Raw genomic sequence first — 51,741 nt, forward strand, 5'->3', positions numbered from 1 at the left:
TCCTTTCTGTCTGTCTTCGGTTATCCACAACCCACGGGGATTCGGTGGCGCGTTTGGGGCTGAGCGGGCTGAAACGAGAGCGGGCGTAGGGGTGGGTGGCGCGTTTGGGGCTGAGCGGGCTGAAACGAGAGCGGGCGTAGGGGTGGGTGGCGCGTTTGGGGCTGAGCGGGCCGAAACAAGAGCGGGCGTAGGGACGGGGGGTAGGGGCGGCGTACCGGCATAAACGGTTCGCAGATGCTGTTGACGTCTGGGAACCTGAGGAGAACATGACTGCACACGACGACTTCTTCGACATCCGCGCCACGGCTCTCGCCAAGGACGACGGCGAACCCGTGGTGGAGCGCTACGACGCCGACGGCTTCGTGCTCGATCCCGGCACCGACGGCGACCAGTTCGAACGCGAGAACAGGGCTGCGCTACGCCGCGTCGAGGGCCTCTCGACCGAGCTCACCGATGTCACCGAGGTCGAGTACCGGCAGCTGCGGCTCGAGCGCGTCGTGCTGGCCGGTGTCTGGCACGACGGCACGATCCAGGATGCCGAGAACTCCCTGCGCGAGCTGTCCGCCCTCGCCGAGACCGCCGGTTCGACGGTGCTCGCGGGCGTCCTGCAGCGCCGCAGCAAGCCCGATGCGAGCACCTGGATGGGTGCCGGCAAGGCGAAGGAACTGCGCGACGTCGTGATCGCCGAAGGGGCCGACACCGTCGTCGCCGACGGCGAACTGGCACCCGGCCAGCGCCGCGGCCTGGAGGACGTCGTCAAGGTCAAGGTCATCGACCGCACCGCCCTGATCCTGGACATCTTCGCCCAGCACGCGAAGTCCAAGGAGGGCAAGGCGCAGGTCGAGCTGGCCCAGCTGCAGTACCTCCTCCCGCGGCTGCGCGGCTGGGGTGAGTCGATGTCCCGGCAGGCCGGCGGCCAGGCCGCCGCGGGTCAGGGCATGGGCTCGCGCGGACCCGGTGAGACCAAGATCGAGCTCGACCGGCGCCGCATCAACACCCGCATCGCCAAGCTCAAGCGCGAGCTGACCGGCATGAAGACCATGCGTGACACCAAGCGGTCCTCGCGGCGCAACCACCACGTGCCGTCCGTCGCCATCGCGGGCTACACCAACGCCGGCAAGTCCTCGATCCTCAACCGGCTCACCGGGGCCGGCGTGCTGGTGCAGAACCAGCTCTTCGCAACCCTGGACCCGACCGTACGACGCGCCGAGACCGCCGACGGGCGTCTCTACACGCTCGCCGACACGGTGGGTTTCGTGAGCAACCTGCCGCACCAGTTGATCGAGGCGTTCCGCTCGACGCTGGAGGAGGTCGGCGACTCCGACCTGCTGCTGCACGTGGTCGACGGGTCGCACCCCGACCCCGAGGGCCAGATCAGCGCCGTACGCGAGGTGCTGGCCGAGGTGGGCGCGCACGACGTCCGCGAGGTCATCGTCATCAACAAGGCCGACGTCGCCGATCCCGAGGTGATCGACCGGATCCGCCGCTCGGAGAAGCACAGCATCACCGTGTCCGCCCGGACCGGCGCCGGTTTCGCCGAGCTCAAGGCGCTCATCGACGACGAGCTGCCCCGTCCGGAGATCCGCGTCGACGTGGTGCTGCCCTACGACCGGGGCGATCTGCTGAGCCGGATCCACGACGAGGGTGAGGTGCTGGAGACCGAGCACCTGGCCGACGGCACGCACGTGCATGCGAAGGTGACGCCCGCCCTGGACGGCGAGCTCACCGCGTTCGCCCGCTGATCCACACCGTCTGACGTGGTCGGGCCCCCGCACCCGCGGGGGTCTGGCACAGTCGGACGGGTGAGCGCCGAACACGATCGCCTGGCCGCCTCGCACGACGACCTGGCGCCGTGGCGGCTCTGGGGTCCGTACGTCAGCGGCCGGCAGTGGGGCACCGTCCGCGAGGACTACTCCGCCGACGGGAACGCCTGGGACTACCTGCCGTTCGACGACGCCCACCGCCGCGCGTACCGATGGGGCGAGGACGGGCTGGCCGGTCTGTGTGACCGGTTCGGCTTCTTCAACCTGGGCCTCGCCCTGTGGAACGGCCAGGACGACCGCCTCAAGGAACGGCTCTTCGGCCTCACCAACGGCCAGGGCAACCACGGCGAGGACGTCAAGGAGATCTGGTGGCCCACCGACGCCACCCCCACCCACGCGTACGCCAGTTGGCTCTACCGCTATCCGCAGCGGGCCTTCCCGTACGCCGAACTGCTCCGTGAGGCGGCCGTGCGAGGTCGCGCCGACCCCGAGTTCGAGCTGACCGGCACCGGCATCCTGGCCGACGACCACTTCTTCGACGTCGAGGTCGTGCACGCGAAGGCCACCCCGACCGACATCGTCGTCCGGGTCACCGCCACCAATCGCGGCCCGCATCCCGCACCTCTCGATGTGGTCCTGCAGGGCTGGTTCCGCAACACCTGGGCGTGGGGTCGCGACGACCGCCGACCGACGATGCAGCGGGCTCAGCAGGCCCAGGGTTCGGGCGCGGCCGTGGAGTTCCACCACGCGTGGCTCGGCGACTACCGGATCGTGCCGGAGGGTAGCCCGCGAATTCTGTTCTGCGACAACGAGACGGACGACCTCGCGCTCTACGGCACACCCAGCGCCACCGACTGCCCCACGAGCGGCCTCGACCAGGCCGTCGTCCACGGCAACCTCGCCTGCACGCGCCCCGACCAGGGCACCAAGGTGGGCTTCTGGTGGCACCACGACGTTCTGGCGCCGGGTGCCTCCGTCACGGTCGGCCTGCGGCTGACCGCGGCCGCCACCGCGGAGCAACCCGCGCAGGAGGGGAGCGGTGCGGGGGCCGACCTGCGCGCCACGGCAGGGGTCGCGCACGCCCCGGTGGCAGCACCGGACGACACCCCGAGCGACCGCGTCGTCGAGGACCGCGCGCAGGAGGCCGATGCGTTCTACGCCGAGGTGCTCGCGGACGTCCACGAGGATGAGGACCGGCACATCGCGCGGCGCGCGTTCGCGGGTCTGCTGTGGGGACGACAGCTCTACCGCTACAGCATCGGCGAGTGGCTCGAGGGCGATCCCGCCCAGCCGGTGCCGCCGGCCGCTCGCCGTACCGGGCGCAACAGCAGGTGGACCCACCTCGACATCGCCGACGTCATCTCGATGCCGGACGAGTGGGAGTACCCGTGGTTCGCCTCGTGGGATCTGGCGTTCCACACACTGCCGCTGGCCGATATCGACCCGTGGTTCGCCAAGCAGCAGATCGAGCTCATGGTGCGCGAGTGGGTGCAACACCCGAACGGTCAACTCCCCGCGTACGAATGGGATTTCGGCGACGTCAACCCCCCGGTGCTCGCATGGGCGACGCGGATGGTGCACCGCATCGACGGTGGCACGGACACCGGTTTCCTGGTGCGCGTCTTCAGCAAGCTGTTGCTCAACTTCTCGTGGTGGGTCAACCGCAAGGACGCCGACGGCTCCTACCTCTTCGAGGGCGGCTTCCTCGGGATGGACAACATCGGGCTCTTCGACCGCTCGGCCCCGCTGCCCGGCGGGGTGCGACTGGAGCAGTCCGACGCCACGAGCTGGATGGCGTTCTACGCGCTGTCCATGCTGCAGATCGCCGTCGAACTCGCGCGCGACGCGCCGGGCTGGGACGACGTGGCGCGCACCTTCTTCGAGTACTTCCTGCGGCTCGCGGGGGCGATGGACGACTTCGGCTCCGCGGGCGTCTCGCTCTGGTCGGAGCAGGACGGCTTCTACTACGACACCCTCGTGCACCCGGACGGCACGAGTGAGCAGCTGCCCGTGCGGTCGCTCGTCGGTCTGCTGCCGCTCATCGCCGTGCACTCGGTGCATCCCGTGGTCCTGGATGAGATCGGTGAGCTCATCGACGAGGTCGAGTGGACCCAGCGCCGCGACACCGCGCTCGCGGATGCGCTGGTGCACCACCAGTCGCACGACGACGACCGGGTGACGATCGCCCTGGTGCCGGCGGAGCGTCGTACGGCGTTGTACCGCAGGCTCTTCGACGAATCGGAGTTCCTCTCACCCCACGGCGTCCGGTCCTTGTCCGCGGCGTACCGCGACGGGTTCGCGGTCGACGTGGACGGCGCGCGCACGTCGATCCGCTACGTGCCCGCGGAGTCCGACAGCGGACTGTTCGGCGGCAACTCCAACTGGCGCGGCCCGGTCTGGATGCCGGTGAACGTGCTGCTGCTCGATGCGCTGCGCAGCTACGCGGCGGCCGAACCGGACCTGCAGGTGGAGCACCCCACGAGCACCGGCGCGGGTACGACGCTCGGTGCCGTCGCCGACGACCTGCGCGAACGGCTCATCGGCCTCTTCCGGGCAGGACCCGGTGGTCGTCGTCCGGGCACCCCGCGGTGGTATCCGGACGGTCCGCTCTGGGACCGGCAGGTCACCTTCAGCGAGTACTTCGACGGCGACACCGGCGCCGGTCTGGGCGCGACCCATCAGACCGGGTGGACCGCCCTGGTCGCCCACCTCATCTGCCATCCGGGCGGGTTGCGCGACTGACACCGGCCTCGGCGCGTCCACAGGGGCGCGGCGGGGCCCTCCCGCACGTCATACCCTGGCCTGATGCCCGACGACTTGGACGCACTGCTCGCGGCGGCGGTCCAGGGGGTGGGAGGGACCCCCCGGGAGGGGCAGACCCGGATGGCGCACGCCGTGCAGGACGCGCTCCGCGACAAGTCACACCTGCTCGCGCAGGCCGGCACGGGCACCGGCAAGTCGCTGGCCTACCTGGTGCCGGCGATCGCGCACGCGGTGGAGAGCGGCAAACCCGCGATCATCGCCACCGCGACCCTGGCTCTGCAGGCGCAGATCGTCGACCGCGACCTGCCCCGGATCGCGGACGCGCTGGCACCGGTGATCGGCCGGCGCCCGACGTACGGCCTGGTCAAGGGCCGCCGCAACTACGTGTGCGTGAACAAGCTGCAGGGCGGCTACCCCGACGACGAGGACGAGGGGCTGCTCTCGGTCGGCGATGTGGATCAGCAGGCCGGGAGGCTCGGCCGCGAGGTGCTGCGGCTGCGGGAGTGGGCCGAGGAGACCGAGTCCGGCGACCGCGACGACCTGGTGCCCGGCGTCAGCGAACGCGCCTGGCGGCAGGTGTCGGTGTCCGCGCTGGAGTGCCTGGGCTCCAAGTGCCCGATGGTCGCCGAGTGCTTCGTGGAGCAGGCGCGGGCGCACGCCAAGGACTGCGACGTCGTCGTCACCAACCACAGCTTCATGGCGATCGACGCGTTCGAGGGGCGCCGGATGCTGCCCGAACACGACCTGCTGGTCATCGACGAGGGCCACGAACTGGTCGACCGGGTCACCTCGACCGTCACCGACGAGCTGTCCGGGGGTATGGCGTCGGCGGCCGCCCGGCGGTGCGGGCGCCTCGCCGACACGGCCGCGCTCACCGACGCCGGCGAGTTCGTCCAGGGGATCCTGGACCGACTGGCGCCCGGCCGGCTCACGGGTATCCCCGACGATCTGGCGCTGGGCCTCGGGCGGGTGCGCGACACCGCGCGCGAGGTGGCGAGCCAGCTCAAGCCCGAGCAGGGTGCGGCACCCGACGGTGGGCGCCAGATGGCCCAGGCCGCGGTCGACGAGCTGTTCGACACGGCCGCGCGGGTGCTGGAAGAGCGCGAGCTGGACGTCGCGTGGATCTCCGAGGACCTGCGGCGCGGGCACCTGCTGCGGGTGGCGCCGATGAGCGTCGCGATGGCGCTGCGGGAGGCGGTCTTCGGCGAGCGCACCGTCGTCCTCACCTCCGCGACCCTGGAGCTGGGCGGCAGCTTCGACGCGGTCGCCGGCACCCTCGGGCTGCGTGGTGCGGGAGGACCCTCCTGGACCGGCCTCGACGTGGGCTCACCGTTCGACTACCCGACGCAGGCGATCGCGTACGTCGCCTCGCAGCTGCCCCCGCCCGGCCGGGACGGTCCCGCCGACGCGGTCTTCGACGAGATCGAGACGCTGATCCGAGCCGCGGGCGGTCGCACCCTGGGTCTGTTCTCCTCGACCCGGGCCGCGAAGGCGGCCGCGGAGGCGATGCGCACCCGGCTCGGTGACGAGATCCCGGTGCTGTGCCAGGGCGATGACCAGATCGCAACCCTGGTGCGGCAGTTCGCGGCCGACGGGCCGACCTGCCTCTTCGGCACCATGAGCCTGTGGCAGGGCGTCGACGTCCCGGGCAGTGCCTGCCAGCTGGTGATCATCGACCGCATCCCCTTCCCGCGGCCGGACGACCCGCTGTCGTCCGCGCGCACGGAGGCCATCGCCCGGCGCGGCGGCAACGGGTTCATGGCCGTCTCCGCCACGCACGCCGCACTGCGCCTGGCCCAGGGTGCCGGTCGGCTCATCCGGCGGGCCGACGACCGCGGTGTCGTCGCCTTCCTGGACCCGCGGATGGTCACGGCCCGGTACGCCGGCTTCCTGCAGTCCACGCTGCCGCCGTTCTGGCCGACCAGCGACCGGGCACTGGTGCTCAACGCCCTCCGACGGCTCGACGAGACCGCGGGGCCGGTGATCGCCGTGGCCGCGCGGGGCGGCGCTGAGACAGCGTCTCCGGTCGCGGTGGTGCGCGATGACGACACCTCGGCGCACCCGGGACCGTCCGTCGCCGGACCGGTCGAACATCCCGCCCCGGACGACCTGGCCGCCTCGAACGAGCCGGCCGCCCCGGACCCGCAGCCCGCGTCCGCCGGGCACGAACCCGAGCCCGCCCCGCCGGCGCGTCCGAGCGGACAGCAGCAACAGCTCCTCGACCAATTGCGCGCGCAGGTCGCCCAGGTGGAGGAGCAGCCTCTCGCGCAGCCGTCGATCATGCCGCTCGGTGCGAAGCGGCCGAAGGCGCCGGACACCCCGCCGAGCGCACCTTCGGCCGTGCCGGACGGAGCGCAGGAGCCCGCCGACGTCACGGAGGCGCCGGAGCCCGGTGACGTCCCAGGCCCTTCGGAGCCGCGCGCGCTGCGCGTCGTCACTGACGGCGGTCAGCGGGTCTGGAGCGCCGAGGACGACGAGGAGCTGCGGGACGGCGCCGAGATGGGGTTGAACGTCACCGAGCTCGCCGAGCACCTGGACCTGCCGACCGAGGAGCTGCGCGCGCGGGCCGGTGTGCTCGGCGTACGTCTGGACGAGTGAGAGCACGGCGCCCGCAGGTGGGCGGTCTGACCCTGGCCGGCGCGCTGATGGTGCTGGTCGCCCTGTCGCTGGCCACGGTCTGCACGCGCCTCGGGGCGCGGCGCACCGGTGAGCTGCGAGTCAGCGTCTGGGCCACGCACCACGACCCGGGCTGGGGCCGGCAGGCCGGCCGGTGGATCGACAGTGGGTTCGGCACCGTCGGCGCGGTCGTGATGATCATGCTGGTGCTGCTCGTCCTTCTGGTCGGTGGTCGCCGCCGGGACGTCGTGGTGGAGGCGGCCCTCTTCTTCGCGGCCTGGGGCGCCTGTTCGCTGGTTAAGCACATCGCGGCGCGTCACCGGCCGCCGGCGCCGCCCGTACGCCGGACCGTCGCCCTGCAGGATCCGTACTCGATGCCGAGCGGGCACACGGCGATCGCGACCGGAATCGTCGCGGCGATCTGCTTCACCGTCTGGCTCGGTCGGGGCTCGCACCGGGTGGCGCTGGGGATCGGCATCCCGGTGGTGCTCGTGGTCGCCGCGAGCCGGGTGTTCGTCGGCGCGCACTACCTCGGTGATGTGACGGTTGCGATGCTGCTCGGCGCGGGCGTCTGCCTGCTCGTCCTCGCGCTCGGCCGCGGTCTCGGACGCATCACGCCGGACCTGCAGGGCTGCGAACCGCTGTACAGGCCGGCACGGCGCACCTGAGCATCGCGGGTGTCGGGCCCGCGTGGCAGGGTGTGCCCATGCCCGAGCCGCCTGCCCTCGTGCTCATCGCCGGTCCGGAGCGGGTCCTGTCCGATCGGGCGCTGGACAGCACGCTGGAGGTCTTCCGGGCACACGACCCGCAGATCGAGGTGGTGCGCCTCTACGCGGCCGACTATGCGCCGGGGTCGCTGATCGTGCACGCCAGCCCGAGTCTCTTCGGTGGGGCGACCGCGATCGTCCTGCACGACGCCGACGAGGCCTCCGACGACCTGCAGGCCGACCTGCTCACGGTCATCGAGCAGGCCGCCGGCGACGACCTGCGTCTGGTGGTCCTGCATAAGGGCGGCAACCGCGGCAAGCGGGTCCTCGACGCGTTGAAGGCGGTCGGCGCGCGCCGCATCGACGCCCCGGCGATCAAGACGGATCGGGAGAAGAGCGACTTCCTCACCCACGAGTTCCGCCGCGCCCGGCGCAAGGCGACTCCCGAGGCGGTCCGGGCCCTGCTCGACGCGGTAGGTCGCGACGTGGGGGAGCTGGCGTCCGCCGCGCTGCAGCTGATCGACGACACCGAGGGCCTCATCGACGTCGAGCAGGTGCAGGAGTACCACGGGGGCAAGGTCGACGCGACCGGCTTCCGGGTCGCCGACGCGGCCGTCGCGGGCCAGACGTCCGACGCCCTGCGGCTGCTGCGGCACGCCATCGCCTCCGGGCTCGACCCGGTGCCGATCGTCGCGGTCCTGGCGAGCCAACTGCGTCAGGTGGCCCGGGTGGCGACGGCGGGCGGGGGGTCGTCGGGTGCGCTCGCGGGCAAGCTCGGGATGGCGCCGTGGCAGATCGACCGAGCGCGTGCGGCGGCACGCGGGTGGGACGGCGACCGGCTCGGACGCGCGATCCAGGCGGTCGCAGCGGCCGACTTCGAGGTCAAGGGCGGTGGTCGCGACCCGGTCTACGCCGTCGAGCACGCGATCCTCACGATCACCCGGGAGCGCGGCGCGGGCTGAGGCCGACCGCCCGCCGACGATTTGGGTGGTTCCGTGCGGCGCTGGTAGATTTGGCGATCGCGTGCGCGCCCCGGTCGTGCGCGCATGCAGCAGCATCTCGTAGGACGATTCGCCCGGAGTGTCCCCACGCCCCAACCCGTCGTCGTACGTGCCCTCGACATCCCTGACATTTCGACCAAGGAAGTTCATTCGTGGCAAACATCAAGTCGCAGATCAAGCGGGTCAAGACGAACGCGATCCGTACGGAGCGCAACAAGGCGCACAAGTCCGAGGTGCGCACCTGGATCCGCAAGGTCCGCGAGGCCGCCGAGTCCGGTGACAAGGCCGGCGCCGAAGAGGCCCTGCGCACCGCGTCCAAGAAGCTGGACAAGGCTGTCACCAAGGGTGTCATCCACAAGAACCAGGCGGCCAACAAGAAGTCGAACCTGGCGAAGAAGGTCAACGCTCTCTGAGCGTCCCACTCTCCTGTGCAGCGCCGGTCAGCCCCGTTCGGGCGGCCGGCGCTTCGCGTTATCGGGCGGCAGGGCGTAGGACCGTTGCGGTAGTCTGCCTCGCATGTACGACAAGCACCTTCTTCGGCAGCCGCGGCCGATCTGAACCGGATCCGGACGCGGCGACCCCTTGCATGCGCAGGGGGTTTCTTCATGCACACGAGCGTCCCGCGCGGTGAACCCGGCGCCGCAGGCGAGGACCGACCGAAGGATGAGCAGGAGAAGCATGAGCGACACCGAACCGCAGCACCGCTACACCCCTGAGCTGGCCGGCGAGATCGAACGCCGCTGGCAGGAGCACTGGGAGGAGCACGGCACCTTCCACGCCGCGAACCCGAGCGGCCCGTGGGCGCATCAGGGCACCGACGGTGCTGACGGCGCGGACCACATCGGCGACCGGCCGAAGTTCATGGTGCAGGACATGTTCCCCTACCCCTCCGGCGCGGGCCTGCACGTCGGCCACCCGTTGGGGTTCATCGCGACCGACGTGATCGCGCGCTACCAGCGGATGCAGGGCCGCAACGTGCTCTACACGCTGGGTTACGACTCCTTCGGCCTGCCCGCCGAGCAGTACGCCGTTCAGACCGGGCAGCACCCTCGCAAGACGACCGAGGAGAACATCGAGACCTACATCGGTCAGCTGCGCCGCCTGGGTCTGTCGCACGACGACCGGCGCGCGGTGCAGACCATCGACCCGGCGTACTACAAGTGGACCCAGTGGATCTTCACCAGGATCTACAACAGCTGGTACGACGAGCGCGCGGGCAAGGCGCGACCCATCGCCGACCTGGTCGCGGGGTACGAAGCGGGCACCGTGGCAACGCCGTCCGGCGCCTCCTGGGACGACCTGACCGCGGCGGAGCGGGCCGCCGCGGTCGACGCGCGCCGCCTGGCCTACAAGTCGACGGCGCCGGTCAACTGGGCGCCCGGCCTGGGCACCGTCGTTGCCAACGAGGAGGTCACCAACGAGGGCCTGACCGAGCGCGGCGACTTCCCGGTCTTCCGGCGCAACCTGCCCCAGTGGATGATGCGCATCACGGCGTACGCCGACCGCCTGATCGACGACCTGGAGCGGGTGGACTGGCCGGAGTCGGTGAAGGCCATCCAGCGCAACTGGATCGGTCGCTCGCAGGGCGCCGCCGTCACCTTCCCGCTGGCCGGATCCGCTGGTGGGATCGAGGTCTTCACCACCCGCCCGGACACGATCTTCGGCGCCACCTACATGGTGCTGGCGCCCGAGCACACCCTGGTCGACACGATCACGCCGGACACCTGGCCGGAGGCGATCGATCCCCGGTGGACGGGTGACGCCAGCGACCCGCGGGCGGCGGTGGCGGCGTACCGAGCCGCGGCCAGCCGCAAGTCCGACCTGGAGCGGCAGGTCGACGACAAGGCCAAGACGGGGGTGTTCACCGGCGCGTACGCCACCAATCCCGTGACGGGGCAGCACGTCCCGGTCTTCATCGCCGACTACGTCTTGATGGGCTACGGCACCGGCGCGATCATGGCCGTCCCCGCGGAGGACCCGCGCGACTGGGACTTCGCCAAGAAGTTCGGGCTGCCCCACGTGCGCACCGTGCAACCCGCGGAGGGTCACAACGAGGACACCGCCTACACCGGCAGCGGACCGATGATCAACTCCGCGAACGACCGGATCTCGTTGAACGGCAAGGACGTCGACGACGCCAAGGCGACGATCATCGCGTTCCTGGAGGAGCACGGCAGCGGTCACGGCACCATCACCTACAAGCTGCGCGACTGGCTCTTCAGCCGGCAGCGTTACTGGGGCGAGCCGTTCCCGATCGTCTACGACGAGGACGGGGCTGCGCACGCGATCCCCGAGCACCTGCTGCCGGTGGAGCTGCCCGAGGTGGCGGACTACTCGCCCAAGACCTACGACCCGCAGGACGCCGACTCGATGCCGGAGTCGCCGCTGGGCCGGGCGACCGAGTGGGTGAACGTCGAACTCGACCTGGGCGACGGCCCCAAGACCTACACCCGCGAGACCGACACGATGCCCAACTGGGCCGGATCCTGTTGGTATGAGATCCGGTACACCGATCCCGCCAACACCGAGCGCTTCGCTGACCGAGAGTGCGAGGAGTACTGGATGGGGCCCGGCCGCGGTGACGGCGAAGGGGTCGCGAACGACCCGGGCGGTGTGGACCTGTACGTCGGCGGCGTGGAGCACGCGGTGCTGCACCTGCTGTACGCCCGCTTCTGGCACAAGGTGCTCTTCGACCTGGGCGAGATCAGCTCGAGCGAGCCGTTCCGCAAGCTGTTCAACCAGGGCTACATCCAGGCGTTCGCCTTCCGCGACGCCCGTGGCCAGGTGGTCCCGGCGAACGAGGTGGTCGAGGTGGGCGAAGGCGCCGCTACGACCTACACGTGGGACGGCGAGCCCGTCACCCGCGAGTACGGGAAGATGGGCAAGTCGCTGAAGAACGTCGTCACACCCGACGAGATGTGCGCGCAGTACGGCGCCGACACCTTCCGCGTGTACGAGATGTCGATGGGTCCGTTGGACATGTCGCGGCCATGGGAGACCCGGGCGGTCGTCGGCTCGCAACGCTTCCTACAACGCCTGTGGCGCAACGTGATCGACGAGGAGACCGGTGCTGTGCGGGTCGTCGGCGACGCGCCCGACGCCGATCTGGACCGGTTGCTGCACCTGACCATCGACAGCGTACGGCGCGACTTCGAGCACCTGCACTTCCACACGGCCGTCGCGAAGCTGATCGAGCTGAACAACGTGCTGACCCGCACCGGCGTGTCGCCGCGCGCGGTGGTGGAACCCCTGGTGCAGATGACCGCGCCGCTCGCGCCGCACCTCGCCGAGGAGCTGTGGCGCGCGCTCGGTCACGACGAGACGATCAGTTTCGTGGCGTTCCCGCAGGCCGACCCGGCCAAGCTCGTCCAGGAGACGGTGACCTGCGTGGTGCAGGTCATGGGCAAGGTGCGCGACCGCATCGAGGTGCCGCCGAGCATCGACGCCGACGAGCTGGAACAGCTGGCGCGTGACAACGCCAAGGTCCGAGAAAGCCTGGGCGACAAGCAGATCCGCAAGATCGTCGTCCGCGCGCCCAAGCTGGTCAACATCGTGGCCGGCTGAGGTGAACGCGTGAACGTCGCCGTCGTGACGGACTCCACGGCGTACCTGCCGGGGGATCTGGCGGCCCGTCACCACGTGCGCGTGGTGCCGTTGCACGTGGTCATCGGCGGCACGTCGTACGAAGAGGGCCGCGACATCTCCTCGGCCGACGTGGCGGAGGCGCTGCGGGCGTTCCGTCCGGTGTCGACGTCGCGTCCCTCGCCGGGAGCGTTCCTGGAGGTGTACGAGGAACTCGCGCACGCCGGGGCCCGGCACATCGTCTCGGTGCACATCTCGGGTGCGATGTCGGCCACGGGCTCCTCGGCGGAGATCGCCGCCGAGGAGTCACCGGTGCCCGTCACCGTCGTCGACAGCCGCTCCATCGGGATGGCGATGGGGTACGCCGTCCTCGCGGCCGCGGAGGTCGCGGCGGGCGGCGCCGCGCCGGAGATCGTCGCCCAGGTGGCGCGCGACCACGCGGCCGCGGCATCGGTCGGCTTCTACGTCGACACCCTGGAGTACCTGCGCCGCGGCGGTCGGATCGGCAAGGCCGCCGCGCTCTTCGGCTCCGCACTCGCCATCAAGCCGCTGCTGACGATGACCGATGGTCAGATCGAGCCGCTGGAGCGGGTGCGCACCACCGGCAAGGCCCTCGCGCGGATGCGGGAGCGGGCCGTGGAGGCGGCCGCCGCGATGGACGGACCCGACGGCGTCGACATCGCCGTGCACCACCTGGACTCCCGCGAGCGCGCCGAGCAGCTCGTGGAATCCCTGGCCGAGGCCGTGCCGCAAGCACGGCGGGTGCTGCTCGTGGAGCTCGGCGCCGTGGTCGGCGCACATGTCGGCCCCGGCACCCTGGCGACCGCTGTCAGTCCCCGCCTGGGAGCGCGTTCGGCGATCCTCGGCGCATCCGCCTGACCGCTTCTCCTCCACATCCCCGCCGCGCGGGCGCGGTTGTCCACAACCGCGGGTCCGCTGGCGGACGGGCATGCGGCCAGATCCCTAGCGTGCCCGTATGCCACGTGTTCGTGCCGAACAGGCCGCCCCCGATCGCCTGGCCGCGGTCCTGGACGAGCTTGATGCCGTACGACGCCCGGTCGGCTGGGTGCCGACGCAGGAGTCACTGCTCGACAGTCGTCGTCCGGCGATCCAGCCCGCGGCGGCGGGAGAGACCAGGGGTTCCGCCCGGTTGGCGCGACGAGGCGGTGGAGGACGTCACGCCGGGACGAGCGGAGACGTCCGCCCGCACGCTCCGCTGTTACGGACGCCTGCCGCCCTCCGGGACGCGCAGGTGGCGCCGAGCAGGCTGGCGGTGCTCGGGGTAATGATCGTGGTGCTCGTCGCGGGGCTGGTCCTCGGTGGACGTGTGCTGCTCGCTCGCGCGTCGGCGACGTCGACGCCCGTCGCCGCGGGGAGCGGCCCGCGGTCGGCCGCCACGACCACCGCCGGGGTGAGCCGGTTCGGCAGCAGCTCCACCGCCCCGAGCGCAGTGCCCACGACCTCGGCCGCGACCACCGTCGTCGTGCAGGTAATCGGCCAGGTGCGCCACCCCGGCGTGGTCACGCTGCGTGCCGGCGCACGGGTGCAGGACGCGGTTGCCGCCGCTGGCGGCGCATTGCCGTCCGCGGACCTGACCGCCGTGAACCTCGCCCGGGTGGTCACCGACGGAGAGCAGATCCAGGTGCCGAAGCCTGGCCAGACGATGACGCCGGCGCCGGGCGCCGTGGGCGGTGGCAGCGGCGAGGGCTCGGCGCCCGTGACGGCGGCGGGCGGCGCCTCCTCCGACGCCTCGGCCGGGGGAGTGATCGACCTCAACACCGCGGACGTCACGGGCCTGGACGCACTGCCGGGGGTGGGACCGGTGCTCGCCCAGCGGATCGTCGACTGGCGCACCCAGAACGGCCGGTTCACCAGCGTCGACGAGCTGGGGGAGGTGAGTGGCATCGGCGACAAGGTGCTCGCGCGGCTACGACCGCACGTGACGGTATGAGCGCGGATCGCCTATCCGGCGACCTGGCGAAAGGAGACGGCGAGCCGGTGGGGCGCCCGCCGTTGGACCTGCGGATGCTGGTGCCGGCACTCATGGCCTGGGCGTGCACCGTGGTGGCCCTCCCGCAACCCGTGAACGTGGTCCTCGGCGTCGCGATCGGATGCCTCGTCCTCGGCGTGCTGTGCCTCCTCGTCGGGCCCGGGCACCGCTCCTCGGGGTGGCGGGCGGGCATCGCCCTGGGCTGGCTCTGCACCGCGCTGCTGCTCGGCGCATTGGCAGCCCACCAGAGCGCCCGCACCGCGGGCCCTGTCGAGACGCTGGCAGCTCAGCGGGCGATCGTGCGGGTGACCGCCGTCGTCGAATCCGACCCACGTCTCGTCGTGACGAATCCGGCGCGACCGACGGTCATCTACCGCGCCTCGGTGCATGCGGTCGTCGGGCGGGGCGCCCGCAGCACCCCCGATACCCCCGTGCTGGTCTTCGCCAGGCCCACGTGGCGGGCACCGGCCTGGCACGACCGCATCGAGTTCATGGGGCGGCTGCAACCGGCGGATGCCGGTGACGACGTCGCGGCCCTACTCGACGCCCGATCGCCCCCGCGCGTGGTCGGCAGGCCCGGTCCGCTGACCCGGTGGGTGGAGTCGTTGCGGTCCGACACCCGCGCCGCGACCGCATCGCTGCCCGCCGATCCGCGCGGCCTGGTCCCGGCCCTGGTCACGGGCGATACCGCGCGGATGTCCACGCGGTTGAACGACGACATGCGCGCCACCGGGCTCACCCACCTGTCCGCGGTGTCGGGATCCAACGTCACGTTCGTCCTCGTCGGCGCGGGCTGGCTGGCGGGCTGGTGCCGGGTCCCGCGCCGGTGGCGTACGCCGCTCGCGTTGCTCGTCCTCGGCTGGTTCGTGCTGCTGTGCCGACCCGAGCCGAGCGTGCTACGGGCCGCGGTGATGGGTGTCGTCGGTCTGCTCGGGGTGTCGATGTCACGCCGCCGGGTCGGTTCGTCCGCGTTGGCGGCGGCGATCGTCGTACTCCTGGCCTGGGATCCGTGGCTGGCCCGCTCGTACGGGTTCGCCCTCTCTGCCCTGGCCACCCTGGGTCTGCTGGTCTTCGCCCGGCCGTGGAGTGACGCGATGGCGGCGCGACTGCCCCTCAGGTTGCGACCGGTCGCCGACGCGATCGCGATCCCGCTGGCGGCGCAAGCGGCGTGCGCCCCCGTGATCGTGCTGCTGCAGTCGTCGGTGAGTCTGGTCGGGGTGCCCGCCAATCTGCTCGCTGCGGTCTTCGTCGAGCCGGCCACCCTGGCCGGCGTCGTCACCGTGCTGGCGAGCCCGCTCGGTCCGGCAGTCGCCGCAGTCCCGGCCTGGTGCGCGGCCGTCCCGGCCTGGGGTATCGCCTGGGTGGCCCACGTCGGCGCCCGGGTGCCGGGCGGCGTCCTGCCGTGGCCGAGCGGGCTGGGCGGTGCGCTCCTGCTCGGCGCGCTCACCGTGCTCGCGATCTGGGGCGGCGTCGGGTTATGGCGGCGTGCTCGTACCCATCCGGCGCTGGCCGCCGGCTGCGCGCTGGCGTTGACGGCCGCGGCGTGGCCGCTGCCGCATCTCGGCTGGCCGCCGCAGGGGTGGGTGTGGATCTCCTGCGACGTCGGGCAGGGCGACGGCGGGGTGCTCGCCACGACACCGGGGCACGGCGTCGTCGTCGACACCGGGCCCGACCCGCAGCACATCGACGTCTGCCTGCAGCGCGCCGGCGTCACCCGTATCGACGCGATCGTGCTCACTCACTTCCACCTCGACCACGTCGGCGGTCTGACCGGTGCTCTGCGGGGGCGATCCGTCGGGGAGATCTTCGTGACGCCGGTGGTCGCGACGAGCGCGCCCGGTACCCGGGAGGCGGCCAGCAACGCCCCGCTGGTGCACCGGCTCGCCGCCGCGAGACACATTCCGGTGCGCACCCTGGTCACGGGAGACACCGTGAACTGGCCCGGGGTGTACGCCGTCGTGCTGTGGCCGAGCCGCGAGATCGACGCCGGCTCGATCCAGAACAACGCGAGCATCACCCTCGACGTGCGTACCCACGGCCTGCGGATCCTTTTGACCGGTGACATCGAGCGTGAGGCGGGCGCTGCCGTGTACGGCGAGCTGAGTCATCAGCCGACGGGGCCGCCCTTCGACGTGCTCAAGGTGGCCCACCACGGCTCGGCCAACCAGTCCGCAGACCTGGTGCGCTTCGTGCACGCACCGATCTCGATCATCAGCGTCGGTGCTCACAACGACTACGGACTGCCGACGCCCTCGACGCTGTCGTTGTTGAAGAGCCTGCCCGGAGCGACCTACCGCACCGACCGCGGAGGGGACGTGGTCGTGGCTGTGCGCGACGGGCGGGTCACCGTCGACAGGCCCTGACGGGCGGGTGGGGGAGTCTCAGGCGACCGGTGCCGCCGACCGCACCGAGGTGGACGCCGCGCACAGCGCCTCCAGGGTCGCGGCGACGGCGGGCACGCGCGTGAGGTCGGGGGTGGTGACGGCGTAGACGGTCCGGCGGGGGGTCGGCTTGATCGGCAGGATCGTCACGCCGTCGTTGTGCGCCGAGTGCAGGATCAGGTCGGGCACGAGGGCGACCCCCAGGCCCGCGGCGACGAAACCGAGCACCGCCACGTAGTCCTCGGTCTCGAACGAGACCGACGGGCTGAATCCGGCGCGCTCGGCCAGGGAGAGCAGGTGTCCGCGGCATCGCGGGCATCCCGCGATCCACTGCTCGTCGACCATGTCGGTCATCCGCACCGACGCGGCGCCGGCGAGCCGGTGATCCGACGGCACCACCAGGCGCACCTCGTCGTCGAGTAGCTTGCGGGACTGGAACGCCTCGATGTCGTCCTCGCCGCGGGCCAGCGGCGCACCGTCGTAGGCGAACGCGACGGCGATGTCGCACTCGCCGGCCCGCAGTGCGGCCAGCGACTCGGGGGGCTCGGCCTCAGTGAAGGTCACCTCGACGTCGGGGTAGGCCTTTCGCACCATCGCGAGCGCGTGCGGGACGAGTGTCGAGGAGGAGGAGGGGAAGGCCATCAGACGGACGCGGCCGGCGCGCAACCCGGCGATCGCGGCGACCTCTGATTCGGCGGCCTCGAGGGCGCTGAGCACGGGGCCCGCGTGACGGGCCAGCACCGCGCCGGCTTCGGTCAGCCGCACGCTGCGGCCCAGGCGCTCCACCAGGACGGTGCCGATCCGGTCCTCCAGACGGCGCACCATCTGGGAGATGGCCGGCTGGGAGTAGCCCAAAGAGGTGGCCGCAGCGGTGAAGCTGCCCTCGTCGGCGATGGCCCGGATGACCCGTAGGCCCGCAGCGTCGATCATGCGCCGATCATATAATGGAAGGTTATCCATCGGAACCCATCTTCGTGCTTTCGTTCTGCACCAGCCCTGCGTCGCAGTGGCCACCCGCGCACCCACGGGGCCACGGGGCCGGTGCGACACTGATGACGTGCTCGAGTCCGCGGTCTCCCCGGTGCCCGAGGGAGTGCGCCCGGATCAGTGGGACGGACTGGCGAGCTACCTGGCGGATGGCGGGCTGGTCGCCCTGACCGGAGCCGGCCTGTCCACCGAATCGGGTCTGCCGAGTTACCGTGACGCCCGCGGCGTACGTCGGGTGCAGCCGATGACAGTGTCCGAGCTACGCGCCAGTCATGAAGCGCGGCAGCGGTATTGGGCACGTTCCTACGTCGGGTGGCCACGCTTTGCGGCTGCCCGACCGAATGACGGCCACCGCGCGGTCGCCAGGCTGCTCGCCGCCGGCACCCTGACGAGCGTCATCACCCAGAACGTCGATGGGCTACATCAGGCGGCCGGCGCGAGCGAGGTGCTCGAGCTGCACGGCAACCTGGAGCGGGTGGTCTGCATGGCCTGCTCGAGCACGCATCGCCGCGATGACATGGACGACTGGTTGCGCGACGCCAACCCCGGATTCGACCGCGCGATCGGAGGCGCGGTCCGGCCCGACGGCGACGTCGCGCTGCCCGAGGCGATCGTGCGCGCGTTCGTCACGGCCGACTGTCCGGTGTGCGGTTCGGACCTGCTGAAACCGGACGTCGTGATGTTCGGCGAATCAGTGCCGAAACCGTTGGTGGAGCAGTGCTTCGGCCTCGTCGAGGAGGCGTCGGCGCTGCTGGTCCTGGGGTCGTCGCTCGCGGTGATGTCCGGTTACCGGTTCGTGCGCCGCGCCGCCCGCATCGGCGTGCCCGTGATCGTGATCAACGACGGATGGACCCGCGGGGACGGCGAGACCGACCTGAAGATCGAGGCGCCGCTGGGCAGCACCCTGACGGCGCTGGCGGACCGACTGGGAGCGCCGGCCGTGGGCGCACCGGGCGCCCAGCGCGCCTGAGGAGCGCCGGGCGCCCGGGGTCGCTCAGACCCTGCGCAGCACCGCCGTGACCTTGCCCAGCACCACGGCGTCGTCGCCGTCGATCGGGTCGTACGCCGTGTTGTGCGGCATCAGCCAGACCTTGCCCCCGGTGCGCTTGAAGGTCTTGACGGTCGCCTCGTTGTCGAGCATCGCCGCGACGATGTCGCCGTTGGTCGCGGTCGGTTGCTGACGCACCACGACCCAGTCGCCGTCGCAGATCGCGGCGTCGATCATCGAGTCTCCGACGACCTTCAGCAGGAAGAGGTCGCCCTCGCCGACGATCTGCTTGGGCAGCGGGAAGACGTCCTCGACGACCTCGTCGGCCAGGATCGGACCGCCCGCGGCGATCCGTCCGACGACCGGGACGTACGACGCACTGGGTCGCCGGTCGCCGATGCCGGTCTCGTCCTCGACGCTCAGGTCACCGTCCGGCGCGTTGGTGACGCTGGACCCGCCCCGGTAGCCGCGCTGGTCCTTGTCCTGGTCCGGTGAGATGACCTCGATGGCGCGCGGCCGGTTAGGGTCGCGGCGCAGGTAGCCCTTGCGCTCGAGCATCGACAGCTGGTGAGCGACGGAGCTGGGGCTGGTCAGGCCGACGGCCTCGCCGATCTCCCGCAGGCTCGGCGGGTAACCGCGCCGGTCCACGGAGTTGCGGATGACCTCCAGCACGCGCCGCTGTCGGGTGGTCAAACCGTCGTCGTCGCGCTCGGGCATCTGGTGCACCTTGGCCATGGTCTTCGTCCGTCCCTCTCCGAGTGGATCGTGCTGTCACCGCCCGCCCCAGGTGTCCGTGCGGCTGCGCCCCCGGGGCCGATGAGTCGCCGTATTCGGCGTCGTTCCGCGGATTCACAGCTGATGAGCAGGGGCTGTCGGTGGTCGGTGTTTCAGTTCTGCAGGTGAGCACGAGATTACGAGAGTCGGACACACTTTCCAAACATCTGTTCGGGGCGTGTCTGGATTTTCTCGAACGCGCGTGCTAGACATCAGACAGATGATCGATCGCACACACGTACGATCGACGAGTTATCGGAGGATCTCATGAGTGCCGTCACCGCTGTTCCCAGCTGGGTCACTCCCGCCACCCCTGCCCTGCCGGGTCGTCCCGGCGCATCGCGACGTACGGCGCCCGCGTCCATCCGTCGCGGCCACCTGCGCGCGGTCCCTGATCTGCCCGTGCTCGTGGATGCACCTGCGCCGACGATGCACATCACTCGTCGCGGTCGCCTGCTGATCACGCTGTGCGCTCTCCTCCTATGTCTCGTCGGGGGAGTGGCGGGAGCCCGTGCCGCAGTGGGCGGCGGGTCCGCGCAGCGCTACGACACCGTGGTCGTCCAGTCGGGCCAGACCCTGTCCTCGGTCGCCCACCACGCCTACCCCCAGCTGCCGATCGGCAATGCGGTGCAGCGGGTGCAGGCCGCCAATCGACTGAACACCCTGCAGGTGTTCGCCGGCGAGCAACTGCGCCTGCCTCGCTGAGTCCGGCCGCGCGCCTTCTGGCGCCCCGTAGCAGGGCCGACACCGCCTCCGTCTCGCCCTCGGCGGCCCTCTGACCAGCACGAACGACCCCGCGCAAACCGGGCAGTCTCTAAAGGTTGCATCACCCCCTCCACCGGAATACGATCCCTACATCTAGTAGTTACATCGATGTAAGTCGTCCACATGTAGTCCCCAGGTCGACCCGGGTTATCCCAAGGCACAGCGCGGATATCCCCCGGTTGTCCACGAGTTACCCACAGGTGGGCGGCTCGTTCGGCGGGGCTACGGCGTGGACGGCGAGAGATCGGTGTGAGCCGATCGTCGAGGGTGAGGGAGACCGCATGCACTGCCCGTTCTGCCGGCACGAGGACAGTCGCGTCGTCGACTCCCGCTCGAGCGAGGACGGCACCTGCATCAAACGGCGCCGCCAGTGCCCCAGCTGCGGCAAGCGCTTCTCCACCATGGAGACCACGAGCCTGACCGTCGTGAAGCGGTCCGGCGCCAGCGAGCCGTTCAGCCGCCAGAAGGTGCTCGTCGGGGTGCGCAAGGCGTGCCAGGGCCGCCCGGTCTCCGAGGACGACCTGGCGCTGCTGTCCCAGCAGGTGGAGGAGACCATCCGGATGCAGGGACTGGCCGAGATCGACGCCCACGACGTCGGTCTGGCGATCCTCGGCCCGTTGCGTGCCCTCGACGAGGTCGCCTACCTGCGATTCGCCTCCGTCTACCAGGCCTTCGACGACCTGGGCGACTTCGAGGCGGCGATCGCGCTGCTTCGCGCCGAGCGTCAGGTGCTCGGCCCCTCGTACGCCGCCGACGACCCCGTTGTCAGTGGTGGCGGGGAGGATCACTGATACCCGGTCATCCCATGCGCCGGGTGCTGCAGCAGTAACCCGTGCGCGTACCGCAAGGCCCCACAGCATCACCAGCACCACCCGCATCAGCAGCCCAGCTCACCACGTCACACGGAGGAACAGCATGACCGAGACCACCGGCGCCCGCGCCGACGCCGCCCGCGCAGACCGTGGGGTGCACATCGAGCGCATCTTCACCACGCCCGGCGTCCACCCGTACGACGAGGTGACCTGGGAGCAGCGCGACGTCGTGCAGCAGAACTGGAAGACCGGCGCGACGATCTTCGAGCAGCGCGGTGTCCTCTTCCCGGACTTCTGGTCTCTCAACGCCTCCACCATCGTGACGACCAAGTACTTCCGCGGGGCGCTCGGCACCGCGGTGCGTGAGACCAGCCTCAAGCAGCTGATCGACCGTGTCGTCCTGACCTACGTCAAGGGCGGGCGCGACAGCGGCTACTTCGCGAGCGACGAGGACGCGGAGATCTTCGAGCACGAACTGACCTGGGCGCTGCTGCACCAGGTGTTCAGCTTCAACTCCCCGGTGTGGTTCAACGTGGGCACCAAGAGCCCGCAGCAGGTCTCGGCGTGCTTCATCCTGTCGGTCGACGACTCGATGGACTCGATCCTCAACTGGTACAAGGAGGAGGGGTTCATCTTCAAGGGCGGTTCGGGCGCCGGCCTCAACCTCTCGCGGATCCGCTCCTCCAAGGAGTTGCTGTCCAGCGGCGGCACCGCCAGCGGTCCGGTCTCCTTCATGCGCGGCGCCGACGCGTCCGCGGGCACCATCAAGTCCGGTGGGGCCACCCGCCGTGCGGCCAAGATGGTCGTGCTCGACGTGGACCACCCCGACATCGAGGAGTTCATCGAGACCAAGGCGCGCGAGGAGGACAAGATCCGCGCGCTGCGCGACGCCGGCTTCGACATGGACCTCGGCGGCCGTGACATCACCTCGGTGCAGTACCAGAACGCCAACAACTCGGTGCGGGTGAGCGACAAGTTCATGCGCGCGGTCGAGGCCGGCACGGAGTTCGGGCTGACCGCCCGCGGCACCGGTGAGGTCATCGAGTCCGTCGACGCCCGTGAGCTGTTCGCCAAGCTCAACAAGGCGGCGTGGGAGTGCGCCGACCCCGGCATCCAGTACGACGACACGATCAACGACTGGCACACCACCCCCGAGAGCGGCCGGATCACCGCGTCCAACCCGTGCTCGGAGTACATGTCGCTGGACAACTCCTCGTGCAACCTGGCGTCGCTCAACCTGTTGAAGTTCCTGCGGGACGACGACACCTTCGACACCGCGACGTTCCAGAAGGTCGTCGAGCTGGTCATCACCGCGATGGACATCTCGATCTGCTTCGCCGACTTCCCGACCGAGGCCATCGGCGAGACCACGCGCAACTACCGCCAGCTCGGCATCGGCTACGCCAACCTCGGTGCGCTGCTGATGGCGACCGGCCACGGCTACGAGTCCGAGGGCGGCCGCAGCCTGGCCGGCGCGATCACCTCCCTGCTGACCGGCGCGGCGTACAAGCGCTCGGCCGAGTTGGCCGAGGTCGTCGGTCCGTACGCGGGCTACGCCCGCAACGCGGACGCGCACCAGAAGGTGATGCGCAAGCACCGCAGCGCCAACGACGAGCTGCGTCCGCTGGACACGATGGACGGTGAGATCCACCGCTACGCCAGCAAGGCCTGGAAGCAGGTCGTCGAGCTCGGCGCGGCTCACGGCTACCGCAACGCGCAGGCCTCGGTGCTCGCGCCGACCGGCACGATCGGCTTCATGATGGACTGCGACACCACCGGCATCGAGCCGGACTTCTCGCTGGTCAAGTTCAAGAAGCTGGTCGGTGGCGGATCGATGCAGATCGTCAACCAGACGATCCCGCGCGCGCTGAAGAAGCTGGGCTACCAGCAGGAGCAGATCGAGGCGATCGTCGAGCACATCGCCGACAAGGGCCACGTCATCAACGCGCCGGGTCTGAAGCCGGAGCACTACGAGGTCTTCGACTGCGCGATGGGCGAGCGGGCGATCAGCGCTCTCGGTCACGTGCGGATGATGGCGGCCTGCCAGCCGTTCCTCTCCGGCGCGATCTCCAAGACGGTCAACCTGCCGGAGACGGCGACCGTCGAGGACATCGCCGAGGTGCACCTCGAGGGCTGGAAGCTTGGCCTGAAGGCGCTGGCGGTCTACCGCGACAACTGCAAGGTCGGCCAGCCGCTGTCCGACGGCGGTTCGACCGCCAAGGACAAGGCTGCCGCTGCCGAAGAGGCCAGGGTCGAGAAGGTCATCGAGTACCGCCCGGTGCGCAAGCGCATGCCGAAGCGTCGTACCTCGCAGACCACCTCGTTCGCCGTCGGTGGTGCGGAGGGTTACCTCACCGCGGGCACCTACGACGACGGTCAGCTGGGCGAGCTCTTCCTGAAGTTCGGCAAGCAGGGCTCGACCCTCGCCGGCATGATGGACGCCTTCTCGATCGCCGTGTCCATCGGCCTGCAGTACGGCGTGCCGCTGGAGACCTTCGTGGAGAAGTTCACCAACCTGCGTTTCGAGCCCGCCGGTCTGACCGACGACCCGGACGTGCGGATGGCGCAGTCGATCATGGACTACGTCTTCCGTCGGTTGGCGCTGGACTACACCGACTTCGAGACCCGGTCGTTCATGGGCATCCACACCGCCGAGGAGCGCACCCGTCAGCTCGAGACCGGTTCGTACGCTGAGGCGACCGAGGCCGAGGGCGATGAGGACCTCGCCGGGGAGCTGGAGTCCTACTCGCAGTCCGCGGCACCGTCCGCCAAGCGACCGGAGCAGTCGACGTCGACGGTGGCCGCCGAGGACATCACTTCCGGCGCCGGTGCAGCCGACGTGCGCGAGGTCTCCTCGGAGATCCACTCCTCAGCGGAGCTGATGGAGAAGTTCCAGGGCAAGTCCGCGGACGCGCCGATCTGCATGACCTGTGGCACGAAGATGCGCCCGGCCGGTAGCTGCTACGTCTGCGAGGGCTGCGGAAGCACCTCCGGCTGCAGCTGACGCCGCCGCTGATTCGACCATGCACGCCGGGGCAGATGTGCCCCGGCGTGCATGGTCGAATCGTCAATAGAGGCGGGTGGTGGAGGTCAGCACCCGCAGCGGCTCGGCAGGGCCGGCGACGACGGTGGTGCCCGGGAGGTCGGTCCACGCGCCGCCGTCGACGGAATACTGCCCGCCGTAGGTGGTGCGGACCGACGTGCTGAACGAGCCGGGCGCGTCGTAGGCGTGTGTGATGTCACCTGAGGGGTAGGTCCCACCCATGGACCGGGTGGCACCGCTGGTCGAGCCGTCGCCGAAGACGAATGTGTTGGACTTCAGGGTCGGTTTGATACGTACGGCGTGACCGACGAGGGTGACAGTTCGGACCTCGCCCGGTGCGTACCCGGCGACCGGCCAGTTCGCCTGGAAGTAGGTCGGCAGCGTTACCAGCGTGCGGTTGTTCACCGGCTGGATCGAGAGCTGTGGTCTGGCGAACGGCGTCACCGACCAGGCGTGCTCGATCATGGCGAGGGTGAGCTGAGGTTTGTGCTTTCCAGGGAGGACGTCCGGATAGCACGTGGTTCCCGGCGACTCCCACGGCCCGTAGACGTTGTCGCCGGTGTCGACGCGCCGGTAGATGAACACCCACGGACCCGGGACATGCTCCACCTTCTGGCAGTAGCTCAGGGCGTTGGGGCAGATGAACTCCTGATGCTCGGGGCCGTTGCCCGCGCACCTCAACACGGTGCTGTATTGGTATGCCGTTCCGGGCTTGTAGGTCTTACTTCCCACCGTGCCGCCGGTCGTCGTCTTCGGCGGAAGGTGAGCTGTCTCCGATTTGCTCAGCCCGACGTACGATCCTCCTCCGCTCACCTGACAAACGAGGAAGCCGCACTTCCCCTCTGGCGGCAAATCGTGACCCGCGAGGGTTATGTATGTGACCAGGACAAGCGAAGAGTGGATAACTGCCCTGATCATCAAGACTGTGACCCCGCCTGCTCAACTTTGATCTCCGAGACGCGCCAGAGTCCAGACCACGGCGCGAGGAATACAACAAACTGGACGCCCGATGCAGGGGGGTAACCGCCGCGGATCCGGCCAGCCGAATCCGTCTCTACAACCTTCAGAACGTCGCCAGATATTTGCACCAGCGAATGATCCGAGGACTGAAAAGCGGCGTCTCTGATCTTGAAACTGTCTCCTGTGTAATGGGTCTTTCCCTTCACGAGCAGCGAGACGGTCATGGAGTAGTTGGCGCAGCTCTTGCAGGTGGGGAGGGCGAGGGGCTCTAGGACGCCCACCTTCGGGTGCTTCCCGGTCTCGTTGATCTGCTGCACGTAGTACTTGGCGAAGGCGATGCGGCCCGCGTCCGTATGGGCGCGGGCGGCCGTGGGAACTCCGGCCGGGCCGCCATACGCAGAGGTTGAGCTGCTCGATGCGGGTGAACTAGTCGTGGTGCTGCTCGTCGACGTCGGACTGCTGGTCGTCGAGGACGTGGTCGACGGCGTGGTGCTCGACCCTCCGGAGCACGCGCTCACGCTTGCCGCTCCGGCGACTGCGAGCAGCACGGCGACGGACCGGCCACGGGTGCGCGGCATGAGGACCCTCCCTGACCGGTGGCGCACCGGCCTCCTGATGGACCTGGATCGTCCACGGTGACCCAGCATGCGTGATCCAGCCGGCTCGCGTGAGCTATCCACAGGCAAAAGTGGTGCACATTCGTGCTTCGTGCGACGCGAGTGGGTGAGGGGGTCGTTGAGCCGGATGTGGTCGCCCTACCGGCTCATCAGACGTCGCGTCGTCCGGCAAACGGTCAGCTCCAGCGCAGGAGTGCTACTCATGGGTAGGTTGAGCGGGTTACACCTGATGAGGAGACTTCGTGACCCAACGGGCCCAGCCGCCGCTCGACTCAGAGCTGAACTCAGAGATCGACGCAGACCTCGAGATCGACCCCGGCGCCCCCGCCGACAGCCAGGTAGCCGCCGCTCACCGCGCCGGCACCGCCGTACGCGGCGTCACCGGAGCCATCCGTGACACCCACGGTGCCGTCGCGAGCAAGGTCTTCGCGTCTGCGCGCCGCACTGTCGGCCCGGTCGTCACCCCGGTGGAGTTCGCGCACGACCACATCGCGCGCGCTGCGTACGGCGCGTCGGCCGTCGCGCTCGAGGGCATGGCCGAGGCGGTCGGCGCGACTGCGGCGAAGGCTGCGCAGGCGGGCCGGACGAGCAAGTTCGGGCGGGGCACCACGCGGCGGGCGAGCGGAGTCCTCGCCTTCGTGCACGGGTTCAACGGCGACAAGATGGCCTCGTCCGGGCGGATGCCGTTGTCCTCCCCGATGAGCCTGCGCCGCTCCGGGGAGCGGGTCCCCGCGACCGCGGACGGCCTGGCCCGCGCCTACCCGGACGCCACACCTCAGATCGTCATCTTCGTGCACGGCTTCGTCGGCACCGAGCAGATGTGGAAGCGGCACGCGCACCGCGACGACGATGGGCGACGGCTCAGTTACGGGCGGCGCCTGGAGGCGCATGGTGACTGGTCGGCCCTCTGGGTGCGCTACAACACCGGGTTGCGGATCAAGTCCAACGGCTTGGAGCTCGCCCTGCTGATCGAGCAGGTCGTCGACCACTGGCCGGTGCCCGTCGAGCGCGTGGTGCTGGTGGGGCACTCGATGGGCGGTCTGGTGGCGAGCAGCGCCCTGCTGCAGTGGCCGACCTCCTCGACGTGGGGCCCCCTGGTGAGTGACCTGATCACCCTCGGCACGCCGTACCACGGGTCGCCGATCGAGCAGGGCGCCAACTACCTCGCCGAGTTCTTCTCCGGGTACGGCGCCACCCGATGGCTGGGCGACGTCATCCAGTTCCGCAGCGAAGGGATCAAGGACCTGCGGCCGGGCAACCTCTTCCTCGCCGACACCCGCGGCGCGATGCCGGACGCCGCCGAATGGCGCCAGGCCCTGGCCCCGCAGATGGTCGTGCGCCATCTGGCTGTCGCAGGCGTGCTCACCAAGGATCCGCACGCGCGGCTGGGCGGAATCATCGGCGACGGGATCGTGCCGCGCGCGAGTGCTCGCGCGGGAGCGGACAACGACCTGAGCCGGTCCACCATGATGGGGTCCATGAGTCACAACGACCTGGTCAACGACCCGCGGGTCTACGAGGTCATCGCGGACGTCCTCGGCGTGCAGGCATGACCGGCGCCGCGTTCTTCGACCTCGACCGCACGCTGCTCCGCGGGGCGTCCGGGCCGATCATCACCGATGCCCTGCGCGAGGCCGGCCTGGTCACCACCAAGCTGCCCGGCGAGAGCCTGCTGTACGGCGTGTTCAACCGGTTCGGCGAGACCCTTCCGTCGATGGTCCTGGCGCGTAACGCGACGCTGGTCGCTCGCGGCAAGCGCGCCGGCGCGTTCGACGAGGCGGCGCGGCGCGCGGCGGTCGGCCTGATGGATCTGATCGAGCCGTTCGCCCACCTCACGCTGGAGAAGCACCGAGCCGCCGGGCGCAAGGTCGTCCTCGCCACGACGACACCGCTGCACCTCATCCAGCCGCTGGCCGATCTGCTCGAACTCGACGCCGTGGTCGCGACCCGCTACTCGGTCGACCCCGTCTCAGGTCGGTACGACGGTGGCCTGGACGGTCCGTTCGTCTGGTCCACCGGCAAACTCTCCGCAGTCCGTGACTGGTCGAGCGAGCACGACGTGGACCTGACGCAGTCCTTCGCCTACTCCGACTCCGTCTACGACCTGCCCCTGCTGTCCGCGGTCGGTCATCCGCACGCGGTCAACCCCGACCCGCGGCTGCTCGCCTTCGCGACCGTACGGCGCTGGCCGGTGGAGCACTTCAGCGCGTCTCCTGGCGTCTTCAAGGTGCCGTTCGTCGACATCGAACTGCAGCGGATCGGCCAGTGGATGGCGCGTCCCGAGGCGTTTCCCTACGCGCGGTTCGAGGTGCTCGGGACCGAACACGTGCCGAGCGAGGGCGGCGTCCTGGTGGCGGCCAACCACCGCAGCTACTTCGACCTGCCGACGATGTTCCTGGCGATGGGTCGCGCCGGCCGCACCGGCCGGTTCATGGCCAAGCGGGAGATCTTCGACGTACCGGTGGTGGGGCAGCTCATCGCCGGCTCCGGCGGGATCCCGGTCGACCGGGAGAGCAAGGACCCCGATGCTCCGGACCCGCTCGCTGCCGCCGAGACCGCGTTGCGCGGTGGCGAGCTCGTGGGGGTGATGCCGCAGGGCACCATCCCGCGCGGGCCGGATTTCTTCTCCAGTGCGCTCAAGGGCCACACGGGGGTCGCCCGGCTGGCCAAGAGCACCGGGGTGCCGGTCATCCCGTGCGCGATCTGGGGCACCGAGCAGGTCTGGCCCCGCTCGTCCAAGCTGCCGCAGATGCTCAACTACCTGCACCCGCCGCAGATCACCGTGCGTTTCGGTCCTCCGGTCGAGCTGAAGTACCGCTCCGCGGCCGCCGACACCGACCGGGTGATGAAGGCGATCGCGCGCCTGCTGCCCGACGAGGCGCGCAGTCGCCGCCGCCCCACGATGGAGCAACTGGCATCCAGCTACCCCGGCGGAAAGGTGCCGCCGGCGGACCGGTCGTTCGCCCGCGCCGACGAGGCGCAGGACGAGTAACGCCCACGCGGGGGCCAGACGCGGGTGAACGGTCCGACGAAGAGGTCAAAAACGTTGCGCGTCAACTCATCTCAGGCGCCCGCGAGCACGGCGACGATGCGGCGGTCTCCCGGGTCGACGTCGGCGTCCTGGTCACCGAGTACACCGACGGGGTGCCGTCCGAGTCGGATCTGCGGCGTGTGCAGGAGCGGTCGGAGAAGAAGGGCTGGCCGCTGCACGACGCCCGATGAGGAGGGGCTCGCAAGTCGCCGAAGGCGGGTGACCTCGACCTAGACTCGAAGCCCATGCATCAGTCCGAGATCGTCCTCCCCGCGTGGGCGCGACTGTCTTTGGCGCACGCCGTCGTCGAGCACCTGGCACGTGACGCCGAAGTGGACCTGCTGCACATCAAGGGGCCGGCGACCACGGCCCGTTTCCGGCTCGCGGGTCGCACCAGCAGCGACGTCGACGTGCTGGTCCGGCCCTCTCACGTGCCCCGGCTGACGTCCGTCCTGGAGGCTGCAGAATTCGAGCCGCGCACCGGATTCGAGTCCGGCTCGATCTTCCGGCATGCCGCCAATCTGCATCACCGTTACTGGGGCTGGGTCGATGTGCACCGCTTGTTCCCGGGTTTCGGGGTCGATGCCTCCGTCGCGTTCGAGCAGCTGTGGCAACGTCGGTGTACCGCCACGATCGCGGCGTACGACGTGCAGGTGCCGAGCGTGCTCGACCAGGCGTTGCTCATCCTTCTGCACGGCGCCCGCGATACCGCTCGCGGACGCGCGGACATCGATCGCGTCCGTGCCGCGCTCACCCCGGTCGAGCTGGATGAGGTCGCACTCCTCGCGCGCGGGTTGGGGGCGGAGGTCGCCCTGGCGGCTGCCAGCGGAGACCTCCACCGTTTCCGCGACCGTGCCGAGCACGACCTGTGGGTGGTCGCCTCCGAGGGCGGCACGCGGTTGCAGGAGTGGCGTGCCCGCTTCCGTGCGGCGACCACCCTGCCGGAGAAGGCGAAGCTGTGCGGTGAGGTGCTGCTGGTCAACCGCGACCACCTGCAGATGCGGCTGGGCCACGAGCCGTCTCGCGCGGAGTGGCTGCAGGCGACGGTGCGCCGTCCGATGGTGGCGGCGCGGGAGATCGGCGTGCTGCTGACCCGCCGTCTGCCGCGTCGAAGGGGGCGGTGATGCAGCCGGCGTACGTCGTCCCGGACGGCGTCGCGTGGGTCGTGGACGAGGACGGTGGCCCCACCGGCCCGGCCGTCTATCTGACCCGCGTCAGAGCCGGTCTCCCGATCGCCCTGGAGGGGCCGGCGGCACAGATCTGGGATGCCGCCCGCTCGATGCCTGAGGACGAGATCACCGCCGAGGTCGCGCTGGCCACCGGGCAGACCACGGACACGGTCCGGGACTCCGTCGAGAGCTTCCTGCGCGAACTGCTCCGGCGCGGACTTCTGCAGGTGCGCGAACCCGATGAGGGGGCTGTGGACCGGTAGCATTCCTGCTGCCCACCAGGACCAGATCGGCGCCCGTCGATCGTGCCCCGCCCTCAGGCCAAGGACCCAACACCACGTGACCGTCGTCGACTTCCTCCGGCTCAGCCGTGCGAACTGGCATGTGCTGCTCGTCGCGATCGTCGTGTGCACCCTGGGTGCGTACGCCTACGTGCTGAGCCTGCCGGTGACCTACGCGTCGTCGTCGTCGGCGTTCGTGCAGGTGGGTGGCACCGGCAACATCGCCGACACCATCAACGGCAGCCAGGTCGCTCAGCAGAAGGCACAGGCCTACACCACGCTCGTGGGCACGCTGCCGGTCGCCAACGAGGTGTCCAAGGCCACCGGCATTCCGGTCGGCCGCATCGCCGGGCACATCACGGCCAGTGTCGGCACCGCGGCTCTGATCACGGTCTCCGTCACCTGCGACACCCCCTCGGACTGCCCGAAGATCGCGAACGCCGCCCTGGTCGCGACCGCGAACACGGTGAAGAGCCTGGAGAGCGACGGCGGCCAGACGGTGATCCGGGTGGTGCCGCTGCAGAACGCCTCGGGCGATGGCGGCCGGATCAGCCCCAACGTCAAGAAGCACGTCGAGGCCGGTTTCGCCGGCGGCGTGGTGCTGGGCTACCTGCTCGCCGTCCTGCGGCTGATGCTCGACCAGCGGCTGCGCACCGTCCAGGACGTCGAGACGATCACGGGTGCGGGCACACTCGGCATCCTGCCGAAGACCTCGATGCTGCGGGGCAACTCGCGCCGGGACGCCGACCCGCACTCGCACGCCGGTGAGGCGCTGCGACAACTGCGCACCAACCTGCGGTTCGTCAACGTCGACAACCCGCCGAAGGCGATCGTCGTCACCAGCCCCAATCCCGGTGAGGGCAAGTCCACCGTCGCGTCGACGCTGGCGCGCGTGCTCGCCGACGCCGGCACGCCCACCGTGCTCATCGACGCCGACCTGCGCCGTCCGACCGTCGCCGAGGTCTACGGCATCGACGGGTCGGTGGGGTTGTCGCAGGTCCTCGCCGGCACGGTGGAGTTGGAGGACGCGCTGCGCTCGGTCAGCACCGAAAACCTGCGGATCCTGCCCGCCGGGCGCGTGCCTCCGAACCCCTCGGAGCTGGTCGGTTCGGACCGGATGCGCTCCCTGCTCTCCACCCTGCGCGAGGACCACATGGTCATCATCGACGCGCCGCCGATCCTCCCGGTCACCGATGCGGGACTGCTCGCCGCGGCCGCCGACGGCGCCGTGCTCGTCGCAGTGATGGGCCGCACCGCGAAGGAGCAGTTGCGGGTGTCGGTCTCGATGCTGGAGCGGATCAACGCCCGCCTGCTCGGCAGCGTCATCAACCGTGCGCCGGCGCGGGGCATCGGTGCCGCCTACTACGGCTACGGCTACGGCGGCTACCGCCGGGCCAGCCAGCGTTACTACAGCTCCGAGGTGACGGAGCCGAAGCAGCAGACGGAGAGCACCCCCGACGTGGACGCCGCGACCGGTGCCGTCGACGGCGGGGCGTCGGTCAGCAGCCGCAGCGAGCGGCACGTGCACCTCAAGCGGCGCGCGAAGGTCTGAGGGTCGGCCGGTTCACCCGGTCGCGAACGAGGCCACGGACTGCCGCAGTCGCTCTGCGAACCGGGCCTCTCCGAACGTCGCCGCGTGCCCGGCGATCACCTCGGGGTCGAACTCCTGCTCGCTCAGCCGGTCCAGCGCGCGCGAGATCGCCATACTGGTCGGCTCGTCGAAGAAGACTCCGGTGACGTCCTCGCGCACGCTGTCCAAGAAGCCCCCGGCGCGGAGTGCGACCGCAGGCGTGCCGAACGCCGCCGCCTCCAGGATCGTGAGCCCGAAATCCTCGTAGCTGGCCGCGAGCAGCGCCGACGCGTGCGCGTAGCACCAGCGCAGGTGGGCGTCGTCCAACTGCGGCGCGAAGGCCACGTTGGGGGGTGCGGCGCGCCGCAGCTGATCGCGCATCGGACCGTCGCCGACGACGAGCAGCCGCTCGGAGCGACCGACGTACGCGGCGAGGACCTGGTCGACGTTCTTGTAGGGCAGCAGCCGGGCCACCAGGAGGTGGAACGGCTCCGGCGGCACCTGGGGCGGCCGGGCCATCGGACCGGTGACGTCGATCCCGTACGGCGGGTGCAGCAGCTCCGCATCGATGCCGTAGACGTCGTGGATGCGCGTCTGCACGACCCGGGAGTTGGCCCAGTAGTGGTCGGCACGCGCCGCAGCCGCGCGGTCCCAGCGGATGAGAGGCGTCCGTACGGCGAGCGCCGCCAGACCGCGTGGGCTGCGCCAGGAGGCCCGGCCGACGTACTGGTCGGTCAGGTAGAGCCAGCGTGCGGGGGAGTGGCAGTAGACCAGCATGCGACCGTCGGTGCGGAAGCCGTGCGCCCACCCGCTGGTCGAGGCGATGACCACGTCGGCGGGGATGTGAGTCCGCCCGACGGTGGCCGCGAGAAGGGGCAACGCGAAGCGGTGTTCACGGCGCAGGGGAGCCATCCGATTCAGGCCCGTCATCACGATGTTCGCGTCGCGGAACTCCGGGAACGTACGGTCCGGTGCGTAGAGCGTGGTGTAGATCGGTGCCTCGGGGAACGCGCGATGCATGGCGAGGACGACTCGCTCGGCGCCACCGCGTTGGGTGAGGTAGTCGTGGGCGATCGCCACGGTCGGCTCACTCATGCCGGTGGTCCACACTCCCTACTCCTCAGGGCCTTTCGGCCGACGCGAACGCCTCAACGATAGGCAATGCGAGGGGGCAGTGGCGCTGCGAGGTCCCGGTAGGCTTCCGCGACGACACATGGCCCGGGGGGAGATCGATGACGAACGCGCGACCGGTGTACGACGCCCGCTGGAGCGGCCCGCACGGCATCGGCCGGTTCGCCCGGGAGGTGAGATCACGGCTCACCGGGGACTGGGAGGACGTGCCCGGCGCGGACCCGGTCTCGATGCGCGGGCTCATGCAGCTGCAGCAGCTGGCGACCGCGCGGGCACGCCACCGCCGCCTCTTCGTCAGCCCGGGGTTCGCCGCCCCGGTGGGCTGGCGCGGGCCGGTGGTGCCGACCCTGCACGACCTGATGCACCTCGACGTGCCGGGCGAGGCCGGCCGGGGCGTGCGCAACTACTACGAGCGGGTGGTGCGCCCTGCCGTACGACGTGCGCCGCTTACCCTGACCATGTCCCAGCACGCCAAGAGCAGGATCGTGGCGTGGTCGGGCGTCGACGGCGCCCGAGTCCTCGTCGTCGGCAACGGTGTCGACGCGTCGTACACGCCGCGGGGACCCGTGCACCAACCCGGCTATCCCTACGTGCTCTACGTCGGCAACCACAGGCCGCACAAGAACCTGCCGGTGCTGCTGCGGGCGATGACCGACCCGGGGCTGCGCGATCTGCACCTGGTGATGACCGGCGACGCCGTCGCGGACACCGTGCGTGCAGCGGGCGACCTGGGGCTCGGGCAGCGGATCCACTTCACCGGCCTCGTCCCCGAGGCGCAACTGCCGGCGCACTACCGCGGGGCGCGGGTGGTGGCGATGCCGAGCCGGTACGAGGGCTTCGGTCTGCCGCTGCTCGAGGCGATGGCGTGCGGCGTGCCCGCCGTCGGCGGTGACGCGACCGCGGTGCCGGAGATCGCCGGCGACGCTGCCCTGCTGGTGGATCCGGCCGACAACGATGCCATGGCTGCGGCTCTGGTCACCGCCGCGCACGACACCGCCGTGCGGGATCGGTTGGCGCTCGCCGGGCCGCGCCGGGCCGCACGCTTCGACTGGGACGTGGTCGGTCGCACGGTGGACAGCGCGCTGCGCTCGATCGAGGTCGACTGAGCCGATCGGCTCACGTCACGCAGCTGGATCCTGCCCTGGTCGGGTGGGCATGAGTCCTGGTGTGAGGTCCCAGGTGACGCCGGTGGGTGTGACCTGGGCAGTGAGCAGGTCGCGGTGCACGATGGTGTGGTGGCGGGCGCACAGCAGCGCTGCGTTGGTGAGTGTTGTCTGTCCGCCGGCCCACCAGGGCCGTACATGATGTGCGTCGCACCAGTCGGGTGGTCGGTCGCAGCCGGGGAAGGTGCAGTGCTGGTCGCGGTGGATGATCGCGGTCCGCAGGCCGCCGGTGAAGAGGCGTTTGGCGCGTCCGACGTCCAGTGGTTCGGAGTCGGTGCCGAGGACTGCGGGGATGAGGTCGGCGTCGCACGCCATCCGTCGTAGAGTCCCGGCGTCGAGATGCTCACCGTCGGTGGTGCGCCCGATGCCCGGCAGGTACGTCGGCGCCGATCTGGTTTCTTGCGAACCGTTTTCGATGAGATCGTCGAGCCGGCCTGCGTTGCGAAGGCCCTCGTAGAGGGTGTTGTAATCCAGGGTGACGAGGATCTTGGCGGTGCCGCCGAATTCTCCGACGGGCCGCGAGCTGGTGCCGTCGAGGACGCCTGCGGCGGTGTCGACCAGTTGCACCAGGGCGTCCGCGCGCCGTTTGGCCGGGGTCCGGGTGTCCCGTTCCTCGCTTTCCACTGGCTCGGGTGCGGACCAGGCGCGCAGGGCGTGCTTGACCACCGCGGCGTGCCCGCTCGAGAGTTCGGCCACGAACCGGGTCAGCCCACTGGGCAGGTCGGCCCAGAACACCGACTCGCAGTCCTGCTGGCGTTCTTCATCGCGCACCAGGCGTTCGGGGGCGTACTCACCCAGGATCCGGGTGCTGAGCTGCCGCAACGTGCGAGACCCGTGGTCGGACAACGACAGGTAGCGACCGAGCAGCCCGTCGCGGTCGGCGTCGGGTAGCTGCGGCAGGATCCGCGGCACCTCCCGTAGCGCCACGTCGGCGACCGGCACGCTCGCCGACCCGTCGGCCAGCGCGTCGGCAACGACCTGGTTGCGAGGATCGGCGCAGTCCATCCCCACCCTCCCGACCCGGCGTACGACGGTCGGCTCCACACCGGTCGCCTGCCTGGCCACCCACGCCGGTGCCCCGGTCGCGGTCGAGTTCGCGACCGTGCCGCGGGTCAGCGCATCCGCGGTGGCCAGCGCGGCGACGTTCTCCGCACGAGCCGTGATCCGCAGCATGCCCCCGACCACCTCACCCAGGGCCGCTTCGTCCAGTTGCCACAGGGCACCAGGCCACTCCTCCAACGCGCTGCTGAAGTCGCCCAGTAGGGCCATCAACCGAGCCCCAGTCCCCGGCGCAGCGGGGTGGTGGATGTCGGTCGTCGACTGCGCCATGGCCCCTCCTGCGCTGATGACGGCACCTCTTGCCATCTACCTTGAATCATACGCTTGTTCGACCTGACGAACAAGGTTAAAGAACTTGAAAAATGTTGCAAATATTGATCATTCGCGATCGAGTTGTCCACATCCCCTCCACGGACGTGGTCATCTTCTGGGGTCATCCACAGCCCGTCGCGAACACGTGGTCGCCTCGGGCTCTCGGGCCACCGTCCGGGACGCCGAGCAGGCCGGCACCTGACTAGCTGCCGAGTGAGTCGTTGGCGTCGCCGTCATCGGCGCCGTGCTCGTCCCGCGCTATCTCCAGGTCCGGGTAGGGCTGCGCGGCGTACATCAGAAGATAGGTACGCCGCTGCGGGTCGCGCCCGCGGGTGCGCGCCGCCCAGGTCGACACGACGTCGTTCACCTCCTGGACCATGGCGCGGGCCTCCTCATCGGTCAGGCGCAGCGCCGTGTCGCTGATGGTGACCACCGCGCCGTCGTCGACCGAGGTCCGGCGCATCGCGGCGCTGATGACCGCATGGGCCCAGCGTTCGAAGTGGCTGCGCCAGACCAGGCTCGCGGCGCGCGTCTCGGGCGCGGCCTCGAGGGCGCGCAGGTTGACCAGGTAACCCCCTTCGGCCACGACCTTCCACACCCGGTCGCGCCGGTCGCGGGCCGCTTCCGGCGCCTCCTCGACGAGTCCGTACTTGGCGAGCTGCCGCAGATGGAAGCTGGTCTGGTTGGCGGGGATGCCCAGGTCCTGGGCCAGGTCGGCGGCACGCGCCGGCCCGGTGGCGGCCAGTTCGGTCAGGATCCGGTTGCGCACCGGATGGGCGATGGCCCGCAGGGTGCGCGGGTCCTCGACGAGGGTGCTGGCCGGTCTCTTCGACACCATCCGCTGATCATAACCAATCGCGCACGCTCTATTGCGCAACACAACGTGCGCAAGCTAGCGTGCGAGATATGGCGGGGTTCCGGAGTCTGAGGCGGCAGCACGACTTCACCCTGCTGTGGGTGGGCGAGACCATCAGCGAGCTGGGCAGCCGGGTGAGCATGTTCGTCTTTCCGCTCATCGCCTATGCCCAGACCCGTTCCACGCTCGCGGCCGGGCTCGCGGAGACGGCGAATCTGCTCGGGGTCGCCGCGATGCTGTTGCCGGCGGGCGTGCTCGCCGACCGATTCGACCGGCGCCGCATCATGCGGTGCGCGAGTGCCGTGGGCCTGGTCCTCTACCTGTCGCTGGTCGTGGCCATCGGCATGCACCGTCTCAGCCTGGTGCACCTGATCGTGGTCTCGCTGGGCACCGGTCTGGCAGCCGGCGCCTTCTCACCGGCCGAGGTGTCCGCCGTACGCACCGTGGTCCCGAGCGATCTGCTACCCACCGCTCTGGCCCAGAACCAGGCACGCCAGCACGTGGCGTCCCTGGTCGGCGGACCGATCGGGGGAGCGCTCTACGGGGTCACCCGGTGGCTGCCGTTCGCGGCGGACGCCGTGTCGTACGCCGTGTCCTGGGTGCTGCTCGGACGGATCCGCGCCGATCTCACCGCACCGGCCCGTACGTCGCCTCGTCGCCGGGTGCGCGCCGAACTGGCCGAAGGCGTCCGCTTCGTGACCCGGCACCGGTTCTTCCGGGTGCTGCTCGTCTGGTCACCGCTGCTCAACCTGACCGTCAACACCATCGCCTTCACGGCCGTGCTCCGCCTCATCCAGGCCGGTCGCAGCCCGGTGCAGATCGGCCTGGTCGAGACCGCCGCCGGCGTGTGCGGCATCGCCGGCGCTGTCTGCGCACCCCGCGTGGTGAGGGCCCTTCCGACCGGGCTGCTCACCGTGATGGTCGGGTGGAGCTGGGTGCCCCTGGCCGTGCCGCTGATGTTCTTCAACACGCCGCTGGCGGCCGCGGTGTCGTTGTCCGTCGGGATCTTCCTCAACCCGTCGGGCAACTCCGGTATCGGCGCGTACCGGTTGCACATCACCCCGCCGGAGCTCGTGGGCCGGGTGCAGTCGGTCAGCCAGTTCGTGTCCTATCTGCTGCTTCCGCTCTATCCGGTCGTGGCCGGACTCGCCCTGCACCGGTTGGGCGGCCCGGGGGCCATCGCCCTGTTGGTCGGCCTCACAGCGGCCGTCGCGCTCATCCCGACGCTCAGTCGGGCGGTCCGTTCCGTGCCTCGTCCCGCGGCCTGGCCACAAGCGGCCGGGAGCCGGACGGGAGGCGTCTAACGGGTGCCGGAGGCGAACGGCAGACGGTCCGCGGGACGGGACCGCTCCCATAGGCCCAGCGGGGGCGGTGCGTTCGGATCCATGATCCGGCGGCGGCTGAGCGCCAGATGGCGCAGCGCCACGCCCACGGCGATCATGGCCGGCGGGGCCAGGAAGACCTCTCCGAGGTTGGCCGCGCACACGAGCACGCCGATGAGGGAGGCCTCGATCCACGGCTTGCGGTGCCCGGCGGGCAGGCGCAGCAGATTCCACAGCAGGAGGGCGTAGAGAGTGACGACTATCAGGAGCAGGATCCAGCCTCCTTCGGCTCGCAACGCCAGGTAGGAGTTGTGGAAGTAGAAGGTGTCACCGTCGACGTTGGTCCGCGCGCTGCCGGCGCCGTGCCCGTAGAGCGGGTGCTCGGAGACGGTCAGCCGCTCGGCGCGGGAGATCCTGCGGCGCAGCGCATCACTGCCGCCCCGGCCGGCGAAGATGCCGGTGGCGTAGTCGGTGGCCGGCAGGGTGTGGACGTACCACATGACCGAGCCGACCACGACGACCCGGACCCAGACCTGCACCCGGTCCCCCACGACCACCCACAGGATGACGATCACCATCGCGAAGAGGGAGGTGCGCGAGAAGGTGGCGAAGACCGCCGAGGCCCCCGCCACCGCGATCAGCACCCGCGCGAGACGGGTGCGGACGTACGCGAACGCGACGCATCCGAGCACCACCAGGCACAGGCCGGCGTTGTTGGGGTCGCCCCACCCGCCGACGAGGCGACCGACGTACCCGTTCGCGCCGAGCGTCCCCAGCCCCCAGAGCGATCCCAGCACCACCGCGATGCCCGCTCCGCGAGCCGCTGAGATCACACACAGCCGGCCCGAGGCGATCACCAGCACGAGCAGCGCCTCCATGCCCAGGTTCGCCAGTCGTTTGGTGCCCGAGATGTGGTTGAGGTAGGAGCTGACGAGTAGCCAGCCGGGGATCGCCAGCGTCAGCCAGACGCCCCAGTTCGGCCGCGGAACGCCGCGGGTGGGCACGACGAACGCGGCACCGAAGACGGCCGCGCCGAGTAGGAGCGAACTCGGCGGCACCGGCAGCCCCGCGCCGTACTTGTCGGCGGCGAGGGAGGCGAAGATCGCCAGCACCGAGAGGGTTGCCGAGATGACCTTCGGGTTGTCCATCCGCTCGAGCGCGCCGGGTACGTCGGCGTCCTTGGGCTGCCGGTGCTCGGCGAGCGAGCGTTCCTGCAGCAGCGTCATGGCGGTCTTCCGGGTGGGTTTCTGCGAGCTCGGGTGCGGGCAGAGTCTATGGTTTCGCGGCGTCGCGCGGTCCGCTGGAGACCGGGCGGTCCAGGCCGTCGTAGACCTCGCTGATCGCGGCGGCCATCCCGGCCGGGGTCGGCCAGGACGGGGGCAGCCGGGGCCGCTGCGCGGGTATGCCGCCCTGACGGGCGATCGCGGCGGCCACCTGCGCCGGTGCGTCCGGATCGACCAGACACTGCTCGGGCAGGATCTCGGGGTTGCCCCCGACCGGGCTGGCTACCACTCCGACGCCGGCTCCGACGGCGTCCAGCAGCGTGTAGGAGCAGTTCTCCCAGACCGAGAGCTGGGCGACGACGTCACAGTCGGCGAGCGCGCTCGAGGGGTCGACGAAGCCGGGGAAGTCGACCCGGTCGGCGACACCGAGACGACCCGCGAGGGCGCGCAGAGACTCGTCGAGCTCTCCGTCGCCGGCGACCGTGAGGCGTGCCCCGGGGTGCTCGCGCACCACCAGGGCGAACGCCTGCAGGAGTGCCTCGATCCGCTTCTCCGGTGCGAGCCGGGACAGCGACAGCACCCGGGGGGCATCGGTCGCGGGACGGTTCACACTGTCGGTCGGTGGGTCGAAACCGTTGGGAATGATGGTGATCGAAGCATCGGTGCGCCAGTTGGCGCGCATCGCATCGGCGGTCGCGTGCGAGACCGCGATCAAGTGGTCGGCGCGCCGTAGCCGCGCCTGGTGGGAGCGGCGCATGACCTGCGAGCGCCACCGGCTGCCCTGATAGACCAGGTCGTCGGCCGCGATCCCGTGCTCGGTGCTCACTCTCGCCGCACCGCCGAGGGGAGTGAGCGCCGCGACGATGTCGGCGTATGCAAGGTGGGTGTGCACGAGCGCGGGCCGCAGGGTCGCGCAGGTGTGCCGCAGGGTCTGGATCGACGCGCGCAGCCCGGCGTCGGGACCGAACGCCGCTGCGACGACCGGCACCCCGGCCTCCTGCAACCGGGTCACCAGGGGACCCGGCGGGCACAGCACGACCGCCCGCCAGCCGGGGATGCCCGCGGTGAGCGCATCGAGGGTGTGCCGGGCGACGCCCGCCAGGTTGGCGACCGGCAGCGCCCACAGCGCGATCGGGCGGGTGTTCAGAACCACGCCTCGAGTCGGTCGAGCGCCACCCAGAATCCCTCACCGCCCCCGACGTGGCCCTGCCAGATCTCCGGGATGAATCCCGCATGCGGCGCGAGCTGGTCCAGCTGGGTCGCCAGGGCCGCGAAGTCGACCTCACCGTCGGCGATCTGCACCCCTTCGCCGTCGACGCCCGTGGCGTCCACGATGTGCAGGTGCTCGGTGTGCGGGCCGAGGAGGTCGACGTACTCGCTGAACGGACGCCCGGCGAAGTTGGCGGCGAGCTTGCTGTGCGAGACGTCGAGCGTGAGCTTGCGGTCGTATCGCTGCGCGAACGCCGCGGTGTCGCGTGCGTCGAGGAAGAGGTTGTGGAACTGCTGCCCGCCCATCAGCCACGGGTACGGCGGGAGAGTCTGCGCGGTCAGCCGCACTCCGGTCTCGTCGACCTTCGACAGGCCCTCGGCCACCCGTGCGTACATCCGCTCCCGCAGCGACGGGTCGACGTGCGCGTCGGCGGTGAACCCGCCGAGCGTCGCCACGATGAGCGGATCCTGCGCGCAGGTGAAGTGCGGGCGCAGCGAGCGGGTGATGTCGATGACGCGCTGGAGCTCGGTGATCGAGCGCTCCCAGATGGCCGGATCCTCACTGGCGAGGTCGAGGATGAAGTCGCCGCTGAAGAGGTCGGGGGTGTGGGTGGTGAACGCGTACGGTGCGGCAGCAAGCTCGACGTCGGCGGGGAAGATCTGCGACAGGTCGAGGTCGAGATCCTTGTAGCTGAAATGGAATTCGACGAAATCGGCGTTCGAGCCGCGGACCAGCGAGCGGAAGTCGTGGTAGCGCACGGGCAGGCCCCAGGGCCGTCGGAAGGAGAACTCGCGACGGTCGACCTGGGCGGTGCCGAGGTCTCCGTCGTAGAAGAAGTCGCCCTCGTCGATGTCACGGCGGGACACCCGACCGACCAGCTGTTGCAGCGCATTCGGCTGCAGGCCCCGACCGGGGCTCTTGATGGTCACGGCGTCTGCGGTGATGGTCTCACCGGTCGCGATGGCGCGGGTCGAGACCAGGCTCTTGGCCAGGTTGACCCGGTTCATCATCTCCCCGGTCGACACCTCACGGGGGGCGGCGCTGCCGAGCGCCTCCTCCACCTCGCGGATACGGACGACCATCTGCGCGAACTCCTGCGGCAGCAACGACACCTTGTGGTCGTTGCCCTCCAGGGACCGGTCGAGGGTGAAGTGCTTCTCCACGATGTGCGCACCCCGGGCGACGGCGGCAATGGGCACGTGGAAGCCGCGCTCGTGCCCGGAGTACCCGACGACGCACTGGCCGATCTGGGCGAGGCGGTCCATGTAGGCGAGGTTCACGTCCTTGAACGGCGCCGGGTAGGTCGACTGGCAGTGCAGCAGCGCGAAGCTCGCTCCGGTGGACCGGACCAGCGCGGCGCTCTCGCGGATCTCGTCCTCGCGGGACATGCCGGTCGACAGCACGAGCGGCAGCCCGTATCCGGCGGCTTCCCGCAGCAGAGCGTGGTTGGTCAGGTCGGCCGACGCGACCTTCAGGGCCGGGATGCCATAGTCCGCAAGGGCTTTGACACTCGGACTGTCCCACGGCGTGCACATCACGTCGATGCCGCGATCGCGACAGTGATCGAAGACGATGCTCAGCCGGTCGAAGTCGAGGGCGAACTTGGCCAGCAGATCGATGGTGTACTGCGCGCCGAGATCCTCACCCGCCGTCGAGCCCTGGGGGCCGCGGTAGAGCGCGGCCATGTCGCGCAGCTGGAACTTCACGGCGTCCGCACCGGCATCGGCGGCGAGGTCGACCAACTGCCGTGCCAGGTCGACGGATCCCTGGTGGTTGTTGCCGATCTCGGCGATCAGGAACGCAGGGTGACCCGGTCCGATCGCGTGGGCGCCGATCCGCAGCTCGTCGTCGCGGTCGATGGCGATGGCGATCATCCGGTGCTGCTCGTCAACGAGCGGGACGTGGGTGACGCCGGGCCGGAAGGCCGCGCGCAACGACGCGGTCGGCGTACCGAAACGGCCGCTGGCGACGTCGCGGTGGGCCACTTGCACCGCCGGGGTCTGCAGATCGGCATCCGGGGTGGCGACGATCCAGCGACGGAAGTCGCCGTCGGACAGCGACCCCTCGAGGTGACCCTGCTGCCCGACGCAGAAGACGATGCGCTCCTTGTTGTCGCTGATCTTGCCCAGCGCACGGACGATCGGGTCTTCGGAGAAGACGATGTACGGCGCGATGTTGCGTTCGATGATCATGCGGAACCACCTGGTGTCGAACGGATCTCGGCGAGGCGACGCATCTCGTGCGCTGCCAGGCGCAGGTCGTGCTCGGTGTCGATGTCGATGCCCTCCACCTCGTCCATCACGAAGAGCTCGATGCGGCCGCCGAGACGGTTGTCGCACTGCTCATAGACCCATGGTCGGGTGAGGTAGAGCGAGCCCGTCTCGCGGTAGCGCAGTTGCCTCGAGGTGAGGTCCTGCCGGCGGGGCCGCGCGGTGACGTCGTAGTCCGCCCGCGGCGGCTGCTCGTCGCGTGCCTGCCACCAGAAGAACGGCGCGAACGGTACGACGCCGACCAGCGAATCCGCTCCCGAGGAATCGAACTGGCTCATCGCCCGCTCGAGCGTGCCGGGCAGCCGGAGGGGCGAGGTCGCCTGCAGCAGCATCACGGCGTCCGGTGATCGGCTCTCACCCACCCGGTGCGCGATCGCGTGCCGCACCACCGGCTCGGTGGGGGTGTCGTCCCGGGCCAGCTCGGGCGGCCGCAGGAAGGGCACGTCGGCGCCCGCCGAACGCGCGACCTCGGCGATGCGTTCGTCGTCGGTGGAGACGAGGACGTCCAGGCCCGGTGTGTTCAGCGCCTGTTCGATGGTCCACACGACGAGGGGACGGCCCTCGATCTGCCGCAGATTCTTCCCGGGCACGCCTTTGGAGCCGCCGCGCACGGGGATCACACAGAGGGTGTTCACCTGCTGGTCCTTCCGCTGAAGTCGATGACCGCCGCCCGGATCGCGGCGGTGGGGTCTGTCCCCGTCGACGGCGCCGGAGTCGGCTCGCCGCCCCAGGGGCGCATGTCGTACCTGGCCCAGAACTCCTCCAGCCACGGTGGCGGGTCGGGGTAGTGCACGAAGGCGGGCACCCCGCGCGCCGCGGCCTCGAGCACTCCGGTGGAGAACGCTGCGGCGACCGGCCCGGGATGCATCCGCAGCGGCGTGCCGCTCCGGTCGAGGGTGACGCCGCGGCGTTCCCACACGCGGTGCTGGGAGCGGGAGAGCCGGTCGGTCTCGGACGGGTGCGGGCGGTAGGTCGCACCGGTGTCGCGGCAGAAGCCGTACGCCGCGTGTGCGAGCCCGCGCCGCGGCAGTTCGGCGCCGTGCAACTGACCCAGATAGGTGAGGGGGGCCTCGGCCGAGGCCGCGGCTGCCGGTGCGACCGCGGCCGCTGCCAGCAGTTGCGATCCGACCACCTGCGCGGTCACGTCGTCGCGGCCCAGCGTCCAGAAGTCCGCGTCGGCCGCGGACCATGCGAGGGCGTGGGCGTGCGGTGGCAGCGGCGGTTGGTAGGGCGTGAGCAGTCCGTGCTGCAGCACGAGCTGTGCGCGTCCGGTGCGCTCGGCGAACGCGTGGGCGGCCGATCCCACCGCGAGGTAATGGCCGTAGGAGAGCACGGCACCCACGTCGGGCAGTAGTGCATTCAGGTCGTCGGCAGAGACCGCACGCGAAACACGTTCTCCTGCTGCGACATCCGGCACGGGTTGCTCGCTCAGGACCGCGACGGGCAGGTCTTCCAGCGGCTCCAGCAGCCACTGTTTCTTGGGGCCCTCGGTCACGTCCAGGGCGACCAGGACACGTGCGCTTCCTTCACGAGGCAGGTCCAGGACGAACTGCGAGGGCGCCCCCGTACGGCGCACCCGCCGTGCGACGCGGCGCACGCGATGACGGGAGTCCTGCCAGTCCTGCCAGGCGCTCAGGTCGCGCGGATGGATCAGGCCCACAGCGACTCCAGCACCGTGGCGCGGTGGTCGAAGGTGTGCTCGGCGAGCGTCCGAGCCCGGCCGCGATCACGGATCCCGTCGGCCCACCGCGGCTCCCGCACGCACCGGCCGGCCACCTCGCGCAGCTCCTCGGGAGAGGTGACGACGAGCACCTCGCCCGCTGCGCCGTCCACCTCGTAGAGGTCGATGACGTCCGACCGGTCGATCAGCTGCACCCCGCCCACGCCCGCCGCCTCGAAGGTGCGCATGGTGAAACCGTCCTGGTCGCCGTGCAGGTTGAGCGTGGCGGCGGATCCGGCCATCACGCCGTACGCCTGCGACCGCGACAGCTGCCCACCACTCGGCACCCGGGCGGCGTGCAGCGTATGGGTGTGCAGGCGGTCGCCGAGCCCGCGGGACCAGTCGCGCCCGTACGCCCGCACCGGCACCCCGGCATCGTCCAGGCCGTGCAGCGCCGCCTCGCGCGCGGGGTAACGCGCACCGATGAAGGTGACGACCGACTCCCGGCGCGGGGTGTAGGTGGTGCGCCGATCGAACCCCAGCGGCAGGTGGGTGGCGCCCAGCGCCTGTGAGTCGGTGCGGCTGTACGTCGCGAGCGGACCCAGACCCGCGAGCGCCTCGAGCGTGTAGCGGGTGCGGCGCACCTCGTCGTAGAGCCAGGTGACGCGGGGAAGTCGCAACTCGTCGAGCAGGTGCCAGAAGGAGTCCTGGAGCAGGTCGCCCTTGACCACGACGACGACCTGCGGGGCGTGTGCCCGCACGGCTGCGATGGCACGTTCGGTGAGCCGGGCGTGCAGCCGTGTGGGAGTCACCGCGTCCGGCAGGTCGTGCAGCAGCTTGTTGGCGATCCTGCCGGGCAGGCTCGGCGGCGCGTCGTACACATGGGTGTCCACGGTGTGCCCGCGGTCCTGCAGCGCTGCCGCGATGGCCCGCCAGTAGCCGTGGAACCCGGGGCTGACCAGCAGCACGCGGCGGGGCGTCACGAGGTCAGCCCGCGATCGCGCAGCTCGTCCAGCGCCCTGTCCCAGGCGTCGGCGCGGGCGCCCGGTTGATCCCACGACGTGCGCACGAAGTCGGCGACCGCGTCGGCGGCACACCACCGCGGCGAGGGGGCTCCCAGCACACGTGCCCGCGTGAGGTCGGCGCAGGCGTCGCGGATGTCGCCGGCGCGGTGCACGTCGACGTGCACGATGTCGACCGGTGCGCTCAGCGACGCCGCGACCGCGTGGTCGGCCAGCTCGCGCAGCGTCGTACGGACACCGCTGCCGCAGTTGACGATCCGCGGGCCGTCCACGGCTGGGGCCGGATTCGCGACAGCCCAGCCGATCATCGCGGTGAGGTCGGTGACGTGCACGAAGTCGCGGGTCTGCGCGCCGTCGCCGTAGACCGAGATCGCACGGCTCTCCTTGAGGCAGGCCAGGAACGCCGCGAGCACGCCGGTGTAGGGGTTGTGCAGCGCCTGGCCGGCACCGATCACGTTCTGCGGCCGGATCACCGTGGCGGACCCTCGGCCACCGAGCTCTGCGGCGATCACCTGCTCGCCCTCGGACTTGGTCTCGCCGTAGACGGACACCGGTGCGTGCGGGTCGTCCTCACGGGAGTCCGCGGCCCGCGAACCGGGACGTACGACGCCGTCGTACGTGCGGGTGCCGTCGGCCTCGACGCGCGCACCCTCGCCGTAGACGGCGCGCGAGCTGATGGTGACGAGGGGTACGCCGCGGCGCGCCGCCTCTCGCGCCGCCAGACGGGTGCCCTCGACGTTGACCTGGTGATAGCGGTCCTGCTGGTACATCGACTGGCCGGTGCCGGTCTCGGCCGCGAGGTGGATCACGACGTCGGCATCGCCGCACCGCGCCCAGGCGTCGGCGTCGCACACGTCGCCCACGACCATGCGGCCCGGGAAGCCGGCGCGCGCGGCTTCCGGCTCCCTGTGCACCTGGGGGCTCAGCAGGTCCAGTGCGGTGAGGTCGTGACCCTGCAGGCGCAGCTCGGTCGCCAGATGCCGACCGATGAAGCCGGCTCCGCCGCTGATCAGCGCTCGCATGGCAGATCGTGCTCCGTGTCGGTGGGGGCCCCGGCGGGGGACGGCGGTCGGGCGGCGGCGTGGCCGGCGCCGCGCCCCTGGATGAGGCGCAACTCCTCGCGCAGCACGTCGACCGGACGCACCGGTCGCCGTAGTGCCCAGCGGGAGGCGTTGGCGCACAGATTAACCGCGCTGGCCCCTGCGAGTGCCATCTGCAGCCGGCGCAATCCGCCCCAGGTGCGCGCGTACTGCAGACGGGAGGCGACCAGCCACTGGCGGCTGCGCGTCGGGTCCGACGAGCCGCCGCCGCGATGCACCACCGACACCGTGCCGAGCACCACCGACGGGATGCCGAGCCCGCGCAGGCGACGCTGCAGGTCGACCTCCTCGGCGTTCATGAAGTACCGCTCGTCGAAACCGCCGACCGCCCGGAACGCCGCGACCGGGACCAGCACGGCCGCGCCGACGACCCAGTCGACCGGCACCACGGCGTCGCCGACCGCACGCGTGTCGTGTCCGACGGCCTCGTGCAGCCGCGGCAGGTGCCGGAACCTGGCCAGCGGGGTCAGCCACTCGATCACCTGGTGGCCGATCGTGGGGAAGTGCCGGCCCACCCACTCAGGGTCGCCCTCGAGGGTGGTGACCTGCGGGCTCGCCACCACCGGCTGCCAGGGCGCGGCGGCCGCGAGCAGGTCGGCGACGAAGGTGGGGCCGATCTCCAGATCGCTGTTGAGGATCAGCGCCAGCTCGGTGGGCAGCTGTGCCATCCCGGTGTTGACGGCCGCGCCGAACCCGCCGTTGACCTCCCGGCGTACGACGCTCGCGCCCGCGATGGGCGCCAGGGGCTCGGGGGAGGTGTCGTCGACCACCACGATCGACGGTGCCTGCCCGATCAACGACGCGACCAGGTCGCGGGTCGGCGCGGGATCGCCGTAGTGGGGCACCACGACGCCGACCTGCTCGAACGGCTCGTTCACTCCCCACCCGCCAGGGCGCGCGCCGGCACACCCGCCACGACGGCGCCCGCGGGCACGTCGCGGGTGACGACGGCCCCGGCGGCGACGGTGGCGCCGTCGCCGATGCTGATGCCGCCCAGCACGATCGCCCGCTGCCCGATGAAGACGCGGTCGCCGATGCGCACCGGTCCGCTGTGCACGATCTCGTGCCGCCCGTCGCGTCCGTGATCGGTGGTGGCGACGAAGACCCCGTCGGCCAGCACGCACTCGGCGCCTATCTCGAGCGGATCGGCCGCGTGCAGGTGCACGTCGTGGCCGAGGTAGGTGCCGTCGCCGATGCGCAGCGAGCCGCCGTCCTCGGTCTGCAGCCAGGCGCCGGGGTAGACCGCGACGCGTGCGCCCAGGCTGATCCGGTCGACCCCGCGCAGGATGCGCGGCGCCACGACGACGCTGCCGGCGCCGATGGCCGCGAAGGAGCGCCGGTAGAGGGAGGTCGTCACCGCCCGGCCGAGGTGCCAGCGGACCGACGGGCGCGCCTCGGTCAGGCGGCGGGCGAGGCTCACGGGTGCGCTTTCGGTCGTCGTCGGCTCCGGGATCCGGTCGGCCAGGGCTCATTGTGCCGTCTGGGGCCGCGCGCACCGTACGATCGGCGCTCGTGAATCTCAGCGCTGCCGACGGCACCGTCCGTCCCGTTCGCCGGATCGTCGTGGCGCCGCACATGGACGACGAATCGCTGGGTTGCGGGGGACTGCTCGCCAAGCACCCGGAGGACAGTCTCGTGGTCGTCGTCGCGGACAGCGGCGACGTGCGGGCGAAGGAGCACCGGGCCGCGCTGGCCGCACTGGGCGTGCGGGACTCGGTGCGGCTGGGCCTACCCGACGGACATGTCGGCGAGGATCCCCAGGCCCTCGTGCAGGCTCTGGACGAGGTATTCGAGACCTATCGTCCGCACGAGGTCTACCTGCCCTACCCGTCGCTGCACCAGGACCACATCGCGGCCTACGAGGCCGGCATGCGCGCCTGCCGGGCCTCGATGAGTGTCACGCACTTCTTCCCGCCGTCGGTCTTCGTCTACGACATCGCGGCGTACGACGTGAACCTCTACCAGGCCGAGTTGCGCTGGAACGTCTTCGAATCGCTCCAGGAGGAGCACATCGACGCGAAGGTCGCGGCCTGCCGCGCGTACGCCACGGAGATCCCGGACGAGGTGCACGCGATGACCGGTCTGAAGGAGATGGCTGTCGCCCTCGGGCACGCGCGCCTGGTGCGGTACGCCGAGCAGTACGCACTCGTGCGGAGCATCCGCCCGTGATCGTCGCCATCCACCAGCCGGATCTGCTGCCCTACTCGGGCTTCTGGTTCAAGATGATCTCCAGCGACGTCTTCGTGATCGCCCAGCACGACCAGTTCCAGAAGCACGGCTACCAGCGCCGGGTCACCATGCGCGACGCCTGGTGCTCCCACCAGTTGGAGGGCAAGCCGTCGCTGGTGCCGATCACCGCGGTGCGGGTGCTGCCGGGCTGGCAGGACCGGCTGATCGGCATCGTGCGGGGGCGCTACACCGGCGCCCGGCACTGGAAATCGCGCGGCCTGCCGCTCCTGGACCGGATCGCGGACTGCAGCGGGGAGACCCTCGCCGAGGTCAACCTGTCGATGATCCACGTGCTGCGCGACGTGCTCGACATCCGTACGCCGCTCGCGTTCACCGATCCGCCGGCCGCCTCCGGCGTGCCCCGCCTGATCGAGCAGGTGCAGGCGGTCGGTGGCACGGCGTACCTGTCCGGCGCGGGCGCGACGGCGTACATGGGCGATGACGCCACGGCGACCTTCGCCGAGGCGGGTATCGAGCTGCGGTGGTCCCACCACGAGATCACCTCGGGCGACTCGGTGCTCACTGTGCTGATGGACCACGACGACCCCGTCGAGGTCATCTCCCGCACCTGCTGACCCGAGGTACGGCACCGCAGCGCACGCGCGCTGGAGGACCTCTCCACGTGGTGGTCGAGGCTCAGGCCGCCCGTCCCGTGTAGTAGAGCCAGACGGCGCGGTCGTCCCGCTCAACGGCGTCGCCCGCCAGGTCGAAGGTCGCGATGTCGGCGAAACCGGCCGCACGCAGCTGGTTGCGCGACTCGTCCGCTCCGACGTAGTAGGTGAGCATCGAGTAGTCGTGTGCGTCGTCGTTGATGACCGCCCAGGTCGGTCGGATGACCTCGTGAACCCGGAGCCGTCGCCGGTTCGCCCGGGCGCGCCAGGCGGCGTAGCTGCTGCGGAGCACGCTGCGGCCCGGTCGCGGGCGACCCTGCCACGGCAGCAGGTGGAATCTGAGGTGGTCGCGGTTGTGACTGGACAGCAGCAGCAGGCCGCCCTCGCGCAGCACCCGGCGCATCTCCCGCAGCGCGATCGCCCGGTCGTCGTGGCCGATGTAGTCCAGACCGTTGAAGGAGAAGATCACCGCGTCGAACGAGGCGTCGTCGAAGCGGCGCAGGTCGCGGACGTCCCCCTCCTCGATGCGCAGATCCGGGAAGCGCGCGGCCGTCGCGGCGGCCAGCGCCGGCGAGTAGTCGAGCCCGACGTACTCCCGCGCCAGGGGCGCGAGGTGACCCGTGGTGCGTCCACCGCCGACACCGATGTCGAGCACCGTGCGCCCGCGCAGGTCGGCGTCGTACGCGTCGAAGAGGACCTTCTCGGCGGGATGCAGGTGCGACAACCGCGGGTAGTGGCGCACCGCATCGGCGCCGGTGTACGACGCGTGGTTCGCGCGGTCCTGGACGTCGGGGTGGGCGTGCGACATGGGTGGGGCCTCTCGAACGGGTGGGGAGCGCAGGAAGTCTAGGGTCACCATCGGTCGCCGCGGTGTCGATGGGCCGCCCCCATTCCCTTACCGTGTGCACCGTGTCGACGACGTCCCCCGATACCCTCCGGCAGCCGGATCTGCTCCTGTTCGTCTGTGACGGCAACCTCGCCCGGTCGCCGGCCGCCGAACTCATCTCGCGCCACCGCGCCGTGGCCGACGGGCCGTGGCGGTTCGCGAGCTGCGGTGTGCGCGCCGTGCGCAGCGACCGGGTGCTGCGCGAGGTGGAGCGCCAGCTCGCCCTCATGGACGTGCCGGCCGGGGGCTTCCGCTCCCGCCAGGCGACCCCTGCGATCCTGGGCGAAGCCCGCCTCATCCTCACCGCCGGCAGACCGCAGAACGACTGGATCGTCGACGAGACGCCCACGCTCTACCGCCGCACCTACACGATCCGCCAGGCCGCCCGCCTGCTGCGGGACCTGCCGCCCGGCGCGGATCCGCTGGCGCACCTGGCGCGTACGAAGGACCGGATCACCGAGCAGGACGAGGTCGAGGACCCGATCCGCAAGGGCGGCGCGGCCGCGGGACAGGCCGTGGGGCAGATCGACGAGGCCCTGCGCGTCATCCTTCCCGCCCTCGGGGCGCTGGGGCCCGTCCGGCCCTGAGCGGCCGACCGGCACCCGGACACCCGAGCCGGCTGTGAGCGGGGCCCGGCACAATGGGCCGCGTGAAAGCACTGCTCCTGGAGAACATCCACCCCCTCGCCGTCTCGCTGCTGCAGGACTCGGGCATCGAGGTGCATTCGCACGCCGGCGCGTTGGACGAGGACGAGCTGATCGCGGCGCTCGACGGGGTGGACCTGCTCGGGATCCGGTCCAAGACCGAGGTCACCGAACGCGTGCTGCAGTCCGCCACGCAGCTGCAGGCGATCGGAGCCTTCTGCATCGGCACCAACCAGGTCGCCCTCAAGGCGGCCGCCGAACGCGGAGTCGTGGTCTTCAACGCGCCGTTCTCCAACACCCGCAGCGTGGTCGAGCTCGTCATCGGCGAGATCATCGCGATGGCCCGCCGTCTCACCGAGAAGGACGGCGACCTGCACGCGGGCACCTGGAACAAGGACGCGACCGGAAGCCACGAGATCCGCGGCCGCAGCATCGGGATCGTCGGCTACGGCAACATCGGCAGCCAACTGTCGGTCGTGGCCGAGATGCTCGGGCTGCGGGTGTTCTTCTACGACACCGAGGACAAGCTGGCCCTCGGCAACGCCCACCGCTGCGAGAGCCTGGAGGAGCTGCTGCAGGTCGCCGAGGTGGTGACGCTGCACGTCGACGGACGGTCGGGCAACGCAGGGTTCTTCGGGGCCGAGCAGTTCGGCCGGATGCGTCCGCGCGCGCTCTTCCTCAACCTGTCGCGCGGTTTCGTGGTCGACTACGACGCGCTCCGCGAGGGTCTGCTGTCCGGGCACATCGCGGGCGCGGCGGTCGATGTCTTCCCGACCGAGCCGAAGGTCAAGGGCGAGCGGTTTGTCTCACCCCTTCAGGGGATCCCCAACGTGATCCTCACCCCGCACGTCGGCGGCTCGACCCAGGAGGCGCAGGAGGACATCGGCCGGTTCGTGGCGACCAAGCTGCGCGACTTCGTGCAGCGCGGCACCACCACGCTCAACGTCAACCTCCCGACGCTGACCATGGAGGCGCGCCCCGGCGGGCACCGCGTCACCCACCTGCACGTGAACATGCCCGGCGTCCTCGCCAAGGTCAACAGCATCCTGGCCGCGCACGGGGTCAACATCGAGGGGCAGATGCTGAGCACGCTCGGTGACAACGGTTACGTCGTCACCGACGTCAACGACATCCCGCGCGCCGTCGTCGACGAGCTGGCGGCCCTGCCGGAGACCATCCGGCTGCGCGTCATCTGAGCGTCACGTCGCCCGCGCGGTGACCCTGACACAGGTAGGTCCGGGAG

43 protein-coding genes are annotated in these 51,741 nt (G+C 70.7%); 26 read left to right on the forward strand and 17 right to left on the reverse strand.

The window, feature by feature from the left end; translation table 11 throughout:
* Positions 1–266 precede the first annotated feature (266 nt).
* The 10 genes from hflX to JOB34_RS00050 all read left to right on the forward strand — a co-directional run bounded on the left by hflX (position 267) and on the right by JOB34_RS00050 (position 16,785).
* On the forward strand, positions 267–1,742 hold the full coding sequence (gene hflX, locus JOB34_RS00005) for a GTPase HflX (protein WP_208050811.1): 1,476 nt from the start codon (positions 267–269) through the stop codon (positions 1,740–1,742).
* A 60-nt stretch (positions 1,743–1,802) separates the two neighbouring features.
* Positions 1,803–4,505 carry a glucosidase gene (locus JOB34_RS00010; RefSeq protein WP_208050812.1) on the forward strand — a complete coding sequence of 901 codons (2,703 nt, stop codon included), beginning with the start codon at positions 1,803–1,805 and terminating at the stop codon, positions 4,503–4,505.
* 63 nt (positions 4,506–4,568) lie between these two features.
* Positions 4,569–7,124 (forward strand): ATP-dependent DNA helicase, encoded by a 2,556-nt coding sequence (locus tag JOB34_RS00015; protein ID WP_208050813.1) that lies wholly within the window; start codon positions 4,569–4,571, stop codon positions 7,122–7,124.
* Positions 7,121–7,810 carry a phosphatase PAP2 family protein gene (locus JOB34_RS00020; protein ID WP_208050814.1) on the forward strand — a complete coding sequence of 230 codons (690 nt, stop codon included), beginning with the start codon at positions 7,121–7,123 and terminating at the stop codon, positions 7,808–7,810. Before JOB34_RS00015 ends, JOB34_RS00020 begins: the two co-directional genes overlap by 4 nt.
* Before the next feature lie 38 nt (positions 7,811–7,848).
* On the forward strand, positions 7,849–8,811 hold the full coding sequence (gene holA / locus JOB34_RS00025; RefSeq protein WP_208050815.1) for a DNA polymerase III subunit delta: 963 nt from the start codon (positions 7,849–7,851) through the stop codon (positions 8,809–8,811).
* 191 nt (positions 8,812–9,002) lie between these two features.
* Positions 9,003–9,263: a 30S ribosomal protein S20 gene (rpsT, locus tag JOB34_RS00030; protein ID WP_179481656.1), complete on the forward strand. Its 261-nt coding sequence runs from the start codon at positions 9,003–9,005 to the stop codon at positions 9,261–9,263.
* Between the two features lie 265 nt (positions 9,264–9,528).
* Positions 9,529–12,414, forward strand: coding sequence for a leucine--tRNA ligase (gene leuS / locus JOB34_RS00035; RefSeq protein ID WP_208050816.1), 2,886 nt, complete (start codon positions 9,529–9,531; stop codon positions 12,412–12,414).
* Between the two features lie 9 nt (positions 12,415–12,423).
* Positions 12,424–13,311, forward strand: coding sequence for a DegV family protein (locus tag JOB34_RS00040; RefSeq protein WP_208050817.1), 888 nt, complete (start codon positions 12,424–12,426; stop codon positions 13,309–13,311).
* A 97-nt stretch (positions 13,312–13,408) separates the two neighbouring features.
* Positions 13,409–14,383, forward strand: a complete 975-nt coding sequence (locus JOB34_RS00045; protein WP_243757419.1) for a ComEA family DNA-binding protein — start codon at positions 13,409–13,411, stop codon at positions 14,381–14,383.
* A complete protein-coding gene (locus JOB34_RS00050; protein ID WP_208050818.1) occupies positions 14,380–16,785 on the forward strand; it encodes a ComEC/Rec2 family competence protein in 2,406 nt (801 codons plus the stop codon). The genes JOB34_RS00045 and JOB34_RS00050 overlap by 4 nt, the downstream gene beginning before the upstream one ends.
* A gap of 18 nt (positions 16,786–16,803) precedes the next feature.
* On the opposite strand, the gene JOB34_RS00055 is transcribed toward JOB34_RS00050, so the two are convergent.
* The gene (locus JOB34_RS00055; RefSeq protein ID WP_208050819.1) at positions 16,804–17,733 is read right to left on the reverse strand and encodes a LysR family transcriptional regulator; all 930 of its coding nucleotides are present in this window, start codon (positions 17,731–17,733) and stop codon (positions 16,804–16,806) included.
* A 127-nt stretch (positions 17,734–17,860) separates the two neighbouring features.
* Between JOB34_RS00055 and JOB34_RS00060 the strand changes: the two genes are divergently transcribed.
* Positions 17,861–18,760 carry an NAD-dependent protein deacetylase gene (locus JOB34_RS00060; RefSeq protein WP_347813665.1) on the forward strand — a complete coding sequence of 300 codons (900 nt, stop codon included), beginning with the start codon at positions 17,861–17,863 and terminating at the stop codon, positions 18,758–18,760.
* A gap of 24 nt (positions 18,761–18,784) precedes the next feature.
* Here JOB34_RS00060 and lexA read toward each other — a convergent pair whose 3' ends face one another.
* Positions 18,785–19,513: a transcriptional repressor LexA gene (gene lexA, locus JOB34_RS00065; protein ID WP_179481642.1), complete on the reverse strand. Its 729-nt coding sequence runs from the start codon at positions 19,511–19,513 to the stop codon at positions 18,785–18,787.
* Positions 19,514–19,819: 306 nt separating this feature from the next.
* Here lexA and JOB34_RS00070 point away from each other — a divergent pair, with 306 nt between their 5' ends.
* The 3 genes from JOB34_RS00070 to JOB34_RS00080 all read left to right on the forward strand — a co-directional run bounded on the left by JOB34_RS00070 (position 19,820) and on the right by JOB34_RS00080 (position 24,133).
* Positions 19,820–20,257: a hypothetical protein gene (locus JOB34_RS00070; protein ID WP_208050821.1), complete on the forward strand. Its 438-nt coding sequence runs from the start codon at positions 19,820–19,822 to the stop codon at positions 20,255–20,257.
* A 341-nt stretch (positions 20,258–20,598) separates the two neighbouring features.
* Positions 20,599–21,108: a transcriptional regulator NrdR gene (gene nrdR / locus JOB34_RS00075; protein WP_208050822.1), complete on the forward strand. Its 510-nt coding sequence runs from the start codon at positions 20,599–20,601 to the stop codon at positions 21,106–21,108.
* Positions 21,109–21,232: 124 nt separating this feature from the next.
* A complete protein-coding gene (locus JOB34_RS00080; RefSeq protein ID WP_208050823.1) occupies positions 21,233–24,133 on the forward strand; it encodes a vitamin B12-dependent ribonucleotide reductase in 2,901 nt (966 codons plus the stop codon).
* Between the two features lie 63 nt (positions 24,134–24,196).
* Here the strand turns inward: JOB34_RS00080 and JOB34_RS00085 are convergent, their stop codons facing one another.
* Both JOB34_RS00085 and JOB34_RS00090 read right to left on the reverse strand, forming a co-directional pair.
* On the reverse strand, positions 24,197–24,904 hold the full coding sequence (locus tag JOB34_RS00085; protein WP_208050824.1) for a hypothetical protein: 708 nt from the start codon (positions 24,902–24,904) through the stop codon (positions 24,197–24,199).
* Positions 24,905–25,089: 185 nt separating this feature from the next.
* Entirely contained in the window at positions 25,090–25,449 is a 360-nt protein-coding gene (locus JOB34_RS00090; RefSeq protein ID WP_208050825.1) for a hypothetical protein, read from the reverse strand.
* A gap of 115 nt (positions 25,450–25,564) precedes the next feature.
* Between JOB34_RS00090 and JOB34_RS00095 the strand changes: the two genes are divergently transcribed.
* From JOB34_RS00095 to JOB34_RS17955, 6 genes are all read left to right on the forward strand, one after another.
* Positions 25,565–25,771, forward strand: coding sequence for a hypothetical protein (locus JOB34_RS00095; protein WP_208050826.1), 207 nt, complete (start codon positions 25,565–25,567; stop codon positions 25,769–25,771).
* A gap of 220 nt (positions 25,772–25,991) precedes the next feature.
* The gene (locus tag JOB34_RS17245) at positions 25,992–27,302 is read left to right on the forward strand and encodes an alpha/beta fold hydrolase (protein WP_208050827.1); all 1,311 of its coding nucleotides are present in this window, start codon (positions 25,992–25,994) and stop codon (positions 27,300–27,302) included.
* Positions 27,299–28,741: an HAD-IB family hydrolase gene (locus JOB34_RS00105; RefSeq protein WP_208050828.1), complete on the forward strand. Its 1,443-nt coding sequence runs from the start codon at positions 27,299–27,301 to the stop codon at positions 28,739–28,741. The genes JOB34_RS17245 and JOB34_RS00105 overlap by 4 nt, the downstream gene beginning before the upstream one ends.
* A gap of 284 nt (positions 28,742–29,025) precedes the next feature.
* Positions 29,026–29,904, forward strand: coding sequence for a nucleotidyltransferase family protein (locus tag JOB34_RS00115; RefSeq protein WP_208050829.1), 879 nt, complete (start codon positions 29,026–29,028; stop codon positions 29,902–29,904).
* Positions 29,904–30,212 carry a PqqD family peptide modification chaperone gene (locus JOB34_RS00120; protein ID WP_208050830.1) on the forward strand — a complete coding sequence of 103 codons (309 nt, stop codon included), beginning with the start codon at positions 29,904–29,906 and terminating at the stop codon, positions 30,210–30,212. The genes JOB34_RS00115 and JOB34_RS00120 overlap by 1 nt, the downstream gene beginning before the upstream one ends.
* Before the next feature lie 76 nt (positions 30,213–30,288).
* Complete coding sequence (locus JOB34_RS17955) at positions 30,289–31,782, forward strand: polysaccharide biosynthesis tyrosine autokinase (protein WP_208050831.1); 1,494 nt, start codon at positions 30,289–30,291, stop codon at positions 31,780–31,782.
* A 12-nt stretch (positions 31,783–31,794) separates the two neighbouring features.
* Here JOB34_RS17955 and JOB34_RS00130 read toward each other — a convergent pair whose 3' ends face one another.
* On the reverse strand, positions 31,795–32,895 hold the full coding sequence (locus JOB34_RS00130) for a glycosyltransferase (protein ID WP_208050832.1): 1,101 nt from the start codon (positions 32,893–32,895) through the stop codon (positions 31,795–31,797).
* 137 nt (positions 32,896–33,032) lie between these two features.
* Here JOB34_RS00130 and JOB34_RS00135 point away from each other — a divergent pair, with 137 nt between their 5' ends.
* A complete protein-coding gene (locus tag JOB34_RS00135) occupies positions 33,033–34,037 on the forward strand; it encodes a glycosyltransferase family 1 protein (RefSeq protein ID WP_208050833.1) in 1,005 nt (334 codons plus the stop codon).
* A 15-nt stretch (positions 34,038–34,052) separates the two neighbouring features.
* Here the strand turns inward: JOB34_RS00135 and JOB34_RS00140 are convergent, their stop codons facing one another.
* Together JOB34_RS00140 and JOB34_RS00145 are read right to left on the reverse strand one after the other, a co-directional pair.
* Positions 34,053–35,423: an HNH endonuclease signature motif containing protein gene (locus tag JOB34_RS00140; protein WP_208050834.1), complete on the reverse strand. Its 1,371-nt coding sequence runs from the start codon at positions 35,421–35,423 to the stop codon at positions 34,053–34,055.
* A 244-nt stretch (positions 35,424–35,667) separates the two neighbouring features.
* On the reverse strand, positions 35,668–36,303 hold the full coding sequence (locus tag JOB34_RS00145; protein WP_208050835.1) for a helix-turn-helix domain-containing protein: 636 nt from the start codon (positions 36,301–36,303) through the stop codon (positions 35,668–35,670).
* Between the two features lie 68 nt (positions 36,304–36,371).
* Here JOB34_RS00145 and JOB34_RS00150 point away from each other — a divergent pair, with 68 nt between their 5' ends.
* The gene (locus tag JOB34_RS00150) at positions 36,372–37,625 is read left to right on the forward strand and encodes an MFS transporter (RefSeq protein WP_208050836.1); all 1,254 of its coding nucleotides are present in this window, start codon (positions 36,372–36,374) and stop codon (positions 37,623–37,625) included.
* On the opposite strand, the gene JOB34_RS00155 is transcribed toward JOB34_RS00150, so the two are convergent.
* From JOB34_RS00155 to JOB34_RS17960, 9 genes are read right to left on the reverse strand one after another with little or no spacing between them, the layout of a single operon-like run.
* Entirely contained in the window at positions 37,622–38,869 is a 1,248-nt protein-coding gene (locus JOB34_RS00155; RefSeq protein ID WP_208050837.1) for an O-antigen ligase family protein, read from the reverse strand. The genes JOB34_RS00150 and JOB34_RS00155 overlap by 4 nt on opposite strands.
* 46 nt (positions 38,870–38,915) lie before the next feature.
* Positions 38,916–40,019, reverse strand: coding sequence for a glycosyltransferase (locus JOB34_RS00160; protein ID WP_208050838.1), 1,104 nt, complete (start codon positions 40,017–40,019; stop codon positions 38,916–38,918).
* Positions 40,010–42,268: an N-acetylneuraminate synthase family protein gene (locus JOB34_RS00165; RefSeq protein ID WP_208050839.1), complete on the reverse strand. Its 2,259-nt coding sequence runs from the start codon at positions 42,266–42,268 to the stop codon at positions 40,010–40,012. The genes JOB34_RS00160 and JOB34_RS00165 overlap by 10 nt, the downstream gene beginning before the upstream one ends.
* On the reverse strand, positions 42,265–42,981 hold the full coding sequence (locus JOB34_RS00170; RefSeq protein WP_208050840.1) for an acylneuraminate cytidylyltransferase family protein: 717 nt from the start codon (positions 42,979–42,981) through the stop codon (positions 42,265–42,267). Before JOB34_RS00170 ends, JOB34_RS00165 begins: the two co-directional genes overlap by 4 nt.
* Positions 42,978–44,006 carry a hypothetical protein gene (locus JOB34_RS00175; RefSeq protein ID WP_208050841.1) on the reverse strand — a complete coding sequence of 343 codons (1,029 nt, stop codon included), beginning with the start codon at positions 44,004–44,006 and terminating at the stop codon, positions 42,978–42,980. Before JOB34_RS00175 ends, JOB34_RS00170 begins: the two co-directional genes overlap by 4 nt.
* Positions 43,997–44,989 (reverse strand): glycosyltransferase, encoded by a 993-nt coding sequence (locus tag JOB34_RS00180; protein ID WP_208050842.1) that lies wholly within the window; start codon positions 44,987–44,989, stop codon positions 43,997–43,999. The genes JOB34_RS00175 and JOB34_RS00180 overlap by 10 nt, the downstream gene beginning before the upstream one ends.
* Positions 44,986–46,050 (reverse strand): NAD(P)-dependent oxidoreductase, encoded by a 1,065-nt coding sequence (locus JOB34_RS00185; RefSeq protein ID WP_208050843.1) that lies wholly within the window; start codon positions 46,048–46,050, stop codon positions 44,986–44,988. The genes JOB34_RS00180 and JOB34_RS00185 overlap by 4 nt, the downstream gene beginning before the upstream one ends.
* Positions 46,038–47,006: a glycosyltransferase family 2 protein gene (locus JOB34_RS00190; protein WP_208050844.1), complete on the reverse strand. Its 969-nt coding sequence runs from the start codon at positions 47,004–47,006 to the stop codon at positions 46,038–46,040. The genes JOB34_RS00185 and JOB34_RS00190 overlap by 13 nt, the downstream gene beginning before the upstream one ends.
* Positions 47,003–47,548, reverse strand: coding sequence for an acyltransferase (locus JOB34_RS17960; protein ID WP_179481588.1), 546 nt, complete (start codon positions 47,546–47,548; stop codon positions 47,003–47,005). Before JOB34_RS17960 ends, JOB34_RS00190 begins: the two co-directional genes overlap by 4 nt.
* 92 nt (positions 47,549–47,640) lie before the next feature.
* Between JOB34_RS17960 and JOB34_RS00200 the strand changes: the two genes are divergently transcribed.
* On the forward strand, positions 47,641–48,297 hold the full coding sequence (locus JOB34_RS00200) for a PIG-L deacetylase family protein (protein WP_179481586.1): 657 nt from the start codon (positions 47,641–47,643) through the stop codon (positions 48,295–48,297).
* Positions 48,294–48,932: a WbqC family protein gene (locus JOB34_RS00205; RefSeq protein ID WP_208050845.1), complete on the forward strand. Its 639-nt coding sequence runs from the start codon at positions 48,294–48,296 to the stop codon at positions 48,930–48,932. Before JOB34_RS00200 ends, JOB34_RS00205 begins: the two co-directional genes overlap by 4 nt.
* A 61-nt stretch (positions 48,933–48,993) precedes the next feature.
* On the opposite strand, the gene JOB34_RS00210 is transcribed toward JOB34_RS00205, so the two are convergent.
* Positions 48,994–49,776, reverse strand: coding sequence for a class I SAM-dependent methyltransferase (locus JOB34_RS00210; RefSeq protein ID WP_208050846.1), 783 nt, complete (start codon positions 49,774–49,776; stop codon positions 48,994–48,996).
* Between the two features lie 101 nt (positions 49,777–49,877).
* Between JOB34_RS00210 and JOB34_RS00215 the strand changes: the two genes are divergently transcribed.
* Together JOB34_RS00215 and serA are read left to right on the forward strand one after the other, a co-directional pair.
* Positions 49,878–50,441, forward strand: coding sequence for a hypothetical protein (locus JOB34_RS00215; RefSeq protein ID WP_208050847.1), 564 nt, complete (start codon positions 49,878–49,880; stop codon positions 50,439–50,441).
* A gap of 53 nt (positions 50,442–50,494) precedes the next feature.
* Positions 50,495–51,694, forward strand: a complete 1,200-nt coding sequence (gene serA / locus JOB34_RS00220) for a phosphoglycerate dehydrogenase (RefSeq protein WP_208050848.1) — start codon at positions 50,495–50,497, stop codon at positions 51,692–51,694.
* Positions 51,695–51,741: the final 47 nt, after the last annotated feature.

It is taken from the genome of Allobranchiibius sp. GilTou38 (genome assembly GCF_017565325.1).
GTDB classification, from domain to species: Bacteria; Actinomycetota; Actinomycetes; order Actinomycetales; family Dermatophilaceae; genus Allobranchiibius; species Allobranchiibius huperziae.

Bases quoted from the DNA above. Each gene is read 5' to 3' on its own strand.
- hflX (WP_208050811.1), top strand. From the start codon at position 267: ATGACTGCACACGACGACTTCTTCGACATCCGCGCCACGGCTCTCGCC.
- JOB34_RS00015 (WP_208050813.1), top strand. From the start codon at position 4,569: ATGCCCGACGACTTGGACGCACTGCTCGCGGCGGCGGTCCAGGGGGTG.
- holA (WP_208050815.1), top strand. From the start codon at position 7,849: ATGCCCGAGCCGCCTGCCCTCGTGCTCATCGCCGGTCCGGAGCGGGTC.
- leuS (WP_208050816.1), top strand. From the start codon at position 9,529: ATGAGCGACACCGAACCGCAGCACCGCTACACCCCTGAGCTGGCCGGC.
- JOB34_RS00045 (WP_243757419.1), top strand. From the start codon at position 13,409: ATGCCACGTGTTCGTGCCGAACAGGCCGCCCCCGATCGCCTGGCCGCG.
- JOB34_RS00050 (WP_208050818.1), top strand. From the start codon at position 14,380: ATGAGCGCGGATCGCCTATCCGGCGACCTGGCGAAAGGAGACGGCGAG.
- JOB34_RS00055 (WP_208050819.1), bottom strand. From the start codon at position 17,733: ATGATCGACGCTGCGGGCCTACGGGTCATCCGGGCCATCGCCGACGAG.
- lexA (WP_179481642.1), bottom strand. From the start codon at position 19,513: ATGGCCAAGGTGCACCAGATGCCCGAGCGCGACGACGACGGTTTGACC.
- JOB34_RS00070 (WP_208050821.1), top strand. From the start codon at position 19,820: ATGAGTGCCGTCACCGCTGTTCCCAGCTGGGTCACTCCCGCCACCCCT.
- nrdR (WP_208050822.1), top strand. From the start codon at position 20,599: ATGCACTGCCCGTTCTGCCGGCACGAGGACAGTCGCGTCGTCGACTCC.
- JOB34_RS00080 (WP_208050823.1), top strand. From the start codon at position 21,233: ATGACCGAGACCACCGGCGCCCGCGCCGACGCCGCCCGCGCAGACCGT.
- JOB34_RS00105 (WP_208050828.1), top strand. From the start codon at position 27,299: ATGACCGGCGCCGCGTTCTTCGACCTCGACCGCACGCTGCTCCGCGGG.
- JOB34_RS00115 (WP_208050829.1), top strand. From the start codon at position 29,026: ATGCATCAGTCCGAGATCGTCCTCCCCGCGTGGGCGCGACTGTCTTTG.
- JOB34_RS00120 (WP_208050830.1), top strand. From the start codon at position 29,904: ATGCAGCCGGCGTACGTCGTCCCGGACGGCGTCGCGTGGGTCGTGGAC.
- JOB34_RS00130 (WP_208050832.1), bottom strand. From the start codon at position 32,895: ATGAGTGAGCCGACCGTGGCGATCGCCCACGACTACCTCACCCAACGC.
- JOB34_RS00135 (WP_208050833.1), top strand. From the start codon at position 33,033: ATGACGAACGCGCGACCGGTGTACGACGCCCGCTGGAGCGGCCCGCAC.
- JOB34_RS00140 (WP_208050834.1), bottom strand. From the start codon at position 35,423: ATGGCGCAGTCGACGACCGACATCCACCACCCCGCTGCGCCGGGGACT.
- JOB34_RS00145 (WP_208050835.1), bottom strand. From the start codon at position 36,303: ATGGTGTCGAAGAGACCGGCCAGCACCCTCGTCGAGGACCCGCGCACC.
- JOB34_RS00150 (WP_208050836.1), top strand. From the start codon at position 36,372: ATGGCGGGGTTCCGGAGTCTGAGGCGGCAGCACGACTTCACCCTGCTG.
- JOB34_RS00155 (WP_208050837.1), bottom strand. From the start codon at position 38,869: ATGACGCTGCTGCAGGAACGCTCGCTCGCCGAGCACCGGCAGCCCAAG.
- JOB34_RS00165 (WP_208050839.1), bottom strand. From the start codon at position 42,268: ATGATCATCGAACGCAACATCGCGCCGTACATCGTCTTCTCCGAAGAC.
- JOB34_RS00185 (WP_208050843.1), bottom strand. From the start codon at position 46,050: ATGCGAGCGCTGATCAGCGGCGGAGCCGGCTTCATCGGTCGGCATCTG.
- JOB34_RS00210 (WP_208050846.1), bottom strand. From the start codon at position 49,776: ATGTCGCACGCCCACCCCGACGTCCAGGACCGCGCGAACCACGCGTCG.
- serA (WP_208050848.1), top strand. From the start codon at position 50,495: ATGGGCCGCGTGAAAGCACTGCTCCTGGAGAACATCCACCCCCTCGCC.